At 68.8% G+C, this 57,671-nt stretch carries 46 protein-coding genes (2 of these 46 only partly in view); 23 read left to right on the top strand and 23 right to left on the bottom strand.

The window, feature by feature from the left end; genetic code table 11:
• The 5 genes from K6142_RS11725 to K6142_RS11745 form a co-directional block, all read right to left on the bottom strand.
• On the bottom strand, positions 1-632 hold the start of the coding sequence (locus tag K6142_RS11725) for a glycosyltransferase family 4 protein (RefSeq protein ID WP_223290309.1). 775 nt of this gene lie to the left of the window's left edge; only the first 632 of its 1,407 coding nucleotides appear in the window; its start codon is at positions 630-632; its stop codon lies beyond the left edge, outside the window.
• Between the two features lie 472 nt (positions 633-1,104).
• A complete protein-coding gene (locus tag K6142_RS11730; protein WP_190244557.1) occupies positions 1,105-2,280 on the bottom strand; it encodes a two-component system response regulator in 1,176 nt (391 codons plus the stop codon).
• A 108-nt stretch (positions 2,281-2,388) separates the two neighbouring features.
• A complete protein-coding gene (locus K6142_RS11735) occupies positions 2,389-7,005 on the bottom strand; it encodes a response regulator (protein WP_190244558.1) in 4,617 nt (1,538 codons plus the stop codon).
• A gap of 358 nt (positions 7,006-7,363) precedes the next feature.
• Positions 7,364-7,750, bottom strand: a complete 387-nt coding sequence (locus tag K6142_RS11740) for a hypothetical protein (protein WP_190244559.1) — start codon at positions 7,748-7,750, stop codon at positions 7,364-7,366.
• A 311-nt stretch (positions 7,751-8,061) separates the two neighbouring features.
• A complete protein-coding gene (locus tag K6142_RS11745; RefSeq protein WP_190244560.1) occupies positions 8,062-8,811 on the bottom strand; it encodes a S24 family peptidase in 750 nt (249 codons plus the stop codon).
• Positions 8,812-9,158: 347 nt separating this feature from the next.
• Here K6142_RS11745 and K6142_RS11750 point away from each other — a divergent pair, with 347 nt between their 5' ends.
• The 3 genes from K6142_RS11750 (at position 9,159) to K6142_RS11760 (ending at position 10,534) form a co-directional block, all read left to right on the top strand.
• On the top strand, positions 9,159-9,413 hold the full coding sequence (locus tag K6142_RS11750; RefSeq protein ID WP_223290310.1) for a hypothetical protein: 255 nt from the start codon (positions 9,159-9,161) through the stop codon (positions 9,411-9,413).
• Positions 9,404-9,835: a hypothetical protein gene (locus tag K6142_RS11755; protein ID WP_012612235.1), complete on the top strand. Its 432-nt coding sequence runs from the start codon at positions 9,404-9,406 to the stop codon at positions 9,833-9,835. Before K6142_RS11750 ends, K6142_RS11755 begins: the two co-directional genes overlap by 10 nt.
• Before the next feature lie 168 nt (positions 9,836-10,003).
• The gene (locus K6142_RS11760; RefSeq protein WP_190244562.1) at positions 10,004-10,534 is read left to right on the top strand and encodes a single-stranded DNA-binding protein; all 531 of its coding nucleotides are present in this window, start codon (positions 10,004-10,006) and stop codon (positions 10,532-10,534) included.
• Positions 10,535-11,357: 823 nt separating this feature from the next.
• Here K6142_RS11760 and K6142_RS11765 read toward each other — a convergent pair.
• The 4 genes from K6142_RS11765 to K6142_RS11780 all read right to left on the bottom strand — a co-directional run bounded on the left by K6142_RS11765 (position 11,358) and on the right by K6142_RS11780 (position 18,812).
• On the bottom strand, positions 11,358-12,452 hold the full coding sequence (locus K6142_RS11765; protein ID WP_190244563.1) for a hypothetical protein: 1,095 nt from the start codon (positions 12,450-12,452) through the stop codon (positions 11,358-11,360).
• Positions 12,453-13,068: 616 nt separating this feature from the next.
• The gene (locus tag K6142_RS11770) at positions 13,069-15,687 is read right to left on the bottom strand and encodes an ATP-binding protein (protein ID WP_190244564.1); all 2,619 of its coding nucleotides are present in this window, start codon (positions 15,685-15,687) and stop codon (positions 13,069-13,071) included.
• A complete protein-coding gene (locus tag K6142_RS11775) occupies positions 15,684-18,152 on the bottom strand; it encodes an ATP-binding protein (RefSeq protein WP_190244565.1) in 2,469 nt (822 codons plus the stop codon). The genes K6142_RS11770 and K6142_RS11775 overlap by 4 nt, the downstream gene beginning before the upstream one ends.
• 192 nt (positions 18,153-18,344) lie before the next feature.
• The gene (locus K6142_RS11780) at positions 18,345-18,812 is read right to left on the bottom strand and encodes a hypothetical protein (protein WP_190244580.1); all 468 of its coding nucleotides are present in this window, start codon (positions 18,810-18,812) and stop codon (positions 18,345-18,347) included.
• A gap of 698 nt (positions 18,813-19,510) precedes the next feature.
• On the opposite strand from K6142_RS11780, the gene K6142_RS11785 reads away from it, so the two are divergent.
• From K6142_RS11785 to K6142_RS11805, 5 genes are all read left to right on the top strand, one after another.
• On the top strand, positions 19,511-20,161 hold the full coding sequence (locus K6142_RS11785; protein WP_223290311.1) for a hypothetical protein: 651 nt from the start codon (positions 19,511-19,513) through the stop codon (positions 20,159-20,161).
• Positions 20,162-20,170: 9 nt separating this feature from the next.
• A complete protein-coding gene (gene motA / locus K6142_RS11790) occupies positions 20,171-21,016 on the top strand; it encodes a flagellar motor stator protein MotA (RefSeq protein WP_190244566.1) in 846 nt (281 codons plus the stop codon).
• 67 nt (positions 21,017-21,083) lie between these two features.
• Entirely contained in the window at positions 21,084-21,809 is a 726-nt protein-coding gene (locus K6142_RS11795; protein WP_190244567.1) for a flagellar motor protein MotB, read from the top strand.
• Between the two features lie 410 nt (positions 21,810-22,219).
• The gene (locus K6142_RS11800; protein WP_190244568.1) at positions 22,220-22,876 is read left to right on the top strand and encodes a tetratricopeptide repeat protein; all 657 of its coding nucleotides are present in this window, start codon (positions 22,220-22,222) and stop codon (positions 22,874-22,876) included.
• Positions 22,877-23,280: 404 nt separating this feature from the next.
• Positions 23,281-23,685: a hypothetical protein gene (locus K6142_RS11805; protein ID WP_190244569.1), complete on the top strand. Its 405-nt coding sequence runs from the start codon at positions 23,281-23,283 to the stop codon at positions 23,683-23,685.
• A gap of 142 nt (positions 23,686-23,827) precedes the next feature.
• On the opposite strand, the gene K6142_RS11810 is transcribed toward K6142_RS11805, so the two are convergent.
• From K6142_RS11810 to K6142_RS11840, 7 genes are all read right to left on the bottom strand, one after another.
• Entirely contained in the window at positions 23,828-24,031 is a 204-nt protein-coding gene (locus K6142_RS11810; protein WP_012612224.1) for a hypothetical protein, read from the bottom strand.
• A gap of 505 nt (positions 24,032-24,536) precedes the next feature.
• Positions 24,537-25,553 carry a terminase small subunit gene (locus tag K6142_RS11815; protein WP_223290312.1) on the bottom strand — a complete coding sequence of 339 codons (1,017 nt, stop codon included), beginning with the start codon at positions 25,551-25,553 and terminating at the stop codon, positions 24,537-24,539.
• Positions 25,550-25,873: a hypothetical protein gene (locus tag K6142_RS11820; protein WP_223290313.1), complete on the bottom strand. Its 324-nt coding sequence runs from the start codon at positions 25,871-25,873 to the stop codon at positions 25,550-25,552. The genes K6142_RS11815 and K6142_RS11820 overlap by 4 nt, the downstream gene beginning before the upstream one ends.
• A 29-nt stretch (positions 25,874-25,902) precedes the next feature.
• Positions 25,903-26,439, bottom strand: coding sequence for a hypothetical protein (locus K6142_RS11825; RefSeq protein WP_190244571.1), 537 nt, complete (start codon positions 26,437-26,439; stop codon positions 25,903-25,905).
• A gap of 453 nt (positions 26,440-26,892) precedes the next feature.
• Complete coding sequence (locus K6142_RS11830; protein ID WP_223290314.1) at positions 26,893-27,753, bottom strand: hypothetical protein; 861 nt, start codon at positions 27,751-27,753, stop codon at positions 26,893-26,895.
• A 450-nt stretch (positions 27,754-28,203) separates the two neighbouring features.
• A complete protein-coding gene (locus K6142_RS11835) occupies positions 28,204-29,634 on the bottom strand; it encodes an alpha/beta hydrolase family protein (RefSeq protein WP_190244572.1) in 1,431 nt (476 codons plus the stop codon).
• 170 nt (positions 29,635-29,804) lie between these two features.
• On the bottom strand, positions 29,805-30,776 hold the full coding sequence (locus K6142_RS11840) for a hypothetical protein (RefSeq protein WP_190244573.1): 972 nt from the start codon (positions 30,774-30,776) through the stop codon (positions 29,805-29,807).
• 747 nt (positions 30,777-31,523) lie between these two features.
• Here K6142_RS11840 and K6142_RS11845 point away from each other — a divergent pair.
• The 13 genes from K6142_RS11845 to K6142_RS11905 all read left to right on the top strand — a co-directional run bounded on the left by K6142_RS11845 (position 31,524) and on the right by K6142_RS11905 (position 42,913).
• Entirely contained in the window at positions 31,524-31,754 is a 231-nt protein-coding gene (locus tag K6142_RS11845; protein ID WP_190244574.1) for a hypothetical protein, read from the top strand.
• Positions 31,755-31,764: 10 nt separating this feature from the next.
• Positions 31,765-33,606: a portal protein gene (locus K6142_RS11850; protein WP_223380857.1), complete on the top strand. Its 1,842-nt coding sequence runs from the start codon at positions 31,765-31,767 to the stop codon at positions 33,604-33,606.
• A gap of 167 nt (positions 33,607-33,773) precedes the next feature.
• A complete protein-coding gene (locus K6142_RS11855; RefSeq protein WP_223290502.1) occupies positions 33,774-34,229 on the top strand; it encodes a hypothetical protein in 456 nt (151 codons plus the stop codon).
• Positions 34,230-34,309: 80 nt separating this feature from the next.
• Positions 34,310-34,975, top strand: coding sequence for a hypothetical protein (locus K6142_RS11860; protein WP_190246081.1), 666 nt, complete (start codon positions 34,310-34,312; stop codon positions 34,973-34,975).
• A gap of 19 nt (positions 34,976-34,994) precedes the next feature.
• Positions 34,995-35,909 carry a major capsid protein gene (locus tag K6142_RS11865; RefSeq protein ID WP_190246082.1) on the top strand — a complete coding sequence of 305 codons (915 nt, stop codon included), beginning with the start codon at positions 34,995-34,997 and terminating at the stop codon, positions 35,907-35,909.
• Between the two features lie 75 nt (positions 35,910-35,984).
• Positions 35,985-36,383: a hypothetical protein gene (locus tag K6142_RS11870; RefSeq protein ID WP_223380858.1), complete on the top strand. Its 399-nt coding sequence runs from the start codon at positions 35,985-35,987 to the stop codon at positions 36,381-36,383.
• 77 nt (positions 36,384-36,460) lie between these two features.
• Complete coding sequence (locus tag K6142_RS11875) at positions 36,461-37,072, top strand: hypothetical protein (protein ID WP_223380859.1); 612 nt, start codon at positions 36,461-36,463, stop codon at positions 37,070-37,072.
• Positions 37,069-37,665: a hypothetical protein gene (locus tag K6142_RS11880; RefSeq protein WP_190246070.1), complete on the top strand. Its 597-nt coding sequence runs from the start codon at positions 37,069-37,071 to the stop codon at positions 37,663-37,665. Before K6142_RS11875 ends, K6142_RS11880 begins: the two co-directional genes overlap by 4 nt.
• 3 nt (positions 37,666-37,668) lie before the next feature.
• Positions 37,669-39,747, top strand: coding sequence for a hypothetical protein (locus K6142_RS11885; RefSeq protein ID WP_190246069.1), 2,079 nt, complete (start codon positions 37,669-37,671; stop codon positions 39,745-39,747).
• Positions 39,744-40,400 (top strand): hypothetical protein, encoded by a 657-nt coding sequence (locus K6142_RS11890; RefSeq protein ID WP_223380860.1) that lies wholly within the window; start codon positions 39,744-39,746, stop codon positions 40,398-40,400. The genes K6142_RS11885 and K6142_RS11890 overlap by 4 nt, the downstream gene beginning before the upstream one ends.
• Before the next feature lies 1 nt (position 40,401).
• Positions 40,402-40,911, top strand: coding sequence for a hypothetical protein (locus tag K6142_RS11895; protein WP_190245551.1), 510 nt, complete (start codon positions 40,402-40,404; stop codon positions 40,909-40,911).
• A 90-nt stretch (positions 40,912-41,001) separates the two neighbouring features.
• Positions 41,002-42,594, top strand: a complete 1,593-nt coding sequence (locus K6142_RS11900; RefSeq protein ID WP_190245550.1) for a tail fiber protein — start codon at positions 41,002-41,004, stop codon at positions 42,592-42,594.
• A gap of 1 nt (position 42,595) precedes the next feature.
• On the top strand, positions 42,596-42,913 hold the full coding sequence (locus tag K6142_RS11905) for a hypothetical protein (protein ID WP_190245549.1): 318 nt from the start codon (positions 42,596-42,598) through the stop codon (positions 42,911-42,913).
• A 280-nt stretch (positions 42,914-43,193) separates the two neighbouring features.
• On the opposite strand, the gene K6142_RS11910 is transcribed toward K6142_RS11905, so the two are convergent.
• Both K6142_RS11910 and K6142_RS11915 read right to left on the bottom strand, forming a co-directional pair.
• The gene (locus K6142_RS11910; protein WP_190245548.1) at positions 43,194-45,215 is read right to left on the bottom strand and encodes a methyl-accepting chemotaxis protein; all 2,022 of its coding nucleotides are present in this window, start codon (positions 45,213-45,215) and stop codon (positions 43,194-43,196) included.
• A 272-nt stretch (positions 45,216-45,487) separates the two neighbouring features.
• Positions 45,488-47,098: a DUF438 domain-containing protein gene (locus K6142_RS11915; protein WP_190245547.1), complete on the bottom strand. Its 1,611-nt coding sequence runs from the start codon at positions 47,096-47,098 to the stop codon at positions 45,488-45,490.
• Positions 47,099-47,615: 517 nt separating this feature from the next.
• On the opposite strand from K6142_RS11915, the gene ettA reads away from it, so the two are divergent.
• Positions 47,616-49,298 carry an energy-dependent translational throttle protein EttA gene (gene ettA, locus K6142_RS11920; RefSeq protein ID WP_190245546.1) on the top strand — a complete coding sequence of 561 codons (1,683 nt, stop codon included), beginning with the start codon at positions 47,616-47,618 and terminating at the stop codon, positions 49,296-49,298.
• A 360-nt stretch (positions 49,299-49,658) separates the two neighbouring features.
• Here the strand turns inward: ettA and K6142_RS11925 are convergent, their stop codons facing one another.
• Entirely contained in the window at positions 49,659-51,569 is a 1,911-nt protein-coding gene (locus tag K6142_RS11925) for a methyl-accepting chemotaxis protein (protein ID WP_190245545.1), read from the bottom strand.
• Between the two features lie 268 nt (positions 51,570-51,837).
• Between K6142_RS11925 and K6142_RS11930 the strand changes: the two genes are divergently transcribed.
• Positions 51,838-52,215 carry a hypothetical protein gene (locus K6142_RS11930; RefSeq protein WP_190245544.1) on the top strand — a complete coding sequence of 126 codons (378 nt, stop codon included), beginning with the start codon at positions 51,838-51,840 and terminating at the stop codon, positions 52,213-52,215.
• A 160-nt stretch (positions 52,216-52,375) separates the two neighbouring features.
• Here the strand turns inward: K6142_RS11930 and K6142_RS11935 are convergent, their stop codons facing one another.
• The 4 genes from K6142_RS11935 to K6142_RS11950 all read right to left on the bottom strand — a co-directional run.
• Positions 52,376-53,308 carry a magnesium transporter CorA family protein gene (locus tag K6142_RS11935; RefSeq protein WP_012612199.1) on the bottom strand — a complete coding sequence of 311 codons (933 nt, stop codon included), beginning with the start codon at positions 53,306-53,308 and terminating at the stop codon, positions 52,376-52,378.
• Positions 53,309-53,862: 554 nt separating this feature from the next.
• Positions 53,863-54,390 carry a DUF1499 domain-containing protein gene (locus K6142_RS11940; RefSeq protein WP_190245543.1) on the bottom strand — a complete coding sequence of 176 codons (528 nt, stop codon included), beginning with the start codon at positions 54,388-54,390 and terminating at the stop codon, positions 53,863-53,865.
• A 204-nt stretch (positions 54,391-54,594) separates the two neighbouring features.
• A complete protein-coding gene (locus K6142_RS11945) occupies positions 54,595-55,176 on the bottom strand; it encodes a TetR/AcrR family transcriptional regulator (RefSeq protein ID WP_012612197.1) in 582 nt (193 codons plus the stop codon).
• 282 nt (positions 55,177-55,458) lie between these two features.
• Positions 55,459-57,671 carry the end of a response regulator gene (locus tag K6142_RS11950; protein ID WP_223380861.1) on the bottom strand. Its footprint extends 2,878 nt past the window's final position, so the window shows 2,213 of its 5,091 coding nt (coding positions 2,879-5,091); the start codon falls outside the window, past its right edge; the stop codon is at positions 55,459-55,461.

Raw genomic sequence — 57,671 nt, forward strand, 5'->3', positions numbered from 1 at the left:
AGCGCCTTGGTGAACCGTCGCAGGGGCGAGCGCTGCGCCGCCAGGCTGTTGTGCATGAAGTCGCGGTGCGGCCCGCCCGACCTGTGGATGTGGCAGCCCGCCATGTTCCCGAAGCTGACGCTGATGGTGGTCGGCGGCAACTCGCGCAGGGCGCGGGTGGCGGCAAGGTGCAGACCCAGGTTTTTCATGAACCGGCCCGGCCTCCACAGGCCCAGCACCCGGATGTCCACGGCCAGCGGCGCGGCATCCGGATCGGCCTGCGGGCCGTCGCTGTGCTGGCGCAGGGCAGGGGCCTTGGCGCCGGGCACGTCGGGGGCCATTTCGCCGCACAGCACGCGCACGGGCACGCCGTGGGCGCGCAGGTATTCATGGAAGCGGTAACAGAAATGTTCCACGCCGCCGTAGCGCGAGTAGGTGCGGATGAACAGCGCGACATCTGGCGGGGCGACATCTGGCGGGGCGACATCTGGCGGGGCGACATCTGGCGGGGCGACATCTGGCGGGGCGACCGCTGGCGTGACGGTCTCGGGATGGGGAGCCGCGGGGTGGTGTACCCCGTGCTGGTGGACATCCTGTTGGTGGGCCTCGGGTTGGGGGCCGTCGGGCGTGGGGGCGGTGGGGGTGTCTGGCATGGCTGGGTGGGTGGGGGTGTGCGCCGGGGCGCGGAAAAGGGGCGGAACGCCCGAACGCCCGCTTGGTCTAGCAAACGGCCACGGAGGGTGCAAGGCCGCCATCAGGCGGGCGGTCGCCCGCCTGGGCATGGCGCGGCTGCTCCCTGTGATGGATTCCGCCCGCCTGCCCTGTCCTGTTCCCCTTGCTTTGCACCCCCGTCCTGGGGGCCCGGCCTCTTGCCGACTGCCTTCTCCGCCGCGTGGGTCCGCCGCGGGGATCTTGCCGGGCAGGCCCGCATGTCGCCCCCTACGGTTCGTGCCTGTCTGTGCCAGTCTGTGCCAGTCCGGGCCAGCCCGGCCCAGTTCAGGCCAGTCCGGGCCAGTTCGAGCCAGTCCCTATTGATCCGTGCCGATCCCTATCGATCCGTGCCGGACCGGACGATTCCCGTCGGGCGCGGTCGCCGCATGCCGGCCGGGCCGACGATGCGCCGTCTTACCCTCGCGCGCCCGAGGGCGGGTAATCCTTTTCGGTGCGCGAGCGGGTTTCTTCCAGCGTTTCCTCCGAGTCGGTGTAGCGGTCGGCGATGTCCCGGAATGTTTGCAGGTTGACCAGAAAGGCGTCCACAACGTCCGGGTCGAAGTGCAAGCCGCGCCCCTGGCGGATGATCTCCACGGATTTCTCCATGTCGAACGGGGGCTTGTATACCCGGCGGCTGATCAGCGCATCGAACACGTCGGCCAGGGCCATGAGCCGGGCCGAAACGGGAATCCCGTCGCCGGAAAGGCCTTGCGGGTAGCCGCTGCCGTCCCACTTTTCGTGGTGGCAGTATGCGATCTCGCGCGCGTGGCGCAGGAATGATACCGGCGTATCCAGCTGTTTTTCCGCTGCGATGATGGCGTCGCGCCCCAGCGCGGGGTGGCGCTTCATGTCCTCGAATTCCTCCGGCGTGAGCTTGCCGGGTTTCAGCAGGATGCGGTCGGCAATGCCCACCTTGCCGATGTCGTGCAGCGGGGCGGACTTGAACAGCAGGGGGATGTCCTCTGGCGTGAGCGCGGCGGAAAAGCGCGGATGCTCCGACAGGTGCTGGGCCAGCACCTTCACATAGTGCTGGGTGCGGCGGATGTGGTTGCCGGTCTCGTTGTCGCGCGTTTCGGCCAGCGAGGCCATGGCCATGATGGTCACGTCCTGCACGGCGGCCAGTTCGCGCATGCGGCGGGCCACCTCGTCCTCGAGGAATTCGTTCTTGTCCTTCAGAAAGTCGCGGGCGGCCTTGACCTGCAGGTGGGTGCGCACACGGGCCAGCATGATGGACGGGCTGATCGGCTTGGTGATGTAATCCACGGCCCCCAGTTCCAGGCCGATGCGCTCGTCGTCCTCTTCCGACAGGGCGGTGAGGAAGATCACCGGCACGTCCGCCGTGCCGGGCAGTTCCTTCAGCCTGCGCAGCACCGTGTAGCCATCCATGCCGGGCATCATGATGTCCAGCAGCACGAGGTCCGGCGGGTTGCCGGATGACAGGATGCGCAGGGCCTTTTCTCCGCTGTTGGCCACCTTGACCCGGTAGGTGTCCTTCAGCAGGTCGCTGAGCAGGGTCAGGTTGTCGGCGGTGTCGTCCACCACCAGCACGGTGCGCCGCGTGTCGTCTGCGTGAAGGGGCGTGTCGGTCATGGCTGCCTCTCGTGGCTGTGTGGACCTGGAGCGGGGCATGGGGCGCGGTACGGAAAGAGGCTGGGGCGTTGCTGCGGTGTGGTTCCCGGCGCGGTTGTCCGGCACCGGTCAGCCGTCGCAGGGTGGACGGGCCGAGCGCAGCATCTCCAGGGCGGTTTCGAATTCGAAGGCGCGCAACGCCTCGCCCATGCCGGTTACCAGAGGCTGCCCCAGAGCGGCGCGCAGGGCATCCGAGTGGGTGTTGAAGAGGTCGACGGCCTCGCTGTCGTCTTCCTCGATGAGCGTTTCCAACTGGTCGAGAAGGCCTTCGGGCAGCGCACGGGACAGCTCGCTGTCTGCCAGGTTCCTTTCCGGTCCGGTGTCTTGTCCGGCTTCGTGCCCGTCGCCTGCTGCGTCACCTGATCTGTCGCTCTGCCGGACGGGCGCATCCGGCGTGGCGCCCGGTGCGGCGCCAGCCGGGTCGGGCCGGGTGGCGTCCAGCAGGCGGTGCATGGCCCGCACCGCCTCGTCCAGCGATATGCGCAGCAGGGCCAGCACCTCTGCCGTGTGCTCTTGCGAGGCCTCGTGGCGCAGTGCCGCTTCCAGGTCGGCGGCCTGGGACTGCACCGCGCGGGCGCCCAGGGTTCCCGCCACGCCTTTCAGGGTGTGCGCCTCGCGCGTGGCCGCCGCCCCGTCGCCGGACTGGATGAGTTCGGCGATGCGCGTGGCCGCGTCGGCGTGCTGGGAAACGAAGCGCCGTAATAATGTGTGGTAGGTGGCCTGCTTGCCCAGCACCCGGCGCAGTCCCGCTTCCGGGTCGAGAACGTGCCTGGCGTCGTTTTGCCCGTTTCCTCTGCCAGGGCCGGAGGCAGGCGACGTGCCGGGGGATGCGCCGGGCAACGTGTCCGCCTGCGTGGCGGGCGACGTGCCGGGGGCTGTGGTGTCCGCGGCATCCTTCCGCTCCGCCTCGCCCCGCCGGGGCAGCCAGCGGATCAGGGCCGCGAACAGTTCGTCCGGGTCGATGGGCTTGGCCACGTGGTCGTTCATGCCCGCCGCCAGGCACGCCTCGCGGTCACCCCGCATGGCGTTGGCGGTCATGGCCACTATGGGCAGGCTGTCTGCCCCCCGGCTGAGGCGGATGGTGCGGGTGGCCTCGTACCCGTCCATGACGGGCATCTGCACGTCCATCAGCACGAGGTCGTAGTCGCCCTCCATGACCATGCGCACCGCCTGCGCCCCGTCTTCCGCCGCGTCGGGCGCAAGCCCGGCCTCGGCCAACAGCCCCAGGGCCACCTCGCGGTTCAGTTCGTTGTCCTCCACCAGCAGCACGCGCGAACCGCGCACGCCGTCGAGCATGGCGGGGCGGGTATCCGGCGGGGGTACGGCGGCGCGCGGGGCCGGGTGCACCGCGCCCAGAAGGCGCATGGCCGTGTCGAACAGCAGGGATGGCTGCACCGGCTTCACCAGTACGGCGGACACCCCCACTCCCTCGGCCGCGGCGAAAATCTCTTCGCGCCCGTGGGCGGTAACGATGGCCACGGGCAGGTCCGGTGCCAGCAAGCGGATGTTGCGGGCCGTCTCCAGCCCGTCCATGCCGGGCATCTGCCAGTCCAGGAAGATCATGCCGAAGGGGGTGTCCGCGTCCTGGGCTTCGCGCAGCAGTTCCAGCGCGGTCTCGCCGCCGTCCGCCATGACCGGGCGGAAGGTCATGCCTTCCAGCATGTGGGCCAACACCATGCGGGCCTGGGGGTTGTCGTCCACCACCAGCACCCGCAGGCCGCGCAGGTCGATGCGCGGCAGCAGGGCCCGCCGTCCGGAACCCAGGCCCAGCCGGGCCGTGAACCAGAAGGTGCTGCCCCCGCCGGGGGCGCTGTCCACGCCCACGCCGCCGCCCATCAGGTCCGCCAGCTTCTTGGCGATGGCAAGGCCAAGGCCGGTGCCGCCGTACTTGCGGGTGGTGGACGTGTCCGCCTGCTGGAACGAGACGAACAGCCGGGCCTTCTGTTCGTCGGTGAGTCCGATGCCCGTGTCGCGCACGGCAAAGCGTAGCAGCACGTCGGTATCGCCCGTTTCCAGCGTTTCCACACGGATTACGATTTCGCCGTGTTCGGTGAACTTCACCGCGTTGTTGGCGTAGTTGATGAGAATCTGCCCCAGGCGCAACGGGTCGCCCCGCAGTACGGGGGGCACGTTGGCGGCCACGTCGAGCACGAATTCCAGCCCCTTGGTGGCGGCCTTTTCCGAGACCAGGTTGGCCACGGTGTCGAGCACGGTTTCCAGTTCGAACTCGGTGTTCTCCACCGTCAACTTGCCCGCCTCGATCTTGGAGAAGTCGAGGATGTCGTTGAGGATGCCCAGCAGGTGCTGGCCCGAGGCGCGTATCTTGCGCACGTAGTCTGTCTGGCGCGGGTCCAGCTCTGTCTTCAGGGCCAGGTGGGTCATGCCGATGATGGCGTTCATGGGGGTGCGGATTTCGTGGCTCATGTTGGCCAGGAAGTCGCTTTTGAGCCGGGTAGCTTCTTCGGCCATTTCCTTGGCCCGGCGCAGTTCCGCCTCCGTGCGCTTGCGGATGGAGATGTCGCGCAGGGCGGCGCAGGCGCTCATGGGGTGACGGTCGGAGGGAGGCAGCTTGCTGAGGCTGATTTCCAGCGGCAGGCGGGTGCCGTCCTTGCGCACGCCCATCACCTCGCGCTCATGCCCGATGACCTGGAGCGGCGAGGCCAGGAAGTCGTTGCGCAGCTTCACGTGGCGTTGGCGCACTTCCTCTGGCAGGAATTCCTCCACCAGATGTCCGGTAAGCTCGCCCGTCTCGTAGCCCAGCAGCCGTTCCAACTGCGGGTTGCACAGCACGATGCGTCCCTCTCCGTCCACCACCACCATGGCGTCCGGGGCCGAATGCACAATGCCCCGGTACCAGGCCTCGGTATCCTTCAGTTCTGTCTGCTGCTCCTTGAGTTCGGTAATGTCGTTGATCAGGGTGACCCGGCGGGGGGTGATGTCCCTGTCTCCGATGAGCGCACAACGCACGTCGGCCCAGCGCACCTCGCCGTCGGGACGCAGGTAGCGGTGCTCTGCGCGCACCGTGAAGGTGGAGCGGGCCGGGTCCGGCTCGCCGGTGTCCAGCCCGTCATGTTCCGGGCTTCCGTGCCGCGGGGCGGCGTATTCCAGCTTGTCGGGGTCCAGGCGGCCCAGCAGGGCTTCCAGCGCCTCGCGGTCGTCGGGGTGAAAGAAATCCTCAAGGTCGCGCCCGCGCAGTTCCGGTTCGCTGATGCCGATGAAGTCGATGAAGGCGGGATTGGCCCGGTCGATGCCAAGCCCCCTGCGCTCGCTGACGATGCCGATGCCCGCCGTTTCGAACACGGCGCGGAAGAAGGCCTCGCTGCGGCGCAGCAATTCGCGGCTTTCCTGCAGTTCCGTTGCCTGGCTGCGGGTCTGGTCCAGCAGGCTGCGGGTGTGCAGGTTGCGCTCCAGCACTTCCTGCGACAGGGCGGCCATGGGCAGCATGTCCTCGAACAGGGTGGCGGCGCGCGGGGGCAGCGGCCCCAGGGTGGCCAGTTCAAGCACGCCCAGCAGCCGTTCGCCCAGCAGCAGCGGATAGGCCCGCAACGAAGCGGGGTGCACGTCGCCCAGCCCGGTGGCGAAGCGCAGGGTTTCTCCTTCCGGCGGCGTGAGCTCCACCGGTGCGCGCGTGGCGGCGCAACGGCCCACCAGCCCGCCGTCCCTGGGCATTCTGGCGGGCGGGCCGCCGACGATGCCGCCCAGCGAGGCCACCAGATCGAGATGCACGCCGTCGTCGTTGGGCACGTACAGCGCCGCGTAGGGGGCGCCGGATACCTGCGCGGCCACGGCGGACAGTCGCTGGCCGAAGGAATCCAGGTCGCCCGCCTGTTGCAGGGTGGTGGCCGTCTCGGACATCTGGGCCTTGATCCAGCGCTGCTGCTCCATCTGGCGCGAAACGCCCAGCAGCACTTGCAGCGAGCGGGCCATGGCCCCCATTTCGTTGCGTTCCTCGCCGTAGGGGATCCGCACGTCGAGGTCGCCGTCGGCCAGTGCCTTGACGCAGCCGGTCAGGGCCAGCAGGCGCCGCCGGATGCTCCAGCTGACAAGATAGGTGATGGCCACGACCATGGCGCAGAACAGTCCGTACGCCGCAATGGCCTTGAGCAACGTGGTCCTGTTTTCCGTCACCGAGGACTGGAAGAAATGTTCCGCCGTGGAGCGGGCCGCGTGCATCAGGTCGTCGATGGCGTGCAGCAGCCGGTCGGCCGGATTCTGGGGCGAGGATTCGGTAAGCCGCCAGGCTTCCTGTATCTCGCGGTTTTCGGCCATGGTCATGGCCCGGTCGCGCATGGACAGGAAGTCGTCGTAGTGGCTTGCCAGGGCGTCGATGAGGGCTGGCTCGCCCTGGAAATTGGCGCGCACGGCTTCCATGCAGTCGTGGAACAGGCGTTCCTCGCGCCGCAGGGTGGCCACTTGCTCGGCCTTGATGGCCTCGTCCACCTCGATGATCTGCTCGCGCATGGCCACGCGCATGCGCTCCACGCTTTCCTTGGCCTGCTGCAGACTGCTGGTGGCGATGAAGGTGTGCCGGTAGACGGTGTTGGCGTCTTCGGCCATGTCGCTCATCAGGCTCAGGGTGCTGTACCCGAGGACGATGCTGAAGGCGACGATGAGCAGCGTGCAGATGAGCAGCCGCTGGAAGACGGAAAGATGGCGGAACAGCATGGGGCCCGGGGGGGTGGGCATGGTGGGGCTCCTTCCTGCCGTAGGAGTGCCCGTGGGGACCGGGCGGGAATGCATGTCGCAGTATAGGCGAGCGCGGGGAATATTGTCCAGAAGGCGGGGAATAACGAAAGGGGGCGGCAGGGGGAACCGGGAGAAGAAGAGCCGGGCCAACGGGCCAAAGCGTGCCATGGGGCGAAGCCGCAGGCGATGGGCCAGACGGGAATGATGGCCCAGGCAGGAATGATGAACCGGATGGAGGGACGGGTGAAAACGGGAGAGGACGGATGCAGTGACCCGACGGGCACGGCCCAACGGGGCTCGGGCTGATGGAGCCCGGCCAGTGCGCCCGACCAGTCCGGCTCGGTCAGTATGGCCCCGGTCAGTCTGCCAAGACGCTCCACAGGCGATACACCGCGACGTCCGCCGACGTGGCGTCGCGGGCATCGCGGGCAAGGGCCTGGGCTTCGGCACGGGTTGCGGCCTCATCGTGGCGTGCAACGCCATCCCCGGGGTGCCAGCGGATCAGGAACGGCGGCGCGGGATAGGGACCACGCCCTTCGGACCACGCGGGGCGTTCCACGACGGCGGAGCCGCGGTGGCGTTGTGGCGGCGCGGGCTGCCTGTCGCTGGCGTGCGCGGGAAATTTCGTGCCGATGCCCGGGGGGACGAAGGTGGCGGCGTGGTGCGCCTGGCCCGGGGAGGCAGGGTCGGAAAGAACCGGGGGGATGGGCGAGTGGGGTGCGCAAGGGGCGGGTGTGGCGTGCATGGTACCTCCGTGTTCCGATGTGGAAACAGGATTGCACAAAATGTGCGAAGGATCCAGCAGGGTGCGTGAGAGGGGATGGGGGATGGGGGAAATGGGGCGAAGCCAATGGGCGGCGAGGGACAAGGGAATGGCCGTGCCGGGCCGGGCGGTGCCGGGCCTGACGGGGCCAAGACCGGAGCCGGATGAAGTCCGGCGCGGCTGGCGGCGAGGGGCACAAGGGACGCGCGGATCGCGCATGATCGGAACGGCGCGCGGATTGCGTGCGGTCGGGGCGGCAGCGCCGCAGCGGCCTGGCGAGACGCGGCGTCGGGCTACAGTTCCTTGCCCGCCCAGATGACCCGACCGATGACTTCCCATTGCAGGGCTTCGTCGCGGGGGTCGATCTCGATGTCCTGATAGGCGAACTCCGGGTTGTCCCCCCGAAAATGGTAGCGTCCCGGCGTGCGCGAAAACCGCTTGATGTAGATTTCGTCCTGCACCCGCACCACGTAGATGCGGTCTTCCGCCAGCGCATGGTCGTGCTGGTTCACCAGCACCAGGTCGCCGTCATGCAGGGTGCGTTCCATGGAGCGGCCCATGACCTCCATGAGGCACAGGCCCGTGGTGGATCTTGCCCGGCCCAGGACCCAGTCCAGGCGGAAGGCGTGCTGTTCCTGCGGATGGCCGCCGGTCTGCAACGAGCCGCCGCCCGCGCTGGGGCGTGCTTCCGCCCTGTCCACCAGTACGAATTCCTCGGCCAGACGCCGGACTTCTTCCGGCACTTCCGGTTGCCCGGCGGACGCGCGGGGCGCCTCTCCGTAAGGGCGCAGCATGCGTTCGTGCAGGCCGCGCCGGTGCGGCTGAAGCCCGCCGACAGCTGGGATGTGGTCCAGGTGTTCGGTGAGCCGCGCGAGATTGGTGCGGCTGGGAAAGCGTTCGCCGTTCTTCCAGGCGTAGACGGTACGCTCGCTGACCCCCGCGATTTCCGCAAGGCGCTTCACGCCGCCCACGCTGTGCAGCGCGTCGATGACGTATTCCCGAAGCTCGTCCCAGTCGGTACCCGTGGAATCATATTCGTTCATGCATGTGATGTTAGCACATTCTGTGCGAATGTCCACGAAAAATTGCCATCGGTGTACCGATACTCTTGACGTTTGTGTGCGAAGTGTGAAATATCTGTGCGCACGGAACGTCTCCTGTCTTGATGTTCTTGTGCGGCGGGCCGCATGGCCTGCCGGTCGGAGCGGGTGGTGATCGGGCCGGTTTGCGACGGAAACGACGAGACGGCGTTTTTATAGGATTGTCGATATGAAAGCGGTCCGAGCCGAAGGCTCCTTGTGGAGCGTCCGGCTTAGGCGCAGCGAGAGGGAAGGAAATGCGCGCAATGTCACGCGGTACCAGATGTGCCGTATGCGGAAGCTCGTTCGGCTTGCAAGAGCTCGAGGGCGGGGCCGAGGTGGTGGCCGGCGTGGTGCTGTGCCCGTCCTGTGCCGAGGGGTGCAGCCTGCATGACCGGCGGCTGCCCATGATGTTCATAGAGGTTGACGAGCACCGCCGCCTGCTTGGCCTGTACCACGCAAGCCACGACGAGGCCCGCCACCCCACGCCTGAAACGGCGCGCATCCGGCTGCGCGCGCTGGAGGCGTGCAACCGCTTCTTTGAAGGAGGTGCGTCATGCCGATAGTGACTTGCCTGCATTGCGGCACGCCGTTTTCCGTCAATCCCGCCCGGCTGCTGCACGGCAGGGGGCGGTATTGCAGCCGGTCCTGCCATGCGGCAGCGCGAACCCTGGAACGCCCCGAGCGTTGCCAGTTGTGCGGCGGCCCCATGCCGCCGGGGCGCGCCCATCGCCGCTACTGCTCGCGGGAATGCGTGGCGCTGGCCGCCGCCGGGCAGGCCAGGCCGCAGCCGCGCGACTGCGCGGTGTGCGGATGCAGGTTCACCCCTGCCACGCTGCGGGACAGGTTCTGCGGTCCCGGTTGCGAGGCGGCGGCACATGGCCTGGACCACGGGCTGTTCGAGGATCCGTGGGCCTCGGGTGACATCCCGCCGGATTGTTATGGCCGCGATCTGTTCCGCATGCCGGACATGGTGCTTGGATTCTGAGGCCCGCCGAAGGGCGAGCGGTCGTTACCGGCGAGGGGATCGTGCCGGTTGGCCGCCACACGGCGAGGACGCCGTCCGGCGCGCCCCGCGCCGGTACGGGATATGCCGATCCGCGTGCGCAACGCGATGCGGCTGGTGCGACGTGACCGTCGCAGAGGAGGATGCCGCATGGCGGCTGTGAACAGAGTGATGCTGCTCGGGCGCGTGATGGCCGCGCCCCGGCCCGGAACCGGCACCCCCGGTGGTTGCGTGCTGTTTTCCGTCAGCACCGAAGGTGCCGGACAAGATGACGCGGGCCAGCGGCACCGGGTGCGCGTCACCGGTGACCAGGCAGCATGGTGCCTTGTGCGATTGCGGCGCGGCATGCTGGTGCACGTGGAAGGTGAATTGCTGGCCTGCGCGCAGGAGGGGAAAGCCAGCGCCGTGGTGGCGGCGTGGCTGGTCCAGGCCGTGGAGGATGACCGGCGCTCCGGGCCACCCATGCATGCACCGATAAACCCCGTTGCGCTATCCGGCGCGATGCACGCCGCTCGCGCCGAAGTGCCCCGTTCGGGAGTGCGGTGCGCCAGGGCGGAGTTGTTCGGTCGGTGGGGAGATGAGCATGCCCGGGATGATGTCGGGGCGTGGCCGATGGCGTGGCGGCAGGCTCCGGAAACGGGCGAGGGCGTGCCGGGCAGCCCGCCGGGGCGCATGCACTGAGGCCGCAGCGCATATGCGTGGAAGGTGCCCGCTGTCGGTCACCCGTGATGCAACGTCAGCCGTGGCGCACACGCCGCGAAACAGGGAGGAAGAACACATGCAGGGGGCGCAGCAGCCGCAGCAAGGGCTTGTGCACGGGCATGTTCCGGAGATGGCGCGGACGCCCCGCGGCGTCTGCGGGGGCGGTGAACCTCGGCCCATGGACATGCGCCAGGAGGATGCCCGGCCTTGGGGATGGCAGGCCGGTGCGCATCATGCGGCCATGGGGCGGGGCTTGGCCTGGGGGCGGGGGGACGGCCCGTGGTCCGTGCCTTTTGTACTGGTGGGGCTGGACGCCATTGGCCGTGCCGTGGGGGCAGGGCAGGGGGCGGTGAAGCGCTGGATTCGCGAGGACGGATTTCCCGCCCGCAGATGTTCGGACGGTACGTATCGGGCCGATCCCGAGGCGGTGCGGCGGTGGTTTTGGGGGGAAGGCGAAGCGGTCCCGCACGGAGTTCTGCCGTCCGGATATCCCGCCGGGTCGGCACCGGGCTGCGTTGCCCGTTGTGAAAGGGGAGGCGGGGTGGAGCGCGGACACTAGGGGGTATTTCCAGATGGCCCCGCGTGCGTTGGCTGTGCCAGGCTTCAGCCGACATTTCAGCGGACTGCAAGAAGGGCGCATCCCCTTATGCCGGGCGTGGCTTGCTGGTCATCGAACAAAAAGCTGATCCGGAACTCCCCCTTGCCGGAAGCGGGGGCGTCCGCGCGCGAAATTCCGGAACATGCGTGGCCGGGCGGCGGATGCCGTCCGGCCACGCGGCATTGGGCGTGTACTTCAGGGGGGCTACTGGCCCTGGATGGTCACGTTGAATTCGTCGTCCACGGCCACCCTGACGTTGGCGGTGATGCCGATCCAGCGGGAGGCCGCCACGGTGAGCGCGGGCAGGGCCCCCTGGATGTCGCGTGAACTGCCGGTGCTGGTCACCACCACCTTCCACAGTACGGGGCCAGTCAGTTCGGCGGGTGAGGGCAGGCCCTCCACCGTGCCGATGGGGGTGCCGTAGGGCGGTCTTGCATATTCGGGCACGTCCGGGCCAGCCATGTTCGGGCCAGACATGTTCGGGCCAGCCATGTTCGGGCCAGCCATGTTCGGGCCAGACATGTTCGGGCCGGGCCCGGCAGGGGCCGGGCCTGCGGACTTTGCCGCGCGCTCGGCATCACTTGCGGGTTCCGCAGTGTTCCCCGGCGTCTTCCGGCCTGCGACGCCCTTCGTCGCCATCCCCTGTTCCGGCATTCCCGTCATCCCCGTCATCCCCTGATCTGGTTCCTCCTGCCCTGCCTGGGCCGAAGAGGGCGTTTCCGGGGCGGTGGCGCGACCGGCTCGCAGGTCACGCGCCTCTATGGACAGAGTGCGGGTATGCACCACCGTCATGGGCGGCGGGTAGCCGTAGCCGGTGCCGAACCCGCGATAGCCGCCGTAGCCCCAGCCGCCGTAGCGGCTGCCGTAGGCCCCGCCGTACCACGGCCACGAGCCGTAGCCGATGCCGATGCCCACGGACGGGCGCGAGGAGTACGACGTGTCCGGCACCTCGTGCGGGCCGTCCACCTTCCATTCCACCACCACGGCCATGTCCGCAGTCTCGGGGCTGGGGGCCTCGCGGTAGCCGTGCCCGGTGAGCACGGCACGCAGCCGCTGGGTGGACTGGCGGAACATGTCGGCGTTGATGGCGTTCAGCGTGGACAGCGCGGTGCCGGGTACCAGCACGTAGCTCTGACCGGCCTTGCGGAAGCCGGGAGCCGACACGGCCTGCACGTCGGCCTTCATGCGCGGAGCGCACCCCGTGAGCAGCAGAACGCCCAGAAAGAGCAGGCAGGCCAGCAGGCTGGTCAGCAGGCGCGGGATGCCGGGGGGGGGTGAACAGGCGATGCGGGCAGTCATGGGATGTCCTTTGCCACGCGGCAGGTGGTGTCCGTTGCGTGCGGGCGGCAGGCCGCCGTCATGGGTTTTCGGCCCGGATGGTTCTGCGTGGTCCCGCGCAGCCCTCATGCCCCTCATGCGCCGTGTGGGCTGGATGAGCCGACTGAGCCGGGGGGCTCCGGGATGGTTCGGGCGAATCCGGGCCGGGGATTCAATGAGCCACGAACTGGGCGGCGGTCAAGCGGACCGTGTCTTTCAGAATATGTGCATGCGAAGGGTGGCTGTCCATGGCGTGCCGCTGGCAGGTGTGGGAAGGGACGGGTACTGGCACGGAGCGGCATGGCGGGGCGCCTCGCTCTTGCCTCGGGCCGCAGGCTGAGGGAGGGATGGAGGAACTGCGGACCGGCGCGCGCTCGGACACGGGATCGAAGCGGATGTGCGCGGCATGCGGCCTGCCACGCATTGCCCGTCGTGTTCCGGCCCTGTCATATCCATGCCGTCCCTGTCATATCCATGTCCGGCCATACCTGGGCCATGTCCGGCCATACCTGGGCCATGTCCGGCCTGGGCCATGCCTGGGCCATCCCCTGACCGCGTCAGGCCCGGACCCGTATCGGCAGTGCCCGTGCAACCGGTACTAGCGCTGCCGCAGGGGCAGGGTGAACGTGAAATGCGCCCCCTTGCCCGGTTCGGAATGCAGGGCAAAGCTGCCGCCGTGATTGTGGGTGATCAGGAAGTACGACACCGACAGGCCCAGGCCGGTGCCTTCGCCGGGGGGCTTGGTGGTGTAGAAGGGATCGAAGACCCGGGCGCGCACCTCGGGTGTCATGCCCGGCCCGTTGTCGCTGACGGTCACCGCCACGAGGTCGTGGTGGCGCTCGGTACGGATGGTCAGGGTAGGCGGCGCGCCATCGGGTGGCGGCCCGGCGGCCAGGGCCTGCGCGGCGTTCTTGAACAGGTTGAGAAGCACCTGTTCCACCTCTGTGGCCAGGCAGGGCACCTGCGGCAGCATGGGGGAATAGTGGCGCACGACGCGCAGTGTGCGGAAGTCGTAGAGCTTCTTCAGGTCGTAATCGTTGGCGGCCAGTTCGAGGGTGTTTTCGATGAGCCGGTGCAGGTCCTGCGGCATGAACTCGCCGTCGGTACGGCGGCTGAAGTCGAGCATGTTGGCCACGATGTGCGCAGCCCGTGCGCCCGAAGCGGCGATGTCGTCGAGCATGCGCAGTATCTCGCGCCGTTCCAGATACCCGCGCACCTGTTCCATGGTCAGCCCGGCTTCGCGGGCGGCGGTGTCGTTGACGGGCCGCCCCGTCTCCACCCGGCGGCGCATGTTCTGCACCGCCTGCAGGATGCCGCCGAGGGGGTTGTTGATCTCGTGCGCCATGCCCGCCGCAAGGCCGCCCACGGTCAGCATCTTTTCCGTCTGGATCATCATTTCGCGGATGCGCTCGCGCTCTGTCACGTCGTCCACGCGGATGACGGCACCCTGCGTGCCGTTGGCCACCAGGGGAAAGACCGTCACGTCCTCGTAGCGCACCATGTCGCCATCGGGGCGCAGCAGGCGCTGCCCGTCACGCACCTGGCCGTCCTTCAGCGCCTCGAACACCAGCGGCGTCAGCTTTTCCAGTTGGGGGAACACCTCGCCCAGGGGGCGGCCCACGGCTTCGTGGGGTTCCTGGCCGGTGGCGTCCGCCGCGCGGCGGTTCCAGTGGGTGACCAGCCCTTCGGGTGACACTCCGACGATGGCCGAGGGCATGGAATCAAGGGTATTGGCCAGCAGGTTGCGCAACTGCCGCAGTTGCCGTTCGGAGGCGGCCCTGCGGCGCATCATGTAGGCAAGTACGGCAATGGTGGATGCCAGGGAGACCACGAACAGGATCAGCACGTTGATCTGGGGACGGTACGTTCGGTAGAGCGAGAACGGATGGTCGATCACGGCGCTGCCCGACGGCAGGCGGCCTTCGGCGATACCCCACCGTTCCAGCGCGGGGGCGCGGTACACGTAGCGGTTCACCCCTTCATTCTGGACGGGAATGTCTTCGGCGCGCGTGCCGGAAATGACCCGCAGGGCCATGCGGCTCAATGCTTCGGCCTGCAAGGCCGCCCCGGATACCTTGCCGCCCACCACGGCGCCGTTCAGGTTGAGGTCCACAAGGCAGTGCACGGGTACCCGTGCGGCGGCGGAGATGCGCGCCCCCAGATCCTCGAAAGTGGTGGCGTAGCCAACGCTGTCGACAAAATACACGCCCAGCAGCACTGCGGCGTCCGGTGGCAGGGTGGCCAGCCGGGACAGCAGGTCGTCGAAGGGCAGGGGCGGAAATTCGTGCACCTGCACGCCGCCGGGCAGATGCGCGAGTTGCCCCCGTACGTCGCGGGCCACGGCCTGTCCGGTTTCGGTGTGATCGTTGACGAGATATATCTGCCGGGTGCCGGGGTGCATATCCAGCATGGTCAGTGCTGTATCGCGGGCGGAAAAGGTGCTCAGCACGCCCGAAAGCCGGGGAATGCTGGCCGCCAGGCCGTCCTGGAAATGGTTCACCCCGCAGAACAGCACGGGCACCCCGGGGAACAGCGCGGCGTGGTGCGCCTCCAGAAAGTCGAGGGCGTCGTCGTCGCTGGTCAGGATCAGGGTTGGGGGCCGCCTGGCGTATTTCAGGGCCAGCAGGGCGGCAAAGGCGTCGAGGTATTCCGGGGTGTGCACGCGCTTGGAATCAAGGTTTTCCACGCGCAGGGCGATATGGTTGTCCACGGGGGCCAGCATGCGCTCCACCGTGTCGGTGAGTTCGCGCACCCGGCCCATGCCCTGTTCGTAGGAATGCAGCAGCAGCACCAGGTGGCGTCCGTCCTGCACCCCGCGTGCGGCGATGGCGTTGGCCAGGGTCTGGACCTTGGAATCGGCCACCGATTGGGCCACGGCCTCTGGCGTGGCGTTGGCGGTACCCGGTGCTTCTGTCGGCCCTCCCGCGGGTGCGCCTGGCCGGGGTATGGTTTGGGGGACGATTTGGGATACGATTTGGGGCACGGCCGGGGGCTGATGCGTTGCAGGTTCCGGGCCGGTGGCGTGGGAGGCGTGTGCCGTCATGAGCACGGTCAGGCAGGCGGTCAGGCAGACGGTCAGGCAGACGAACAGGAACACGGACAGGCAGCCGGACAGGTGGCCAGGCTGACGGCCAAGCTGGCGAGTTGACGAATGGACGGGGCGGCAGGTGGACATCGTCCGCAGCCATTCCCGGACACGGCGGGCGGTAGCGCTCATGACGCGCTCCCCAAAGGCAGGGTGAAGGTGAAGGTGGCGCCCTGGCCGGGTTCGGAAACCACGGTGAACGTGCCCTTGTGGTTCTGGGTGATGATGAAGAACGCCACGGAGAGCCCGAGTCCCGTGCCTTCTCCGGGCGGGCGGGTGGTGTAGAACGGGTCGAAGACCCTGGCGCGCACCTCTGGCGGCATGCCGGGGCCGTTGTCCGCGACGGACACGACCACCCCTTCCGGGCGGTGTTCGGCCACTATGGTGATGGTGGGCGGGGCGCCGTCCGGCGGAATGAATCCGGCCAGGGCCTGCGCGGCGTTGCGCAGCAGGTTCAGCAGCACCTGTTCCACCTCTGTGGCCAGGCAGGCGGGGCGGGGCAGGTCGGGCGGGATGTGTATGTCCACCCGCAGCCTGCGGAAGTCGTGGTTGTTGCGAAAGCTGTAGTCGTTGGCGGCAAGGTCCACGGCGGTGGCCACCAGCGTCGCGATGTCGCATTCCATGTGCGACGAGGTGCTGCGGCGGCTGAAGTTGAGCATGTTGGCCACGATGCGGGCGGCCCGCAGTCCCGCCTCGCGCACCCCGGCGGCCATGCGCAGCACGCCGCGCCGTTCCAGGTAGTCGCGCACCTGCTCCACGGTGCAGCCCATGGCGCGGGCGGCCTCGTCGTTGGCGGCGCGCCCCGGTTCTATGCGGCGCAGCACGTTCTGCACCGCCTGCAAGATGCCCCCGAGGGGGTTGTTGATCTCGTGGGCCATGCCCGCCGCCAGCCCGCCCACCGACAGCATGCGTTCGGTCTGGATCATCGTTTCGCGCACCCGCTCGCGCTCGGTCACGTCGTCGAGGCGGATCACCGCCCCTTCCACGCCGTTGGCGGCCAGGGGGAACACGGTGACGTCCTCGTAGCGGGGCACGCCGTTGTCGGTGCGGGTCAGCCGTTCGCCGTGCACGGGGGCCTGTCTGTCCAGGGCCTCGCGTACGCGCGGCAGTTGCGGGGCAAGGCGCGGAAAGACCTTTTCCAGGCTGCGCCCCAGCGCTGCCGGGGGTTCCACCCCGGTCATCAGGGCAGCCTGACGGTTCCACTGGATGATGCGTCCTTCGGGCGAGACGCCCACCATCACCGAGGGCATGGAATCCAGGATGTTGGCGAGCAGGTTGCGCAGCTTGCGCAGTTCCGCCTCGGTTCGCGCCTTGTGCCGCATGACCACCATCAGGGCGGCGATGGTGACGAGCATGGCGGCAACGAAGGTTGCCACCACGTGGATTTCCCTCGTGTAGGCGCGGTAGACGGAGAAGGGGCGTTCCACCACCTCGCTGCCGGGGGGCAGCGAGGCTTCGTCGACGCGCCAGCGCCGCAACTGCGCGTAGTCGAAAAGGAAATCTCCCGGCCCGCGCCGGACGGGGATGGACGCGGGATCTTCACCCGCCATGATGCGCCGCCCCAGTTCGGCCATGATGCGCCCCTGCGACTGGCCGGTGACCAGCTTGCCGCCCACCATGTTGCCGCCAAGGTTGAAGCCCATGATGCAGTATACGGGCACCCTGGCAGCCGCGGCGATGCGCAGCCCCGCTTCTTCGTAGGTGACGCTGCGTTCGGATGCGTCGGAATAGTACACGCCGAGCAGCACGACGGTTTCCGGCCCCAGCGCGGCCACCTGGCGCAGCAGGTCTTCCTCCGGCACGTCGGAATTCCAGCGCAGGCGGACGCGCCCTTCCAGCGGGCGCAGCGCTTCTGCCAGTTCCGCTGCCGTGGACCGCCCGCTTTCGGTGTAGTCGTTGATGACGAAAATTTCTTCCACGCCGGTGTGGGCGCGCAGCAGGAACTGCACCGTCTCGTAGGGGTAGTGTTCCTCGGTGACGCCGGTGACCCCGGACATGCCCTGCACGCGCGCCTGCGTGAAGTTGTTGGCGCCGCCAAATACCACGGGCACGCCGGGAAAGAGCGTGTCGCGGTAGCGGCGCAGGAAGTTCAGCGCATGGTCGTCGGAGCACAGCAGCAGCACCGGGCGCACCGTGGCGTACTTTGCGCGCAGCATGGCGGCGTAGGCGGCGAAATAGGCATCGTCGTGCACCGCCTTGGAGTCCATGTTCTCCACTCGCAACAGCACGTTGCCGCCCGGTGGGGCCAGTTCGGCTTCCACCTCTGTGGTAAGTTCGCGCACCCAGCGCATGCGCTGGTCGTAGGAGTTGATGAGCAGGGCCTGCACCGGCGGGGTGGCGGGCAACGCGTAGGGATCGGCGAAGGTGAGGGCGGCCAGCAGGGCGCAGCCGCCCAAAAGCAGGGTGGGGAGCAGCCAGCGCAGCGCGGTGGGGCCAGATTTTCGGGGTGCGGGGCGGGCCGTTTCCGATGCCGTTACGGTCGCCGCGCCTGCCGATGCCGGATCGTGGTCGCCCTCGCAACCCGGCGGTGCATCGGTGCCGGTGGTGGAAGCGGGGGCTTGGAAACGCCCGGGCTGAGCGTGGCGCGAAGCGGGCATGGAGTGCACTCGTGCTGCATGGGGGTGAACGTGGAACTTCATCCAGTATTGGCAGAACGCGAGCGCGAACGCAACGGGTAACGCCCAAAGGGCTGGCCTGCGGGGCTGGCGGCGGCGTGGGAGGGGGGAGGCCCCGGCGGGAAGGGGCGCCAGCGGCAAGGGGGCAGAGGCGGGAAAGGAGGGCGGCGGCGTCTAGTTGCCGGGATGGCGGGCGGCACGGCTTGCGGCCTCTGCCCGGCGCAGCAACTGTGCGAGTACCAGGGCCGGAAGGCGGACGTAGTACCAGTCGGTGACGGTGGTGCCATCTGCGGGCAGCCATTCGCCGCAACGTTCGAAGTGGTCCAGCAGGGCCTGCTCGTCCTCGTGCGGTGCGTCTTCCGGCGCGCGCAGGCTGCGTTCGCGGAACAGGGCCGCCATGTCCTCCACCAGCATGAAGGCGGCGTCGTCAAGCTGGCCGTCCGCAGGCGTGCCCGACGGGTTCGCAAGGGCTGCCGTGGGTGCCAGCATGGCCACCGTTGCGGCGAAGTGCGCGGCAAAGGCGTTGGGCCGGACGATGAGCCGGTCGTACTGTTTGGCGTTGGCGGCAAGGCAGCGCAACCCGGCGGCGCATAGTAATCGCAGGCCGTGGGGCCCCGTTGGTCCGGCTGGACCCGTTGGCACGGCTGACCCGGTTGGCACGGTTGGCCCGGTTGGCACGGTTGGCCCGGTTGCCGCGAATGTCCTTGATGCCCCGGCTGGCCGACTTGCCCGGTCCGGCTCGAAGGCGTGGGGGGCCGTTGGCTCGGGCAGGCTGTCCAGCCACGCCGCCAGGGCCAGCATGGCGTCGCGAAGCCGCACGAAGGAATGGGCGGGGGGCGTGTTCATGTGATGCGTTATAGCTTTTTATATATATTGATGCAACAGTAAATGTTGCGTCGTGGCATGGCTGGCGTGTCCGGATATTTCCGGGGATGTCCTGGCATGTGGGGGCGTGGCCGGGCGCATTCGGGGCGCGACAGGCGTTTGGGCAGGCCGAGCGGTGTGCGGTGCCTCGGTGGAGAGTATGGGAGCATTGGGGCCTCCCCCACTTTCCATGTGGCGCGTTCTCGGCTATACTTGCGTAAATGCACAGGGTGCGGCTTGGTGCCTGTTCCCTCGTATCGGGTTCAGTGTCGTGGCATGGAGAGCGCCGGGAGCGAACCCGGGCGGGTCGCGTCCAGACGCATCCGGGCGAAGCATACCCAAGAATGTGCAAAGTCGGTGCAATGTAGGTGCCATGTCGGTGCATGACCTCGGCCAGATCGGAAACCGAGCGATATCGGTTGGACCCGGTCGGCAATGACCCCGCCAGCTAAGACGTGCCCGCCGGGATATACGAAATGGACGAGGCAGAGCGCAGGAACAACTACAGGGTGCAGGCTCCGCCCGGCTATCTGCGCGAAGTGGCCCTGTGGTCCGGGCGCGAGGTTGCCGATGGACGCCTGACCCTGGAGCAGCTGGGCGCGCCCGACGCGCTGGGGCTTGCGGGAACGGGGGGCATTGCCCTGACGGACGTGAGCACGCGGGGCTTGCGCATGCGCCTTTCGATGGAGACCGCGCACTGCCTGGGCCTGGCGTCGGAAGATGCGCTGCCCGGTGGCCTGCCCACCGATGGCCTGTCCACCGATGGCCTGCCCACCGGGGGGCTGCACGTGTATCTCAAGCTGCTGTCTCCCGTCGTTGGGGCGGCAGTCCGAAATTATACGCTTTTTTTGGGAACGCGCGTGACGCATGTTGACCATGCGCCCGGCGCGGTTCTGCTGGGGCTGCACATCACGTCGCGCGGGGTGCCGGAAAAGGCCGAAAAGGCCTTTCGCATGTTCGACGCGGGGCGTTACGGCGTAAAGGAACTGACCCGCTGGTGCGACGAGGTGGCCCGCATGGGCCGGGGGCTACAGCCCGCCCCCTCGCCCGGCCTTGACCTTGAGCATCTGCTTGCGGAAATCGACGCCGCGCGTGCGTGCGGCGCCATGCAGGCCAACAGGAACTGACACCACGCCATGTTCGCCATAATCGGTCTCGTTGTCGTTTTCGGTTCGATCCTCACCGGCTACATGATGTCGCACGGCGTCTTGCACGTGCTGTGGCAGCCCGCGGAACTCATCATCATTCTCGGCGCGGCCATCGGTGCGTTCATCGTTTCCAGCACCAAGTATTCGCTGGGGCTCGTGCTGAAGAACCTCAAGCTGGTGCTGGGCGACCCCGGCATGAGCAAGGCCAAGTATCTTGATGTACTGGGCCTGCTCAACTCGCTGTTCGTCAAGATGCACCGCGAAGGCGTGATCAGCATCGAACAGGACATCGAAAAGCCGGAAGGCAGTTCCATCTTCAACAAGTACCCCGCCATCGCCAAGGACAAGCACACCGTGCATTTCATCGGCGACACGCTGCGGGTGTACCTGACCACCGGCGACCCCAACGAGATCGACAGCCTGATGGAAGTGGACATGAAGTCCATGCACGAGGAAGAGTCCATCGCTCCGCACTCCATCGGCCGCATGGCGGAATCGCTGCCCGGCATGGGTATCGTGGCGGCGGTGCTTGGCGTCGTGCTGACCATGGGCAAGATCAGCGAGCCGCCCGAGGTGCTCGGCCACCACATCGGCGCCGCGCTGATCGGGACGTTCATCGGTATCCTGTTCTGTTACGGCGTGTTCGGCCCCATGGGCGCCAAGATCGAACAGGCCAACCACGAGCACCACATGTACTTCGCGGTGATCAAGGAAGCGGTGGCCGCCGCCATCCGGGGGTCCACGCCGATCATCGCGGTGGAGTACGGGCGCCGTGCCATTCCGCATACCTTCCGGCCCACGTTTGCCGAGATGGAAGAAAAGCTGAAGAGCTGACGCACCGCGCGCCCGGCGGCGGAAATTCCGCCTGCCGAGCACGGCGCGCCATACGGGGAGGAACGCCATGGCTGGCGGTGGATCATGGAAAGTTGCCTACGCCGACTTCGTGACGGCGATGATGGCCTTCTTTCTGCTGATGTGGATTCTGAACATGACCCCGCCGGAGACCAAGCAGGCACTGGCGGGCTACTTCTCTACCGAGCGGTCCTTGTTCGATTCGAGCAACGTGTCGCCGGTGGCCAACAACCCCTTCGTGCAGGGGGTGGACAAGCTGGACACGCGCGACTTCAAGGTGTCGGAAACCGAAAAGTCGCACTACGCCATTGCCCAGAAGCTGAAGCAGATGATGATGGCCGACGCCATTCCGCAGAATGCCAGCGGCATCAGTGCCGACGACGTGGGCGTGCTGCTGCGGGTGAACAGCGACGTGATGTTCAAGGCCGGTTCTGCGGAACTGGTGCCGGAAGGCAGCAAGGTGCTGGACGAGGTCATCAAGATACTGCGCGAATACAACCTGTACCTGATGGTGCGCGGCCACAGCGACAGCGGCGAGGTGGCCGCGGGCAGCCCGTACCCCTCGAACTGGGAACTTTCCGGCGCGCGCGCGGCGGCTGCCGTGCGCTACATCATCGAGCACGGCGGCATCAAGCCCACGCGGCTGCGCGGCATTGCCTATGCCGACACGCGCCCCATGGAGCCCAACACCACCCCCGAAAGCCGCAGCAAGAACCGGCGCGTGGAATTCCATTTCCACAGGCCGGAAGTCATGTCGTACAACGTGGTGTATTAGGCGCGCGACGCAGGCGCAGACATTGTCCTTTTGTGCGGGGCGGGCCGGTTGGCCCGCCCCGCTTGCGCTTTGGAGAATGGGCGCGTATCTGCGGCGGTAACGGCTGGCGAGGGCAGCCGGGACAGCCGGTTCGGACTGGCCGTACAGGCTGCCGTACAGGGTGGCTGTACAGGCCGGTCGGACAGGCGGACAGGCGGACAGGCGGACAGGCGGACAGGGGGGCGGTTGCCCGCACCCGACCCCGCCCGGTTCTGTCTGGCCCCGGCCCTGCCCGGCCCTGGCCGGTTCAAGGCACCGATGCAGGCCATGTGCCCGTGGGCTTTGCGTGGCACGACACTTGTCATTCCAGCCATCCCCATCCCTTCATCCCCCCGGGCCTTGCGGCCCGCGCGCCCATACAGGAGACGGACATGCCGTTCACGTTGTTCCGCACCCCCACCACCGCAGGCGCTTGCGACGCGCGTACCGCAACCCCGGCCAGGGCCTTTGGGCTGCACGCGCTGCTTCTGCTGACGCTGCTGCTCGTGGCGTCCGCCCTGTCGGGCTGCGCCACGCAGGAGCCGCTGAAGCCCTACAACCCCATGGGTGTTTCCGGAAAGGTCAACCCCGAGGCGGAAAAGTACTTCGCCATGGCCCATGTGCTGTGGAAGGGCGGCGAAACCTGCACCGAACCGGAAAAGGCCGTGGCCTATCTGAACAAGGCCATCGAAATCCAGCCGGATTACTGGCAGGCCTTTGCCCGGCGCGGGCTTGCCTATAGCGAAATGGGCCTGTGGGACGAGGCGTTCGATGACCTGACCCGCGCCGTGCGGCAGCATCCTTCGGCAGAAAACTACGCCTGGCGTGGGCTGGTGGCCTTTCGCATGGGCAATCAGCTGGGTGCCCGCAAGGATCTGACGCGGTCTCTCGAACTGGATTCTTCCCAGCACCGGGCCTGGAACTACCGGGCCGCCGTGGAACTGGCGGAAGACGAGATAGCCGCCGCCTGCGCGGACTTCGCCAAGGGCTGCTCCAACGGCGACTGCACGGGCATGGAGTCCGCCAGACGGCAGGGCGTCTGCAAGTAGCGGCGTTCGCCAGTCCCGGGGTTCGGGCTGCCCGGTCCGAAGATACGGGTTGACCGGGGCCCGGCGGCGCCCCATCATCTGGGTGTGGAGCCGTAACAGGCTCAAGCCGTGACAGGCATGGATGCTGCCCCGGCGGTGTACTGCTTGCCGTCCGGCCTGATGCATGGCCCGATGCATGGCCTGCCGTGTGACATGATGTGTGGCATGATGTGTGGCCTGCCGTTCGGCATCAGGTCCGGCATTCTCCCGGGGCATCGGTTCCGGTCCGTGGCCAACGGGGGCCCGGCCGGAAGCGCCGGTCGCACGCGCCATCTCCCCGTTGCGAGTCTGCCATGCGAGACACCATTGCAACACCATTGGCCGCATCCGCTGCCGCAGAGGGCACGACAGCTTTCCGGAGGCGTATGCGCCGCGCGTTGGGCACGCCGGGAACCGCCTTGGGCCGCCTGGTGCGCATCCCCGCATTGGCCGTTGCGCGCACCGTCGCGCTGGCCGCCATGCTGGCGGCTGCGATGGTGCCCGCAGCCCGCGCCGAAGTGTCCGACCAGGACCTGGACGTGTGCATTGCCTACGCCCAGATCGAATTGGCCAGCCAGTACGGCTCGCCTTCCAGCCTGTCCTTCATCAACGACGGGCGCGCCACCATGGAACGGTACGACGGCGTGGTGGACGGGCATTACGTGTCCACCATCCTGCGTCTGGACGGCGTGCTGACCACGCCGGACGGGGTGGCCCGGCCCGTACGCATAACCTGCCTGCTGGCCAGCGTGGGCGAACCCGTGGGCTTGCGCCTGGAACCCCGGCGCTGAATCCGGCCTTGATCCGCTGGCGATCACGCCGGGCACGCCTGTTGTGCCCGGCACGCGCATGGCGCGGACGTGCGGCTAGACCCCGCTCGCGTCCGGATGCGCGGGCGGCGGGCCGGTGTCGTCCGGCTGGCGGGTGTTCCCGCTATCCGTACCAGTTTTCGATGAGATCCAGCAGGCGGTCTTCGCCGACCACGGCCAGGATGGCGGGGTCGGCGTGGCAGGCGCAGTCGAGGCAGAAGTGTTCGTCGTACAGGGGGCGCAGTTCGCGTTGAGGCTGTTCCGGGGACGCATCGAAGCTGCGTCCGCAGAAGGTACAGGTCATCTGGTCGGGCATGGGTTCCTTCATGGATCGCTCCTTGCGGTTGCGTCCGGCGTTCACCCAGTGGAACGTCGGTGACGCATGGCCGACTATACTTTTGGTACGGCTGCCGTCGCCAACCCTCCATTATTTTTCCGGGGTACCGGCGCAGCCATGCCGGTCCGCGCCTAAAGGTGTGCATGGTGCCGCCGGGTTGCCCGTGGCGGAAAAATTCCGCCACGGGCACGGTCCACGTCAGCGGGGTATCACGGGGGTAACAGGGGGGTGCCGCCGGGATGCCGCCGGGATGCCGCCGGGATGAGGCCGGGGCGGTCCCGTTACGGTCCAGTTCCCGTTTGGTCTCCGATTGGTCCCCGATGGGGCCCGGATCAAGCAAGGACCGGTACGGCGTGTTGCGGACCGGAGAGGCCTGGTATGGACCGGTGCGCAGGTCAAGCCTGCGTTTTAGGGCAGCGGGGATGGGTGCCCGGCCAGTTGGCGCGCCGTGCCCCCCCATGGCCCTGCCGTCCGCCGCCCCGATCCTGCGCATTGTCTATGCGGGTTCCCAGCCTTCACCGTCGGACCCGTCGACCTCCCTGCTCCCGCAATCCCCGCAATCCTCGTACTCCTCCCAATCCTCCGCATCCCTGTCATCTCCTTCATCCGCGCCGTCGCCGTTCCGTCCGCAGTCCCCTCCATGGTTGCGGACGGCATCGGCCCCGTGGCGGGGGTACAGTGCGTCGATGCGGGCACGCAGTTCCGTCGGCAGTTCGGGCGGCGTGACCTGACCGAATTCACCGGGGGCGGCATCGCCATCGGTGGCCGAGGCGCCCCCGAACATGCCGAGATGACGGCCCAGCATTTCCAGGGCCTTGAGCTTGGAATGCAGTTTCACCTGCACGCCGCCGCGCACGGGCGCTTCGGGCTTGTCTTCGCCGGTGTCGTGTGTTGCGCCGGGCACCGGACGCGTGGCACGCGTGGCGCGTGCGCCGCGTGCCGTGGAGGTTTCGCGCACCTCGGCCACGGCGGCGGCCTGCGCGCGGGTCAGTTCCGTGGAGTCGCGCAGCCGCACGCCCTCGTCGGACCAGTGGCACAGATCGGTCATCACCGCGAATCCCACGGCGGCCAGTTCGCGCACTACCCGGTCCTGGGTCACTCCGGTGCGCAGGGACCGGCGGCCCATGGCCTGTTCCACCGCCTGCTGCACTGCGGGTAAGGACAGCAGCCGCGAGGCCGTGCGCGCGGCGCGTACCGGCGCATACCCCGCCCGTTCGGCGGCCCGCACGGGCGACATGTCCACCAGGAATTCCTCCACGAAGCGGCGCTGGCGTACCCCCAGCCGGGAAGGCCGCTCGTCGGCTTTCCGCTGCGTATCTGCCGGGCGTCGTGGCGCTCCCGTGTTTCCGGCACTCTCGACGGGCTGGGCGGACCGGGCGGACTGGCCGGGCTGGGCGGACTGGCCGGATCGGGTGGACCGGGTGGACCGGGTGGACTGGCCGGATCGGATGGACCGGGTGGATCGGGTGGACCGGGGGCCGGAGCCCGCGTTGCCGGTTTCCGTATTGCTCATCGGGCCTCCTTTCCCGTGGCGGAAGGCACGCGGGACTCGGCGCGCAGATGGCGCAGGTCGGTACGCACCTCTTCCAGCGCGCGCTGCACGGCGGCCAGCCGTTCGTCCATGCGGGCAACGCATACGGCGGTTTCGCGGGCGGACCGCACATCGCCGTCAAGGGCGGCGGCGCGGGCTTCCATGGCGTCCAGCCGGGCCTGCACCGTGGCCACCAGCATCACCGCACCCGCAAAGGCCGTGGCCGCAGCCGCCAGCGCCTGCACGCCCACCCGGCGGTCCAGGCGCCACCCTGCGGCCCGGTGTTCGTCGTCACGTGCCACGGCGTCGCTCCCGGATACGTTCGGGCCTGTCATCGCGTGCCACCCTGCTCGGGGCGGGTGCGCAACTCGTCCTTGCGGAACGACCCCAGCGACGACCCCAGGTAGTAGTTGACCACCGCGCCGAAGGCCGTGCCCAGCGAGCCGAGCAGCAGCAGGGCCGGTTCGCTCACCGAAGGTTGCTCCAGCACCGCCCGCAGCATGCCGAAGAACCCGGCCACCACCACCAGGGCCACCAGCCCGGTCACCCATGCCCCGCCGTGGCCGGCACGGGCCAGGGCCACCTCGCGCGCGCGGGCGTCGCGGGTGTTGTCCAGTTCGGCCCGCAGTTGCTCGGCCTGCCAATCCAGCAGTCGTGCCCGCTCGCGCACTTCCAGCTCGCGCAGGGTGGTCAGCGTCTGCGGATCGCCCAGGGCCGCCGCCACGCTGGCCGGGTCCGGGGCGACGCCAAGCGCCGATCCCAGCAGCGCCCCCGCCGCGCCAGCCACCGCACCCACGGGGCCGCCCAGCGCAGCCCCCAGCAGCGGGGCCACACGGGCCACAGTGGTGCCGATGCCTTTCCAGTCCATGTCATGCTCCTTCCGCGCCGGGGCCGCCGGGCGACATGCCCGGCCCGCCATGCGCGAGAGAACGTGCATACACCCCCCTTGCGAGGCGGTGCGGTCCGCAACGGGGTGGCGAAGGGGGCAGATGACCGTACCGAGGGGGCGCGGCCATGACCTCCATATCGGGCATATCGGGCCTGTCGGTCTGGCCCTATTGGCCGGATTGGCTGGGCTGGCTGGCTTGGCCCGCTTGGCCCGCTTGGCCCGCTTGGCCGGATGAGGGCACGGTGCGTTGGGCGGCTGGCCTACGGCAACGTGGCGGTCAAGCTGGGGGGGAGCGTGGTGGCGTGCGGACAAGGGGCGCGGGAGTCAGGGGGGGCGCAAACAAAGACGCCCCCGCTGGGCGGGGGCGTCGGAAGTGCAGTGCAGTGAAGCCGGTGAATTGCGCGAACGGGATGGCTTGCTGAGCCGGGCGAGCTAGGCGGCGATAAAGCTGCCGGAGGCGTCCTGGATGCTCACCGGGCCCTTTTCGTTGCGGGGCAGGCGCGGAGCCCTGTCGGACTTGCCCGTGTCCGTCCCGTCGGGCTTGCCGGATTTGGCCTTGCCGACTTGGGCCTTGTCCGCCTGTTCGGGCTTGGCCGAGCGGGCAACCTGCTTGGCCCTGGCCTTCTTGGCGGCCTTCTTGTCCGCCATGATCTTGCCCTTGCCGTCACTGGCCACATGGTCTTCGGTCAGGCCGAAGGGAGTCCAGTCGGCCAGGGCGATGTCCAGCGATTCGAACGAGCGGCCCGAAGCGTAGATAACCGGCACGCTGCCTTCCGGGGTGGAGGCGAACAGCACCGTGCCGTTGGCGCCGGGTTCGGGCATGGCGGCGGTGTGGGTGCCGGGGATGTTCGCCGGGCGCGAGGCGTCCAGCGCCACGGTGGATGCGTGGGCGCCATCAGAGGCCCTGGCCGCTGCCAGCAGTTCGGAGGCGGCCTCCGTCTGGTCGTTGCCGTTGGCGGCGGACTGGTTGCGCCCGCCGCGCAGCACGTACAGGAAGTCGCTGCCGGTTTCGCCCACCATGGCCACCATGGTGCTGCCGCCGCGCGTGGCCAGCAGGCTGACCGGCACGGTGCCGCCGTGGATGCCGATGTAGGCCGGGCGCGAGCCGCCGGGCATGTCGATCCAGCCGTCGTCGCTCGCCTGGGTCTGCGGCTCCAAGGAGTGCAGAGCCACGCGACGGGCGTCGCCAGCTCCGTTCACCGCGGCCCGGCCATGGCCTGACAGGGTGTTGGGCATGTCGCCACGCTCCGCCTCGGTGACGGTGGGCATGGCAAACACAAGCAGTGCCAGCAAGGATGCCAGCAGTCGGGATGCGGTTACATTGCTGAAATATATGAAGAGGCAAGGTACACGCCGAACGTTGTCGCCGCGCATGGTGGTGTTTACCGTGAGTCCTTCGGATGGTGTTGCATGGCGTATCGCCACGTGTGCAGGCTTTATTGATTCGGACGGCCCCTGTCAAGGGTGCGGAATGGTGTACAGAAATGTTTTTTTAATGCTTACATTTCAGTGTGTTGCAAAGTGTGTGCGGGCACATGGCGACCACGTGCGGCCCGCTGCTGCGCGACCCTTGGCCATGCCTTGCGCGATGGCTGCAAAAAACAAGTTTTTTCAAGGTGTTGATTGGCTATGGGGACTCTAGAGAATAGGGCCCCGAGGTTGGTCGGGGCTGAGGGCAGGGAGTGGCCGGATTCCGGTGGCGGTATTTTCCGATCGGCTCTCCGGCCATGTCCGGCAGACAGGTCAGCGCGGGGTGGATTCGTCCTGCTTGCGAGGCTTGCCGTCTTTTTTCCGCTTCTCGTCCTTGTCGCCCTTGCCCTTGCTTTTGGGCACGGTGGCGTTGACCGCTGGCGGCGGGGCCTGTCGTATCTGGGGTTCCGGCTCCGGGGGCGGAACGGGCAGGGGCGGTCCGGCCTCGCCCAGGGTGGACAGGAAAAAACGCACCAGGCGGGCGTTCAGGACGCGGTGAATGGCCTGGCGGGTCTCTTCGTCCACCCCGCCGCACAGTTCCGGCAGATCGCGTTGCAGGGCGGGAGGGCAGGCGGCCATGAGCGCGTAATGATCCGCACCGGCCAGCACGGTGAATTCGGGCGGACGGGGCAGGGCGGCGCGCAGGGCGTCGGCGTGCAGGGGGGCGCGGTTCACCTCGTCGTCGTCGGCCTTCAGGATGGCCACGGGCACGGTGACCCTGGCCAGCGACGCACGGGGAAAGAGCATGCCGTAGCCGGGCGCCACCAGCGCCACGGCACGCACCCGGGCGTCCGCCATGGTGCCCTGGGGGGATTGGGCCGGGGAGCCCTGTCCGGCCTGTGGGGCATGCGCCGCCGGTGATGCGGTGGGCGCGCCGGGAACGGGCTCGTTGTCGCCGGGGCCGGGTTGCAGCGGACGCAGGGCCACCGGCAGGCGGGACAGCCGTTCGGCGGCCCACTTGGTGCAATAGGGGTCGCCGGGGGTGGTGCGCTCGCAGTAGTTCGCATAGCGGGTGCCGTCGGGACGGGCCCCCGCCAGCAGCAGGGCGGTGGCCCCGCCAGTGCCGAAGCCGATGACCCCGATGCGGGCGGGATCGATCATGGGGGCGGTTTCCGGTGCGCGCAGCAGTTTGCTGATGGTGGTGCTGACGTGCCGGGGCCGGGCCGTGAGCTGTTCCGGCAGGAACAGCGAAGACGTGTCGTTGCTGTTGTCGCCCGGATGGGTGGGCGCGGCCACCACGAAGCCCGCGCGGGCCAGGGCTTCCGCCGTATCATGGTGCGCCAGGCGCGAACCGGCGGTGCAGTGCGAGATGACCAGCAGCGGAAAGCGGCCGGGCACTTCCTTGCCGCCGCGCGCCACGTCCAGCGTCCAGTCGCCGAGGTGGATTTCGGAAGGGGCGCGGACGGAGGGGTACCATACGGCCACGTCGAGCCGTTCGCCGGTTTCGGGAATCCAGATGCCCATGGTGCGAAAGCCGGGCTGATACGAGGCGGGCTCGTCCGCCCGGGCTTCCTGCATCGTGGGCAGAAAAGGGCCAAGAGCGCCTGCCGGAAGGTTTGCGGGGCCGCTTTGCGGCATGCCCACGGGCAACAGCAGGACGGCGGCCAGAGACGCGGCCAGCAAGGGGCGCGACAGGCGCCGGGCGGTGCCGGGCGTGTTGGGGCGGGCGTGGATCGGGGTACGGGGCGCGTGGCCGCGCGGCATGGGAAACCTCCGGTATGTCCACGTGCGAGATACCGCATGCGCCCCCACCCGGCAAGGCCCGATGCAGCCCGCGTGGCCCGTGGCGACCCGCCATGATCCGACATGACCCGCCATGATCCGACATGATCCGACATGATCCGACATGATCCGACATGACCGGAGGCGCGTAGTCAGCGCCCCCTGCCCCAGTAGGAGAGGTGCGGTGCGCATTGCAACAGCGGCTCGATGGGCACCTCCACCGCAGAGGAAGGGGCCGCCGGTGTCCTGCGGGCGTCCACGGCAAAATTGCCTGGCACGCTGGAGGAACCACCGGCGGAAACGGTCTGCCAGCAGCACGAGCCGGGCAGCACCATGAGGCCCCGTGGCGTGAGCCAGAAGGTGACCGGGGTTTCGGCGTTGCCCTGGCTTGTTCCGGATCCCCCCTTATCGACCGGGCCCGGCGCGCCCCCCACGGCGGAAGGCGCAGCCGACGGGCCGCCGCCGTTCCCGTGCCGCAGGTGGGTGACCAGCACGGCACCGGCGCAGTCGTCATCTCCGAACAGGTCGTCAAGTTCGATGCGCCGCCCGGCGGCCAGGTCGTAGCTCACGGCCAGCAGATCGAGGCTGACGGTGACTCCGTCCCGTCCCCACAGACCGGTCTGTACCTCGAAGACCACCGACACGGCATTGGCCGAAGGGCGGGAGATGCGGTGGGTGGCGGTCAGCCAGTCCCGGCGGGCCGGGGCGTAGACGTCCGCGTCCGCACGAGGGGTCCCCTGTACCGCGCCATGGGACATGACGGCATGGGGCGGGTTGCTTGCGCCTGTGGAACCGGCCCTGCCTGTGGGGCCGGACGTGTCTGTGGAGCCGGGCCTGTCGGCTCCGGCGGTTCCGTCGTCTTGCCGGGGATTGGGAGCAGCGGCGGACTGCCGGGGCAGTCCGTGGCCAGCCATGCGACGAAAGGCATCGGTAAGTTTCCAGACGATGCGCACGATGTCGGCGTCCGTGGCGGGGTGATGCAGCACGGGATAGTTTATGGATACGTCGTAGTGCTCGCCCACCTGCTCGTAGCGTTTCCCGCCGCCCGTGGCGAAGGCGGAAAGCGCAGGCAGGACGATGAGGGTGAACAAAAGCGCGGCCAGAACCGCGTGGCGGATGGGCATTCCAGCCTCTGAAGCGTGCGGATGTCTACGAAAAATAAATACAGCTAACAGCGTCAGCGCGCGCGGCCAAGGTGGGAAAGCCCCCCACATGGGTACGGCACCCCGCATGATGCGTGTCTGCCGCAGGGTTGGCGCGCCTGTCGGCGACTTTCGCATGTGTCCCGTGCCGTACAGGCTTCAGCCCCGGCGTACCCTGGTCTGCCGGATTGCCCGCGCCAGCGGGGGCCGGAATGGTGCGGGACCGGGCCCACGCGTGGCCGGAATCACCCGGGCATGCCCATGTATCGGTAGGGTTGCGGTTCTTCTTAACCCGCAGGAAGCACACCGCCCTGTGTCCCGCCGTGCCATGCCGCGTGACGTGTCCGCCCGGAGACGCGCCGTCTTGCCAGTCCCGGCCCCCGGGGCCACCCGCCGTCCCTCCCGTGCCCGCGCCTGTCTCCGCGTGTCCGAGCTCGTCCGCGTGTCCGGGCTTGTCCGTGTGTGCCCGCGCCCGCCCGCGTTCGCCCCAAATTCCCTCCAGCGGTTTCCTCCCCATCCGTTCCCGATTTTTCCGGTTTTGCGGGCCGCGCAACTTTTTCGCGTCATGCCCGCGCATGCCCCGTACACCCCCGCGCCCCCCTTCCAACCCCCTTCCGGTCGCATCCGCCGGAAAAGCGGGGTGTACCACCTGCTCACGCGGCGCGGCCGTGGTGGCCGGGTGGTCCGGCCCCGCGAGACGTCCGCGCACCGAAGCAAGGAGGCAAAGCCATGGGTGGTGGTGGCGGCAAATCGTACAAGGCCCCTGAACCCCCGGCCCCCCCCGCTCCCCCGGCCGCCGACGAGGTAGCCGAGCAGGAGGCCAAGGCCGTGGAGGACGCGCGTGAAGACGCCCGGCGCGCCGCGCTGCGTGCGCGGGGCAGGCAGGGCACCATCCTGACCGGGGCGCTGGGCGTGCCCGGCACCCCCGACATCCAGCGCAAGACGCTGCTGGGACTGTGAGGAGCCGGGGATGACCAGCCAACGACTGCGCGACGCCCGAGAGGCGGTGGACTTTCTGGAACGGCAGCGTTCGCCGTGGGAGGAGGCGTGGCGCGACATCGCCGCCTACGTCCTGCCCCGGCGGGGGCGCATGCACGGGCGCGACCCCCTGGGCGCCTCCGCGCCCGGTGCGGTGGGCGGATCGTCCGGCGTGTCCGGTGCCCACCGCGCCACTGACATGCGCGGCGGGCGCGTCATCGACGCCACGGCCACCCGCGCCGTGCGCATCCTGGCGGCGGGCATGCAGGGCGGGCTTACCTCGCCCGCCCGCCCGTGGTTCCGTCTGCGTCTGGCCGACGGGGCCGACGCGGAATCCGGCCCGGCCCGCCGCTGGCTGGATGCGGTGGAGCAGCGGCTGTACTGGGCCCTGGCCCGCAGCAACTTCTATCAGGCCTCGCACGCGCTCTACACCGAACTGGCCGCCTTCGGTTCCGCCGACCTGTACCAGGAAGTGGACCCCGAACGGCTGACCCGCTTCGCCGCGCTGACCTGCGGCGAATTCTCCTGGGCCTGCGATGCGGCTGGCCGCGTGGACACCGTGGCGCGGCGCATGCTGATGACCGCCCGCCAACTGGCGGAACGCTACGGAGAGGCGCACCTGTCCACCGGCACGCGGCGCATGCTGCGCAAGGAACCCAACCGCCACGTGGAGGTGGTGCACCTGGTGCGGCCCCGCGCCGTGCGCACCCCCGGCCACGGCGGCAATCTGCACATGCCCTTCGAGTCGCTGGTGTTCGAGGCGGACGGCGCCGCCGGAGACCTGCTGCACGAAGGTGGCTTCGAGGAATTCCCGCACCTGGCGGCTCGCTGGGACGTTACCGGCTGCGACGTGTATGGCCGCTCGCCTGGCATGGACGTGCTGCCCGACGTCAAGATGTTGCAGGAAATGGCCCGCAGTCAGCTGCTGGCCATCCACAAGGTGGTCAACCCGCCCATGCGCGTGCCCACCGGCTTCAAGCAGCGGCTCAATCTTATTCCCGGCGCGCAGAACTACGTGGCGCCGGGCCAGCCCGAGGCCGTGGCCCCGCTCTACCAGATCAACCCGGACATCGCGGCGGTGACGCGGAAGATCGACGACGTGCGCAAGGCCGTTCGCGAAGGGTTCTTCAATGATCTCTTTCTGATGTTCACGGCGAACGGGCGCTCCAACGTCACTGCGGCAGAGGTGGCCGAACGCGGGCAGGAAAAGCTGCTCATGCTCGGCCCGGTCATCGAGCGGCACCAGACGGAACTGCTTGATCCGCTGCTGACGCGCACCTACGGCATCCTGCGCCGGGCCGGGGCGCTGCCGCCCAACCCGCCGGAACTGGAAGGGCTGGAGATGCGCGTGGAGTATGTCTCGGCCCTGGCCCAGGCCCAGCGACTGGGCGCGGCGCAATCCATCCGCCAGTTCGCGGCGGAGGTCACGGCCCTGTCGGCCACCGCGCCCGGCGTGTTGGACAAGATCGACTTCGAGCAGGCCGTGGACGAACTGGCCTCCATCGGCGGAGTGCCCGCCAGGGTGGTGCGCTCCGACGCCGAGGTGTTGCAGCTGCGCGCAGCGCGCGAGGCCGGGCTGGCCGCGCAGGGCGCCGCCGTGGCGCGCGGGGCGGCGGGCGCCGCCAGCGCGCTGGCCAGGGTGCTGGGCGTGGAGGGCGGGGAGGACAGGAAGGACAGGGGCGGGGCGGCTGACGCCGCCGCATCGCCTGCGCCTTCTGCGGCATCTCGCCTCCCCGTGTCGCCTGTTTCGGCGGGCCCGTCTGGCCCGTCTGGCCCGGCAGGTCTGGCAGGTCTGGCAGGTCAGGCAGGTCCGGTCAGGGAGGCGCGCGCATGAGCCGCCGCTCCCGGCCTGTTCCTTCCCGCGCGGCGGAAGGCGGGCGTCATTCAGGTTCCTCGTCACGGGCCGGTTCCTCGCCATGGGTCGATTCCTCGCCACGGGCCGGTTCCGCGCCATGGGTCGATTCCGCTTCACGGGCGGATTCCAACCCGCAGGCCGAGCCCATGCCGCAACCTGACGCCATTCTGGCAGACCTGCTGGCCCGCACCGCCATGGCGGACGCCGCAGGCCCCCACGGCCCCGATGGCCCCAATGGTCCCTATGGCACGGACGGCCTGCTGACCGACCTGCTGGGGCCGGAGGTGGAAGAGGCCAGCCATGCCCGGCGCGAGGAAACCACCCGCCTTGCCGCCTACCTCGACGACCTTGCGGCGGTGCTGCGCACGCAGGGCGGGGCCGGGGTGCGCGTGCTGCGCCACTGGCTGGACGCCGCCTGCGCCAACGACCGCCTGTCCCGGCCAGAGCCAGCCATTCACGGGGCCGCGGCCCTCTACGACTACGCCCGTGACCGCACGGCGGAAATCGCCATGGCCGACCCGGCCAGCCTGCTGCGCATCCAGTTGGAGGGGGCGCGGCGCTGGGCCGGGGAACAGCTGAACCCCAGCGGGCGGCGGGACTGATTCCGCCCGCGCCGCAAGACCACGCCTTCAACGGGAACATCATGAAAACGCACGCTTTCAACCCTGCAACGGAGGACACCATGGAACAGACACTGGCCCCGGCACCATCACCCGCCACGGCGAGCGGCCCGCAGATCGTGTCCGGCCCTTCCGCCCCGGCAACTTCGGCGACTCCCGCCACTGTCCCGGCGGCCTCCGTCGGGGCAGCCAGTCCCGCCGATCCCGGCACCGCCCCCGGCCTGCCCGATGCGCCCACGACCCTCGACGCGCCGGGCGCCTCCGCCGTGCGCAACGCCGCCGACTACGCCTTCGACCTGCCGGACCACCTCAGCGTGGATACGGCGGCGGCGGACCGTTTCCGTACGCTGTGCGCCGCCCAGGGGCTGACCCCGGAACAGGCCCGCGCCGCCGTGAACTTCTACGTGGCCGAGCACGAGGCGGCGGGCGGCCTGGCTGCCGACGGCTGCGAGGCGGGCCTGCGCACCCTGTGGAAGGGCCGCTACGACGAGTGCATCGATACCGCCCGACGCGCCGTGCGCAGTCTGGACGCCCGCATGGAAGGGCGGCTGGCCCCGCTGGTGCGCGCCGGGCTCGGCAACCATCCCGCCTTCGCCGAACTGATGGCCCTGGTGGGCGAACGCATGGGCGAGGACTCGCTGGGCGCGGGCACCGGCCCGGCGGGCGCGCGCGGCGAGGCCATGAGCACCGAGGATTTCCTGCGGACCGTCGTGTTCGCCAAACGTTAACCGCCAGGAGGCATCCGGCATGGGCAAGACGCTGAAGGAACTGAGCAACGAGCAGGCATCCACGCAGCCGCAGCAGGTGGACGGGCTGACCGAGGAGGCCCCCATCCTGGGCATTGTTCCCTTCGAAGAGGCCAGCCACGGCCTGTGGAACATGTACGAGGACGTGGAAGAGGTGCAGGGCGCGGGCTGGGTGGAAATGAACGCGCCCCTGCCCTCGGTGGAGGTGACCAGCAACCTGCGCAAGGTGGACCTGTCCATTCTGGGCGGCGAGATCGAGGTGCCGGAAGACACCGCCCGCATGTTCGGCGGCAAGGAAAAGTACTTTTCCAAGAAGATGCCCAAGGTGCTGCGCCGTTCGGGCATGTCGGCTGAACAGCGCATCATCTACGACAACTTCCGCGCCTTCGCCCTGGACCACGGCAAGGTCACCGACGCCGGGGCCACGGCGGGCGGTTGCTACTCCATGCTGGCCGTGCGCTTCGTCGAAGGCGAAACCTGCGGCCTGTACAGCCCGGAATGCTTCAAGCAGGGCACCGTGCTGGACGTGCAGTCCATCAACGGCGGCGAACTCTACAAGGCCACCAGCGGCCAGTACCAGGGCGTGCTGGTCTTCGGCCTGCGGCTGAAGTCGTACCTGGGCATCCAGATCGCCAACCCCCACAGCGTGGCGGCCATTGTCAACGTTAGCCGCGACCACGTGCCCACCGAGGCCATGATCGACGACATGCTGGCCCAGGTGCGCGCCACCTCCGGCTCCACCTACCTGTTCATGCACGAGCGCGCCCGCAACCTGCTGTACCGCTACAAGGCCGGTGCCCTTCAGATCGTGCCGGGCGGCAAGGACATGGACCGCCAGATCACCCACTGGAACGGCATCGAGATCGTCACTTCCTACAACTTCAAGGACGGCACCGAGCAGGTGCTCGCCCTGTAGCGGCCCCGCGCCGCGCCCCTTCCGCAACACCATGACGGCAACCGCCCGGCGGTGCCGATGAACAAGGAGAAACGCATGTACGGACACATGCTGCGTGTGCATGGCGAACATCTGGCCAAGGGGCAGAATCTGCCCAAGAACGCCCAGGCCGTGGGCAACGGCGGCCCGCAGCGCGCGGGCTCGATGATGGGCGCGGCCGAGGTGGCCGCCGTGGCCGCCACGCCGGTCACCCTGGGCGACGGCAAGAGCCTTACCTTGATGCTGGAAGACAGCGACGACGGCACCGCCTTCGCCGCGCTGCCGGTGTCGTTCCGGCGCACCGCCCCCGGCGGGCGCACCTGGGCCGGGGGCGAGGTGCTGGGCCGCCTGCCCCTGCCTTCCGACTGCCGCCGCCACGTGCGCGTGGTGATCGGCACCGACGACGCCGGGGCCTCCGGCACCGTGGACGTCGTCTTCGACTACCTGCCGCGCTAGCGCGGCCACGGACCGCAACCCCCGCCCGCCCCATCCGTGATGGGGCGGGCGGGGACCACGGCACGGAGGTGCCCCACATGACCAACGACATGATCATCGACATGGCCAAGGATGGCGCGCCGGGTCAGGCCCCGGCGGTACACGAGGAACCGGCAGGGTGCGACCCCGTCGCGGCGGCCCCCGTTTCGCCCCCGGCGTCTGCTTCGTCCCCGTCGGCCGCTTCGCCCCCGTCGGCCCCATTGCCCGATGTGGCGGAAACGTCCGAGCCGCCCACCCGCGAGGACGTGCGCCGCTTCCGCTTGGCGACCCTGCGCGCCCGGCTGGCCCTGCTGGGGGTGGCCTTCGACCCGTCCACCGACGAGGCCACCCTGCGGCGCATGCTGCGCGCCGCGGAAGGACAGGGGGGCGGGGCTGCCCGGCCCGGCCCGAAGAACGCGCAGGGCTCGACGGGCACGGCTGGCGCTATCGTGCCGACCGGCCCTGCCAGCACGACCGACCCGGCGGGCCATGCCGCCGACCCCGCCCCGACGACGGAACCGGGTCTGACGCCCAGCGTCGCCATGCGCCGGGCCACGGCCCGCCACCTGCGCGAACGGCAGCGCGTGGCTGCGGAGGATACCGGAGCCAGCGGAGTGACCGGGTCCTCCAGAACAGGTGGGGGCCGCCCGCGCGGCAGGGGGCGGTCATGAGCGCGGGATTTGGCCCGAACGTCATCACCGGTTCCGTCCAGACCAGCGAGGTATCCATCTGCAACAAGGCCCTGCGCTACCTGGGCGCGCCGGAAATCGTGGCCCTGGACCAGCCCTCGCGCGAGGCGGACCTGTGCTCCCGCTACTACGCGGAAGCCCGCGACGAGCTGCTGGAGCACCATCACTGGAACTTCGCCACCCGCTACACCTCGCTGGCCCCGCTGGCGGCGGTGCCGCCCTTCGGCTTTGCCTGCGCCTACCGTCTGCCCGGCGACTGCCTGCGGGTGCGCCGTCTGCGCGGCGAGCCACCCTTCGAGGTGGTGGAAGCGCGCACCCTGTACACCGACGCGGCCCCGGCGGAGGCGGTGCTGACCGTGCGCGTCACCGACCCCGCCCGCTTTCCGGCGCTGTTCGTAGAGGCGCTGGCCCGCCGCCTGGCCTCCGCGCTGGCCGTGCCGCTCATGAACAGTTCGCGCACCGAACAGGCCATGCTCCAGCGTTTCGGCGATGCGCTGGAGGCAGCCCGCGTGGCCGACGCCGCCGAGGGCGCGTCCGATCCCGTGGAAATCAACCCCTGGCTCATGGCGAGGTAACCCATGGCGCGCACCACCCTGATCCAGAACAGCTTCAACGCGGGCGAACTGTCGCCCCTCATGGCCGCGCGGGGCGACCAGGCCCGCTACGCCAGCGGCTGCCGCGTGCTGCGCAACATGCTGCTGCATCCGCATGGCCCGGCCTTCCGGCGGCCCGGTCTGCGCTTCATGGGCGCCTGCGTCGATGAAACCGTGCCGCCCCGGCTGGTGCCCTTCGTGTTCAACGAGGAACAGGCCTACGTGCTGGAATTCGCCCCCGAGCGCCTGCGGGTGTGGTGGCGCGGCGGGCTGGTGCTGGGGGAAGGCGGCGCGCCGCTGGTGGTGCCTACCCCCTATGCGGCGGAACATCTGTCCACGCTGCGCTGGTGCCAGTCCGCCGACGTGCTCTACCTGGTCACGCCGCATGCCGCCCCGCGCAAGCTGGAGCGCCACGGCCATGCCGACTGGCGGCTGGTGGCGGTGAACTTCGGCCCGCGCGTGGCCACGCCCACTGGGCTGCGCTCCACGGGGGCGCCGTCGGGCACGCGCCAGCACCGCTACGTGATCACCGCCGTGTCCGTGGACACCGGCGAGGAAAGCCTGCCCACGGCGGAACTGGCCGTGACGGCTGGCACGCCTGCGGAAGGGAGCGCCGTGAACCTGGCCTGGACCGCCGTGGAGGGGGCCAGCGAATACCGGGTCTACAAGGCGGGCGGCGGGGCGTCGGTGTACGGTCTGCTGGGCACCGCCGCCACGGGCGAAACCTATGCCGATACGGGCCGCACGCCGGACTTTGCCGAGGGCCCGCCCGAGCACCGCAACCCCTTCGAAGGGGCGGACGACCATCCGTCATCGGTGCAGTTCTGGCAGCAGCGGCTGTGCTTCGCCGGGTCGCGCAGCCACCCGCAGACCATCTGGGCCAGCCGTACCGGCTGCTACGAGAACATGGACGTCTCGCGCCCGCTCCAGACCGACGACGCGGTCACCGTCACCATCGCCTCGGAAACGGTCAGCGCCGTGCGCTGGATGATGCCCGCCCGCAAGCTGCTGGTGGGCACCGGCGGCGGCGAATGGACCCTGTCCGGCCAGGGCAGCGAGCCGTTCTCGCCCCTGTCGTGCCTGCTGGAATTCCAGTCGGCGCGCGGCTCGGCGGAACTGCCGCCCCTGGCCGTGGGCGACGGGGTGCTGGCCGTGCAGCGCGGCGGACGGGCGGTGCGCGACTTTCGCTACAGTCTGGACGTGGACGGCTATTCCGGCGCGGACCAGACCATTCTGGCCGAACACATGCTGCGGGGCCGCAACATCGTGGACTGGGCCTACCAGCAGTCGCCCCATTCGGTGGTGTGGTGCGCCATGGACGACGGCACCATGGCCGGGCTTACCCTCATCGCCGAGCATCAGGTGGCGGGCTGGCACCGCCACGACACCAGAGGCGCGGTGGAGGCGCTGTGCGTGGTGCCCGGCCCGCCGTCCGACCCCGCCGGGGGCGACGAACTGTGGCTGGTGGTGCGCCGCGACGTGGACGGCGTGCAGCGGCGCTACATCGAGCGGCTGGACCCGGCCTTCGAGTCGGACACCCCGGCCCCGGCGTTCTTCGTGGATTCCGGCCTGTCGTATCAGGGGCCGCCCGTGGCCGCGCTGGGCGGGCTGGAACATCTGGAAGGGCGCGAGGTGTCCATCCTGGCCGACGGCTGGGTGCATCCGCCGCGCATCGTGGCGGGCGGGCGCATCGAACTGGATCGCCCGGCGTCGGTGATCCATGCCGGGCTGGGCTATGCCAGCGACCTTGCGCCGGTGACGCAGGAATTCGTGGCGGGCGACGGCCCCACTCAGGGCCGGGTGCGCCGGGTGGGCCGGGCCCGGGTGCGGCTGTACCGCTCGTCGGGGTTCAAGGCCGGGCCGGACGCGGCCCACCTGCGCGAGGTGCTGTTCCGCACCGCGCAGGATCCGCCGGGGCAGGCCCTTCCGCTTTTCGATGGCGACCGCGAGGTGACGCTGGACGCGCGTCTGGGCACGCAGGGCGGCCTGCACGTGCGGCAGGACGACCCCCTGCCGCTGACGGTGCTGGCGGTGATCAGCGAGGTGGAGGTGGGCGAGTCATGAGCGCGCGTCACCAACACGCGGTTGCGGATTCCCCGGCTGTTCCGTCCTCTGCGGTTCCGACATCCCCGGTCCTCCGCCCCACGGTGTCCGCCCTGCGCACGGGGTTTGCCCGACGCGGCGCGGGTGGCCGCACCCTGCTGCACGTGGTCCCGGCGCGCCGCCAGCACCTGCACGAGGTGTTGCCCCACTTGCGTCCGCGCGACCGGGCGGAACTGGACGCCCTTGGCCCGCGCGGCGCCGTGGCCGAGGCGGCGCGGGCCTTCGCCCTGTCGCCCCTGCGCTGGGCGGTGCTGCGTGGCGGGCGGTGCGTGGCCCTGTTCGGCGCGCGGCCCCTTCCCTGCATGCCGGGCACGGCGGCGCCGTGGCTGTTCGGCACGCCGGGGCTGGATGCGGAAGGACGGGCGCTGGCCCGGCTGGGTCCGCTGTTCGCCGCGCGCATGCGCGCAGCGTGGCCCCGGCTGGTGAACATGCTCCACGCCCCGGCCCTGGCGGAGCGCCCGGCCACGGCACGCTGGCTGGCACGGTGCGGGTTTGCCGTGGCCGCGCACCCCATGCCGTTGGGCCATGGCGGCGCGCCGTTCCATCCCTTTACCTCCGGCGATGCGCTTGCGGCCAGCTTCGCGCCGGAACAACCCACCAACACAGGAGGATGACATGTGCGGATTGCCCCAGGCCCTGGTGGCAGCGGCCATTCTGCAGGGCGGCTACACCCTGATGGATTCGAACCGGACCTCCAGCGCCGCCAAGGCGCAGCAGGAATACCAGGCCGCCACCCAGCGCAATGCGGCCTTGCAGGCCAACTACCAGATCGAGGAGACGCAGCGCGATGCCGAGCGCACCGAGCGGGCCCTGAAGCGCCAGGCGCGTTCGCAGCAGGCGGGGGTGCGTTCGCTGCTGGCGGCATCGGGCATGGACGCCGGGTCGGGCAGCGCGCTGGACGTGTTGCAGGACCAGTCGCTGGCCGCCGAGACCGACGTGCTGGATGTGCGGCGGCAGTCGGAGCGGCGGCAGCGTGCCCTTGAATATCAGGCCGCGGGCGCGGACAGCAATGCATCGCTGCTGATGGGCATGGCCAACGACCCGTGGGCGCGGGTGCGCCAGGGGTGGCGCAGCGGCATGATCATCGGCAACACCGTGCAGGGAGCTGGCAACCTTCTGATGTAGGGCCATCCTGATGGGGACTCTGCTTCGGCAACCGTATCCGGATTCAGAAGCAGCCCCGCCAGTGCCGACAGGAATGCAAAGGAGCGGACAATGACCATCGTATCGACGAACACCGTCGAACTGTACACCGGCAACGGCACGCAGACGGAGTGGCCGGTGGCCTTCCCGTTCCTGCGGCCCGAGGACGTGCGGGCCGTGGTGAGCGGGACGGGAGGCGACAGGGTGCTGGCCTACGGCGCCGACTACGTGGCAGCCGCGCTGCCGGGCGGCGGGGGCAGCGTGACCACTGCGCCGGGCGCGCCCGGCATGGTGCACGCGGGCGAACATCTGACACTGTGGCTGGACCAGCCCTTCACGCAGGAAATGGATCTGCGCAATACCGGCGTGCTGGACGCGGAAATGCTGGAGCGCGGCTTTGACCGGCTGACCCTGATGGCCCAGCAGCTGCGCGAAGAGGTGGGCCGCTGCGTCAAGGTGCCGATGACTGACCAGTCCACGCGGCCCGACGCGCTGCTGGAGGGCATCACCGCCAACGTGGGCCGCGCGGAACTGGCGGCACTGGACGCGCAAGACCGGGCGGCATCCGCCACGGCCAGCGCGGTACGGGCAGAATCCTCCGCCTCCGGCCTTGATGCGGCCCTGACCGGCGTGCATCAACTGCGCGAAGAGGTGCTCCAGACCGTGGCGGATGCGCGGCAGGATGTGCTGGCCTGCGCAGCGTTCGTGCCCATCGGGGCCATTCTGGACTTTCCGGTGAACACCGTCCCGGCGGGCTTTCTGGTTTGCGCCGGGCAGGTGGTGACGCGGGTGGCGTATCCGGACCTGGTCACCTACCTGACAGGGGGCGCCGTGGCGGCCAACGCCACCCTGCCCGACCTTCGCGGCGAGTTCCGGCGCGGAGCGGATCTGGGGAGGGGCGTGGATGCCGGGCGCGTGGTGGGCAGTGCGCAGGGTGACGCCATCCGAAACATCACTGGTTCGCTTTACAACTACATCCAGAATAATGCGAGTCAGGAAAACGGGGCGCTTCGCACTCAGGTTGCCAGCACGCTAAACTCGCCGTTCGGTGCAGGTACGGCGATGTCGTGGTCCACGCTGTCCATTGATGCATCGCGGCAGGTTCCCACCGCATCCGAAAACCGCCCTCGCAACATTGCTGTGGTGCCGTGCATCAAGGCGTACCATGCCCCCATGAGCGCCGCCCCGGTGGACCTTGCGGACGCGCTGGACAGGCTGGACGCCCTTGCGGCGATTGCCAGCCCCAATGTGGGAAAATTCTGCACCATGAAGTGTGTTGGCGGGGGGCAAACCATACCCGTGGCCGGGGCCGTTACGGTTGCAGCGCAGGGAGGGCAAGCAGTCGCGGCTGGTGAAAGCTGGACAGGTCCATCTGATGGCTCGCTTTCAATCACCATACCATCTGATGGGTGGTACGAAATCAGGGGTACCTTCACGGGGATGGCGGCTGCATCCGGACATTTTTCCGGATTCATAACTGTAAACGGCGCCCTCGTGCTCCACTCCTACTGCTATGCCTATGTGTATTCATGGACGACAGGATGCCCGGAATGCACCATGAGCCTGAAAACAGGGGACGTGATACGTATGCAAGCGAGTACGGGCGTGGCGCTGACAAGTGGCGGAACAGGAACTGTCACCCTGACTGCACGGAGGGTGCGCTGACATGAAGAACATGCGCTTGCACGCGGCGTTGTGCCGCCTGTACCCCCATGCCCCCGAAGGCGCGTGGGAACTGGCGTGCGGCCCGCAAACGGATTGGGACGTGGCCATTGCGGCCTGGAGGCTGGAGGAGGCGCCGCCAACGCAGGAGGCGCTGGACACGATGTACGCGGCGCTGGCCGAAGAGGATGCGGCCCCTCGCCCGCCCGAACCGGAACCGCTGGACCTGAACACCATCACCTATGCCCAGGCCGATGCCATCATCCGCGCCGAAAGCGTGGAGGATTTGCGGCTGGCAATGCTGGATGTGCTGGGCCTGTAAGGGAAGGAGCGGCGAACGGGGACAAGGGGCAGCGTGGGGCAAGGGCTGCGGCTGACAGGACGCCGTGGAGGGCAGGGGCAGGGCGGACAAGAGACAGCGGAGGACATGGAACAGCGGAGTGCAAGAGAACGGTGGGCAAGGTTTGGTGAAGTGCGCGGCTCCGCTCGCGGAAGATGGATGCGGGCGGTGACGAACGGCGCGCGTGGCGCGGAATGACAAGGCCCCCGGCATGCCGGGGGCCTTCAGGCTTGTGGGCAAAGCGCAGGTCACGCAGGTCCGCCTACGTCATGGAATCCATCAGCCGCCGCAGGGCGGCGGCCTGGGCCGAAAGCTCGGCGATGGCGGTTTCCGCCTCGGACATGCGCATGGCCGTGGAGCCGGATATTTCGTTCACCTCGGCGATGATGCGGTTCAGTTCATCGCCGGTGGCGGCCTGCTGCTCGGCGGCGGTGGCGATGGAGTTCACCTGGTCGGATGCCTGCTGCACCGCGTGCACGATTTCCTGCAACATGCCGCCCGCCTCGTTGGCCAGGGCCTGGCTGTCGGTCACGCCGCGCACGGCAACGTCGGTGGCTTCCGCGCTGCGCCGTGCCGACTGCTGGATGCCCCCGATGGCCGCCTCCACCTCGCGGGTGGCGTTCATGGTTTTTTCGGCCAGCTTGCGCACCTCGTCGGCCACCACGGCAAAGCCGCGCCCGGCATCTCCGGCGCGGGCCGCCTCGATGGCCGCGTTCAGCGCCAGCAGGTTGGTCTGGTCGGCAATGTCGCTGATGACGCCCAGCACGTTGCCGATGTCGCTGGCCTGGGTGCCCAGTTTTTCCATTTCGCTGCGCAGTTCGCGCGAATGGCTGCCCAGCCCTTCGATGGCGGCGGCCACCTTTTCCACGATGTCCGCGCCCTGCCTGGCCCGTTCGGACATTTCCGCCGTGGTGCGGTTGGTGTCCGAGGCGTTGCGGGCCACCTCGCGTACCGTGGCGGCCATTTCGTCCATGGCGGTGGCCGATTCGGAACTGCGCTGCAACTGCCTGTCGGCCCCGCGCGCGGCCTCGCCCACCCGGTCGGAAAGCTGGCTGGCGGCATCGGCCACGGTGGTGGCAATGGCGTCGGCATCGCGGGCCACCCCGGCAATGCGTTCGCTGCGTTCCAGCGCTTCCAGTTCGCCGCGCTTCACGGCTGTGATGTCCTGGCGGATTTCCATGTACCCCACCAGCGTGCCGTCGGGCTTGCGCACCGTGGCCGCGCGGGAATGGAAGTAGCGCGTCTCGCCGCCTGTCTGCCGGGTGAAGTCCAGTTGGGTTTCGGCCTCGCTGGTGCGGGCCAGACGGTCGATGGGAGGCTCCGCGCCGTACACGTCCGCCCCCTGGTAGCTGTCCAGCGGCTTGCCGATCAGGTCGTCTTCCGCATGGCCCAGCAGGGCGCAGGCGGCGCTGTTCAGGGCGCGGATGTTGCGGCGCGGCCCGGTGACGATGATGGGATCGGGCACGCGGTTGATGATGGCCCGGTTGTAGGCCACCCGTTCGCGGATGGCGTCCACCATGTGGGTGATGGTTTCGTGCAGCTGGCCCATTTCCGCCGTGAAGCGGAAGGAGCTCTTGTACTCGAAGTCGCCATCCGCGATGCGCCTGCCAAAGTCGGTCAGGGCCGCCAGCGGGGCCTGAATGGTGCGGTACAGCCCCACGGCCAGCAGGCCGCCCAGCAGCACTGCCAAGGAGAAGGCCACGGCGGCCCCGGTGCGCAGCATGGAGCCGGTGTTGTTTGTTTCATCCGCGTGATCGCGGGTGGCCTCTATGGTGGCCTTGGTCAGTTCCTCGATGGACTGTTCCAGCTTGTGGGCCTGTTCTCGCCCTGCATCGAAGCGGATGTTGGCCTGCTCGGCGGAGAGGCCGGCGGCGGGGGCTTCGCGGGTCAGCACGGAAAAGGACGAAAGATACGGGCCGCTCAGCGAACGGATGGCGGCAACCTGTTGCAGCAGGTTGGCCAGCTCCGGTATGTCGCGCAGCTTGCGTTCGGCGGCGTCGGTGTGGGCGGCAAGGTTCGTGGCGGCCTTTTCGTGCTGGGGCAGGTAGCCGCGCAGCCGTTCCGCGTTGGCGATGTTGAGCAGGGTGTCCTTTTCGTAGCGGCGCAGCTGGCTTACGTCGTGGCGCATGGCGTACACGGTTTCTTCCAGTTCCACGTGCTTGGAGACCAGTTCGTCCACCAGCATGTTGATGTTGCCGAGAGCCAGCACCATGGCCACGCCCATGACCAGGTTGAGCAGGGTGAGCGTGCCTAGGCCGTAGATGAGTTTCTGGCGTATGGTCATCGGGCGGTCCCCCAGTGAAGGAGAAAGGTTTGTGGCGGTGCGGTGAGGGGTGAGGGCAGGAAGCGGGCACCATACGAGCTTACAGGACTTTTTCGGCCGACTAGGACACAACTTTAGCCGATGCGCAAGGATTCTTCATGGCGCGGCACGAAAAAAGGCCCGGCGTTTTTCGCCGGGCCTTTTGAATGGTTTTGGTCATGTCGGGCATTCTGCCTGTTCATGCCTGTTCATGTCCGTTCCCGAATCGGGCGCCGGGCGGCAAGCGGTGTGCGTCAGCTCCATTCCAGCAGGCGGCGCTGGCCGGTCAGGGCGCGGATGTCCGTAACGTCCTGCGACACTTCCAGGCAGCCGAGGTAGGAGCCGTCGGTATCGCGCACCGCAAAGTAGCGGATGTGCAGGAAGCGTCCGCCAAGCTCGATCCAGAATTCCGCCGTATCCCGTTCGCCAGCCTTGAATCTGGCCAGGATGTCCTCGACCATGTGCACGGATTTCGGCGGGTGGCAGTTGCGCACGTTGCGCCCGATAACCGCCGCGCTGCGCGGAAAGATGCGGTGCGGTACGTCGGAATAGTAGGCCACCCGGTCGTTGGCATCCACGAAACTGAGGTCCACCGGCAGGCTGCGCAGCATCTGGTTGAGTACGTTGGGCGCCAGCGCGCCGGTATCCAGTTGCACCAGTTGCGCGGCACCACCGGCGCGCGTCCGGCCTGCCGTGTCCGCCACGCCCGCCAGATAGGGAGTCTGCGGCGTCCATTCGTCGCCGGGCGTCACCCAGGCGTAGCCGATTTCGTCCTCGCCGTGGCGCACCCGCGCCCACTGGGCTTCCGTCAGCGATTCCAGGGCCATGGGGAAGAGCACCTTCTCTTCCTTGTACACCATGTCCTTCACGGCTTCCGCCGCGTCGCGCGCGGCCAGTGCGGCTGCCGTGGCGGCCAGGTTTTCCATGGCCGCGCGGGCGGCCTTGAACAGTCCGCGGATGTCGTCGTGCACTTCCCACATGACCTTGGGCGGGGCCTCTATGCCGTTTTCCTCCAGCAGGGGGAACAGCTGGTTTTCCTTGCGGGTGTAGTGCACCTCGATGTGGGCCAGGTCTTCCAGCAGTTCCTTTACGTAGCGGCTGCTGAACGACCAGGCCATCTCGTCGATGGGCGAGGTGCGGTCGCCGGGGGTGCGGTGCATGCGGTCCACCTGCGAGATGATTTCGTCGGCCACTTCCATGGCCTTGGCGTTTTCGTCCATGTAGGTGCGCACCGGGTGCCCGGCGGGCGCGGAAACGGCCGGGGCCTCGTCCAGCGCGCCCTTGAACAGGTCCACGTGCAGCGAGCACAGGCGCTTTATCTCGGCCTCCGGCAGGCCCTCGGCCACCATGGCCTGTTCCAGCCGGGCAATGTCCCCGCCGGAAATATCGCCCACGGCGGCGGCAAAGCGCGCCTTCAGCGTTGCCGGGTCCGCCCCGGCGTGCAGCTCGCGGATGAGTTCCTTCAGGGTGTCCATGCGCGTGGCATCGGACAGGGGCGAGCCGGACGCGGGCGCCTGTCCGGCATCGCACGGCGTGCCGCAGGCGGTGGCGCAGGGCGATGCCCCGGTTTCGGCAGCGGGTTTGGGGCCGGGCTTTGCGCCCGTGCCGGGCGCGCCCTTGGGCACGATGGTCACGGCCTCGGAGGAATGGTCCAGCACGCCGCGCGTAATGTGCAGCATCAGGCCGTTGACCTCCAGCCCGGCAATGTCCGCCGCCTGCTGCAAGGTGGCCACCCGGCCCAGCGTGTTGCGCAGCAGCGGGTTCTTCAGCTTGGCGAAGGCGGGCGCGAAGTCGGCCAGCACGTCGATGAGGTAGGGGCGCTCCGAGACAAGATCGTGTATGGACGTGGACGGGGCGAGATGCATGGGGCCTCCCGTGGGGTTTCGTGGATTCGTCGTGTGCCCGGCATGGCGCCCGGCGTGCGGTTGGCGTCTGGCCGGAACCGCATGACCGGATGTTCCCGCCATGGCCGGTCGTGTCACCAAGGTAGGACCGGGCGCGGCCATGCGCCGTGACGGGCATCACGTCATACAATATAGCACGGATGTTTCCGGAACGGCAGGGGGGCGGGGCGCACGGCGGCGCACGGCGGCTTCGGCGCGCGGTGCGGGCTGTCCGCGCCGCCCGCGTGGTCATCCCGCGCGCGCCCGCGCACTGGACAAAATCCCTGCGGTCTGCAAAAGCACAAGGGCCGCGCTTCGTCGGCATATCCCCGAACACTGCGAACAGGACCGTTTCCGCCTTGCCGCCCGTACGGTGCCCGCAGCATGCGAACTCCGCGACTGGCGCACCACGTGGGCGGCGCGCCCCGGCCAACCTTCCGGCAGGCAGGCACCGGCCCGGAAACAACCCGACCAGACAATAACCCCGAAAGGTGGACCAATGAGCAACGAACCGGACAAGATCATCTATTCGATGATCCGCGTCACCAAGCGCCACGGCCAGCGCGAGGTGCTGAAGGACATTTCCCTCTCCTACTTCTACGGCGCCAAGATCGGCGTGCTGGGCCTGAACGGCTCGGGCAAGTCGTCGCTGCTGAAGATCCTGGCCGGGGTGGACCCCAACTTCGACGGCAAGACCGTGCTCGCGCCGGGCTTCACCATCGGCTACCTGGAGCAGGAGCCGCTGGTGGACGAAGCCCGCACCGTGCGTGAAGTGGTGGAAGAAGGCGTGCAGGACATCGTGGATCTCGTGAAGCAATTCGAGGAGATCAACGCCAAGTTCGCCGAGCCCATGGAACCGGACGAGATGGACGCGCTCATCGAGCGCCAGGGCAAGGTGCAGGAACAGATGGACGCCAAGGGCGCCTGGGACCTGGACGCCCGCCTCGAAATGGCCATGGACGCCCTGCGCTGCCCCCCCGGCGACACCCCCGTGTCGGTCATCTCCGGTGGTGAACGCCGCCGCGTGGCCCTGTGCCGCCTGCTGCTGCAAAGCCCCGACATCCTGCTGCTGGACGAACCCACCAACCACCTGGACGCCGAATCGGTGGCCTGGCTGGAACGCTTCCTCCAGACCTTCCCCGGCACGGTCATCGCCGTCACCCACGACCGCTACTTCCTCGACAACGTGGCGGGCTGGATTCTGGAACTGGACCGTGGGCGCGGCATTCCGTGGAAGGGCAACTATTCCTCGTGGCTGGAGCAGAAGGAAAAGCGCCTGCAACAGGAAGAAAAGTCCGAGGTGGAGCGCCAGAAGACCCTCCAGCGCGAACTGGAGTGGATCCGGATGTCGCCCAAGGGCCGCCACGCCAAGGGCAAGGCGCGCATCAACGCCTACGAGGCCATGCTGAGCCACGAAAGCGAAAAGCGCGCCCCGGACCTGGAAATCTACATCCCGCCGGGACCGCGCCTTGGCAAGGTGGTCTTCGAGGCCACCGGCCTCGCCAAGTCGCTGGGCGATCGCCTGCTGATGGAAGGCGTGGACTTCATCATTCCCGCCGGGGCCATCGTGGGCATCATCGGCCCCAACGGCGCGGGCAAGACCACCCTGTTCAAGATGCTGGCGGGCGTGGAAACGCCCGACGCGGGCGAGCTGAAGATTGGCGATACCGTTCAGGTGGCCTTCGTGGACCAGAACCGCGATTCGCTGGAAGCGGGCAAGACCGTGTACGAGGTGATCAGCGAAGGGTACGAGACGGTCAAGCTGGGCAACCGCGAGGTGAATGCCCGCGCCTACTGCTCGCGCTTCAACCTGATGGGCCAGGACCAGCAGAAGAAGGTGGACGTGCTGTCCGGCGGCGAACGCAACCGGGTGCACCTGGCCCGCATGCTGAAGTCCAACGCCAACGTCATCCTGCTTGACGAACCCACCAACGACCTTGACGTGAACACCATGCGGGCGCTGGAAGACGGCATAGAGAACTTCGCGGGCTGCGTGCTGGTCATCAGCCACGACCGTTGGTTCCTGGACCGCATCGCCACGCACATCCTGGCCTTCGAAGGGGATTCCAGCGTGGTGTTCTTTGACGGCAACTATTCGGAATACGAAGAAGACCGCAAGAAGCGCCTGGGCAAGGACGCCGACACGCCGCACCGGATCAAGTTCCGCAAGCTGACCCGCTAGGTTTGCGGCGGATTTTTGCCCGCTGGCGGACCGACCCGAAGGGCGCGGAGCGTGGCCGTTAGGCGAGCTTGCGAGCCTTACGGACATCGAGAGCAACGCTGTCAGGCATCATCTTTCATTCCGGTCACGTACCGAAGAGTGCGCTCCCTTTATGAAAGATTCGCCTTCCTTGCCAGCGAACAAAACTTACGCCGCAAACGGCGCGCGATAATGTCGCGGGAAAGAGAGAGAAAGGCCCCCGCACCGGGAACGGTGCGGGGGCTTTGTGCGTGCTTGTGACATGCGTGCTTGTGACATGCGTGCTTGTGACATGCGTGCTTGCGAGCATGCGTGGCTGTGTCCCGTCGCGCTTGGGGCTGGCTACCCTTCCTTGAACCGCGCGACAAGGTCGCCAAGGCGTTGCGCCTCGGTGTTCAGGTCGCCCAGCGACCGTTCCGCGTCGCGCATGGCCTGGGCGGTGTCTTCGCTGATGGTGGTGACGTCGCCCAGCGAGCGCACGATGTCCGCGCTCACCTCCGCCTGTTCCTGGCCCGAGGTGGCCACGGCGCGCACCTGCGCGGACACGCCGGAGGCCAGCCGCACGATTTCGTCCAGCGAGCTTCCGGCGGTATCCGCCTGGGTGTTGGCCTGGGTTACCGCCTCCACGGCGGCATCCACCTGGCGCGCGCTGGCCGCCGTGCCTTCCTGAATGGCCCGGATGGCCTCGCCCACCTCGCGGGTGGCGTACATGGTTTTTTCCGCCAGCTTGCGCACCTCGTCTGCCACCACGGCAAAGCCGCGTCCGGCATCCCCGGCGCGGGCCGCCTCGATGGCCGCATTCAGGGCCAGCAGGTTGGTCTGGTCGGCAATGTCGCTGATTACGGCCATTATGCCGCCAATGCTGTCGGCCTTGCGCGAAAGGTCGGCCATGCTTGCATGCAGGTTGGCCGCGCCTTTTTCCACGCGAACCACGGCCTCCTTGACCCGCTGCACTCCCTCGGCCCCTTCGCGGGCCTTGCCCTGGGCGTTGTCGGCGGTATCGGCGGCGCCCGCGGCCCCACCGGCCATGCCCGCCACGGCGGCGTCCATGCGCTCCATGGCGTGCGAGCTTTCGGCAACGCGCGTCTTCTGGGCATCCGCGCCGCCGCCCGCAAGGCTGACCTGGCGGCCCACGGTGTCCGCCACGTCGACAATGGCGGCGGCGATGCCTTCCAGCATGCCCGCAGCCTCGTGCATGCCGTCGCGCCGGGCCTGTTCGGCCCGCATCCGGGCCGCTTCCGCCTCGGCGGTGGCGACTTGCGCGCGCCGGGCATGCTCGGCGGCTTCGTCGGTGCGCGTACGGGCCTCTTCGATACGCATGCGCAACGATTCCACCATGCTGGCGATGGATTGCTTCAGCCCGCGCAATTCGGCGCGGAATGTGCCGCGCGGCTGCGCATCCAGGTCGCCCGCCGCCACGGCGCGGGCATAGGCCACCAGCGCGTGCAGCGGTGTGCGCACGGACCGCGTGACCAGCACCGTCAGCACGCAGCCCACGGCGAGAATGGCGGCGGTGACCGCCAGCACCATGTTGCGCAGGCGGCCTGCGGCCACCTCCAGGTCATCCACGTACACCCCGGTGCCGATGATCCATCCCCACGGCTTGTAATGGGCGATGTACGATTCCTTCGGATAGGTCTGGTCGGTCACGCCGCCGCCCTGCCTGGGCTTGGGCCACACGTAGGCCACCAGCCCTTCGCCGTGCTGGTGCGCAACGTCCACGAAGGCCTGGAACAGGTTGCGGTTGCCGCCGGGATACTCCGTTGCCGGGGCGCCGGGCGCGGCCCGCCAGTGGGTGCCCCGGTTGTAGGCGGGCTTGTCCAGGGTCTGGCCTTCCAGCGCGGGCGCGGTAGGGTGCATGACCATGGTGGGGTAGGGGGTGCGGTCGTCGTTGATCCAGAAATAGTCGCCGTTGCCGTAGCGCATCTGGCGAAGGGCATCGGCGGCGCGCCGCTTGGCCTCGTCAAGGGGTATCTCGCCCCGGCCGGCCTTTGCGTCCAGGCCTTCCACCAGCTTCAGGGCCGCCTGCACCAGGTGTTGCAGTTCTTGCTGCCGGGCCTGAAGTGCATCCGAGCGGACCTGCGGCAGGAATCCGCCGAGAATGGCGGCCATGAACAGCAGGGCGATGAACGTGGCCAGGGCGATGATGCGCAGCGCCACACTTGCCTCGAAGCGGGGCGCGGCGGAAACGGACATGGACAGCGGCGTTGCCGCGCCAGGGGCTGGGGCGGGGCCGGGGGTCGGGTGGGGCATGGGGTACTCCGCTGGGGTGGGCGTGCGCAGGGCAAGGGGTGTTCGCGCGTCGTCCAAGCGTAGCCGCCCGCTGGTGGGGGCTGAATTATAACAATGCGCCACAGGGGCGCGGCATGGGCGTGCGTGCGGGCCGCAGCGAGCGCGCGGCGCCTGTCGCGCGCTTGCGCGGGGGGGCATTTCTGCTAGGCTGGTGGCAAGGCGGCGGACCCTTCGGGGGCCGCGCGTCCGCCGCTTTCTTCGTCACGGCGGCCCCGGCAAGGAGGTGCCCATGACCCGACAGGTTTCGTTCACGCGGCTGGAGCAGGCGCAGTTGCCCGGCTTTCGGGAACGGCTGGACCGCGCCGAATCGCCCGACGAGGTGCGACGGTTCTTTGCCGAAACCATGGCCACGCTGCTGGCCGACGCCCTGGGGTCGGCGGGTGCGGTGCGCCACGACGACGTGGCCCTGATGCCGGATGCGACCGAAGGGTATGTGCTGGCGCCGCCGGTGCGCGCACTGCCGGGCTTTGCGGACATCTGGCGCGATTCCGACCTGCCCCGCATCGCGGGCGACTTTGCCCGCCTGGCCGTGAAGCGCCATCGGCATCTGGCGGGCAACCCGGAGCGCACCGAGGCCAAGACCCGGCACAAGGACGGCAAGCGCTAGGGGCTGCGTCCGGATTGTCCTGTCGCCCGTTGCGTCACGCCCGAATGGCCTGCCATCGGCCTTTCCCTTTTCCGTCCGCAGTTCCATCCTTCACCAGCGCACGACGCCCCGCACGGCCATGGCCGTGCGGGGCGTCCCGTCGCTGCGCAGGCAGGCGCGACTACAGCCAGCGTTTCTTGATGAACACCAGCCAGGCCACCATGCACAGCCCCACGGTCACCCCGGAGACGATGCCGAAGGCATACGGCGAATCGTGCAGGGGGGTGTCGATGTTCATCCCGTATATGCCGGTGATGATGTTGGGGATCATCAGGATGATGGTGAACCCGGTCAGGAATTTCATGACCGTGTTCATGTTGTTGGAAATGATGGAGGCAAACGCGTCCATGGTGCCGGAAAGGATGTCGCTGTAGATGTTGGTCATGCCGATGGCCTGGCGGTTCTCGGTTATGGCGTCTTCCAGCAGGTCGCTTTCCTCTTCGCTTATGCGCAGGGTGCGGGTGCGCAGCAGCTTTTCCATGATGATGTCGTTGGCCTTGAGCGACGTGGTGAAGTACACGAGGCTCTTTTCGATGTTCAGCAACTCTATGAGTTCCTGATTGCGCATGGATTGCTGCAAGCGCTGCTCGATGAACGCGGTACGCCGGTTGATGTCCTTCAGGTCGTTCAGGTAGGTGATGGCGGTGCGTTGCAGCAGGTGAATGGCCAGGCACAGGCGGCGGGCCGTGTCCATGGTGCGGGCGCGTCCGTTCAGCAGTTCGGTCACGATGTCGCGCGGCGAGCGGCACACCGTGACCACGGCGGAGCGGGTGATCACGATGCCTATGGGCAGCGTAAGGTAGGGCACGCGCACGTCGGTCTCGTTTTCCAGGGGCACGCGGATGACCAGCAGCAGTACGCCGTCCTCGTGCTCCAGACGGGCGCGTTCGTCGGCGTCCAGGGGGTCGGTCAGGTAGTCCAGCGGAATGCCCAGCAGCACCGAGGCCCGTCGCAGTTCCTCGTCAGAGGGATTGGAAAGGTTGACCCAACAGTCTGGCTCGATGTGGTCGATGGGGGTCAGTGCGCCGTCGATGGTCTTGTGAATGGTGAACACGGCAAGGCTCCTTGCGTCCGTTCCGGGTGTGGTCAGGCGCGCGGCGCATGCCGCGCGTGCCGGAAACAGCCGCGCGCCGCGCCAGGCCCGATGCACGGGGATCAGGGCAGGGTGCGGCGGCGGAAGCAGCGGAGCGTCACGAGTACGGGTCCGCGGAACGGGCCACGGACAGCACGCGACGATGCATCCGGCAGCGGGCGCGCCGGATGGAGCGGTCGGAAAGCAGGGAAGATGCGAAAAGCGGGGAAAGCGGTCTGCGGAACATGGTCCACCTCCGGGGGCGCGCAGCGCCGCCGGGCGGACCGGGAAGGGATCAGGCCCGGACGTGGTGGCGGCAGCGGCGCTGGTGCGTCGTTGCGAAACGGTGCGATGCGATGGGGCATCTACTACTGTCGCCGGAATCCACGTCTGTGCTCCTGTTGGGGGTGCGGGCGGGCCGTGTGGCCGCCGCCCGGTGTGCCACGAATCTGGCGCGGCACGCTGCGGGGTCTGCTTTACGCCCGCTTGGTCCGCTTGGCAACCGGAAATGCGCCGGGGCTGGGGGCTGGGCAGGGCTAGCGGGACAACCCCAGAAACCTGCGCCGCAACTGTTCGGACCTGTCGCGGTTGACGCCGAAGTCCCACCAGCCGGAACGGGCCGCGGAACGCAGGTGCACCACGGAAGCCGCCGGATCTGCCACGCACACCACGTCGTCGATGAAGCCGAAGACCTTGCTGCGGCACTGGGCGCGCACGGTCAGGCCGTCCATTTCGGTCACGGTGCAGCCGGGCAGGGCGCCCAGAGCCACGGCCAGACGGCGCATGGCCGTGGCCGCGTCGCCGGTGAAGGGCAGAGGTTCGATATACTGCCCGTCCCGCACGGCGCCTTCGGCCTGGGTGATGACACAGTTGGGGCGGTCGGGGCAGGCGGGCAGGCGCACGGGCCCGGCAGGCTGGTGTGCTCCGGCAGGCTGGTCGGGCTGGGCGGCATGGGCGGTGCGGACTGGCCCCTGGGGCCATGGGAACCATGCGCCCGCCGCAAGAAGCAGCACAAGCAGCACGGTGCGCAACGCGCCGGGATCGTGAAGGATGGACGAAGACATGGATGCCTCCCGTGGGTGCGGGGCGCGGGCGGCGGCATGAACCGCAACCCGGAAACGACCCGGTAACCGATCCGGTAGCGGGACCGGCAACCGATCCGGCAGCTGGGCCGATAGCTGGGCCGGGGCAGTCGCCCCATGACAAACGACAAGGGGCCGCCCCGTATGCGCGGAACGGCCCCGTGGAAAACGGCGCGGATGTCTCCGCTACGGCTTCAGGAAGCGGCTGACGTTGTCGATGACGTTGCGCAGCAGATCGTCGGTGGGTTCCACGAACTGGAAGTGGATGGTGCGCACGATGCCCACCATGATGCCCACGATCATGCACGCGGTGTCCTCGACATTGATGTCGGTGCGCACCGAGCCGTCACGCTGGCCGTCGCGCAGGGCCACCAGCAGGTACTCGTTGAGGTAGGAGTATATTTCCTTGATGGCCAGGAACACGTCGTCGTTCCGTTCGCCGTAGCGGGTGGGCGCGTCGCGGAAGATCAGGCAGAACTCCATGCGGTTCTTCTTCACGAACACGTAGAACGACTTGATGATGGAGACCACCTTCTCCACGCTGGTTTCGGGGGCGCGCACCTCGAGATACTTCTCGATGTCGCTGATGAGCTGATCCTTCACGTTGCGGATCAGGGTGAGGAAGATGTCGTCCTTGGTCTTGAAATGACGGAAGATGGTGCCTTCCGCCACGCCCGCCTCCTTGGCGAGGAGGCTGGTGGGGGTGTTGTTGAACCCGCGCTCGGCAAACAGCTTGGCGGCGGTAAGCAGAATGGTGTCGCGCTTCATGTCGGAATCCTTTCAGTGTCTGCCGCGATACGGCAGAAGCGAGGAGTGAACGCTCAAACGAGAGAAGGCTAACCCCACTCATGAGCGGTGTCAACGTTGGTGTTGGGCGCTCACGCAATCCGTGCGAAACAGGAGCCCGACATCGGTACGGCGCGTGCTTTGGCGGGCGGCACAACTCATGAAAAGAACAGGAAAAGGCACGCCAGAGGGTACGCCCCGGCCCGGAATGGCTTGGGTGGGAATGGCCGGGGCGGTATGGGGGCGTGTCGTCCGGCGGGCGGCTCAGCCCCGGCGGCCAGCCTGCCCGGCGCGCGGGGCCAGGGCGATGCGGTTGCGTTCCACCGCGGCCTCCAGTTCGGGCAGCAGGTCGCGCACCGCTTCCATGTCGTCGGCGGTGGCGGCCCGTTCCACGCAGCGGGCAATGCGTTCCAGCACCCGCAGGCCGAAGCTTTCCGCCTTGCCCGCGATGCGCGCCGCCGCTTCCTGCACGGCAAAGGTGCTGCCGTCGGCCCGACCGCGCCGGGCATCGTCCAGGGCGGCATCCAGGGTTTCCAGCAGGCCGGGGATGAAGGGCTCGATGTCGTCGCCCATGTTCACGTGCGGCTCTGTCCGCCGACCGCCAGAAGCAACGGGCGGAACGGGAGAAGCCGGGCGCGCCGGTGCGGCGCCGGACCTGGCGGGCTGGGCCGGGGCTGCCTGCGACGGGTCACGCCGCGTCGCATCGTTTTCCGGACTTCTGGCGCGGTCCGCGCCCCGGCCAAGGTGCACGGCGATGCGTTCCGCGATGCGTTCGGCAAAGCTCTTGGCGGGGGCGGCTTGCGGCGGCGTGGCTGTCCGCGAGTGCGGCGAAGCGTGCGCGGCCTGACCGTACGAAACTTGTCCGGGTGAAACCTGTACGGGGGCATGGCCGGGCTGCGCGCTGGGCGCCGGGGGCGCCTGCTGCCCCGGCTGGGGCCTGGTGTACTGCATTTGCGGCGGCAGGGCCGGGCCGGTCTGTTGTCCGGCGGGCCACGCCGGAACTGCCGGGCCTGTCTGGGCAGTCTGGCCCGTTTGGGTCGTCCGGCCTGTCTGGCCTGTCTGGGCAGTCTGGGCGCCTTGGGCTCCCTGGGCAGTCGACGCGGCAGCCTGCGCTTGTCCGGGCTGGGGCTGTCCGGCCTGTGTCTGTCCGGGCTGCGCTTGTCCGGGCTGCGCTTGTCCGGGGTGCGCTTGTCCGGGTTGCGCCAGTCCGGTCGTCACCTGCCCGGCGGGCTGCTTGGGACGGTAACCGGGGCGCACTTCAGCCGACAGGTCGCGGATGGGCCGGGTGTCGGGCTGCGGAAGGGCCGGGGCCTGTTCCGCAACCTGTTGCCCCCTTTGCTCCGGCGACGGGTGGGGCACGGGGCGTTGCCCCTGCTGTTGGGCCCGCTGGGCACGTTCCCAGCGTTCCAGGCGCGCCGCCGCCCCGTAGGACGAAGAGGCGCTGGCCCCTGCATGGGCGGTGGACCGGTGCGGCTCCATGGGCATGGGGTCGCCCACCCATTCACCGCCGTCGGCGGGGGCCGCGGGCTTGCGCACCGCAGTGGCCGCGTTTTCGGGATGCGCGTCGGCGCGCTCCTGCCGGGTTGTGGCGGCGGCAGCACCCGCAACCGGCTGGGTCGGGGCGGGCTTCACGGGAGTGGGGTCGCCCACGGATTCCTCGAAATAGTCGTCCCAGGCCGGGGGAGCCATCTCCGTGGGCGTTGCCGCAGCCGCGACAGTGGCGGCGGCCCCTGCGGCAAGGGGCGAGGCCGGGGGCGTTGGGGCTGGCGCTGCCGGTGCTTGGCCCGATGCGGTCGGGGTATCGGCGCCAGGTTCGGAATCCTCGGCGTCGGTGACGATGAGGTCCAGCAGCGATCCGCCCTCGGGCAGTCCGCCATTCCCGTGCGGTGCGCCGGTGGCGGCCACCCCGGACGCCGAGGGCTGCTGCCCTGCGGCGGGGTCGGCGTGGCCCACGGCAAAGATGTCCGCGCCGAACAGGTCGGGCAACTCTTCGGTCTCGTCCGGTTCTGCCTCATGGGCCATGGCGTGGGCGGCGTCGGCGTTGCCGCCGTCGTTTTCCGCCGCGTGCGGCGCCGGTTCCGGTACTCCGGCCACCGGCGTTCCGGCCACCGGGCGGTCCCAGGGATGCCACGACGTGGGCTCGGCAGGCACAGGCTCGGCAGGCGCAGGCGCGTCGGATGCGTCCTCATGCGGCGCACCCGCGTCGGCCTCGGTCTCGTTGGGCGCAAGCCCCTCGTCCTGTAATTCCGGCAGTGCATCCATGGCCGAGTCGTCATGGGGGTACGCCGGGGCATCGGACGGAGAGGCGTCGTCCCGCGTGGTTTCGGGGGCATCCCACGCCGGGGCGGCATCCCCGACCAGCGAAAGCCCGTCTGCCCCGGCATGGCCGATATGACCGACATGGCCAGCAGCACCGGCATCCGCGTCGTTGTCGGCAGCGGACAGGAACAGGTCCGGCAGTTCCGCGAATTCCGGCG

This window comes from Nitratidesulfovibrio sp. SRB-5, assembly GCF_019931275.1.
GTDB lineage: Bacteria > Desulfobacterota > Desulfovibrionia > Desulfovibrionales > Desulfovibrionaceae > Cupidesulfovibrio.

Bases quoted from the DNA above. Each gene is read 5' to 3' on its own strand.
- K6142_RS11730 (WP_190244557.1), bottom strand. From the start codon at position 2,280: ATGACCGACACGCCCCTTCACGCAGACGACACGCGGCGCACCGTGCTG.
- K6142_RS11735 (WP_190244558.1), bottom strand. From the start codon at position 7,005: ATGCCCACCCCCCCGGGCCCCATGCTGTTCCGCCATCTTTCCGTCTTC.
- K6142_RS11740 (WP_190244559.1), bottom strand. From the start codon at position 7,750: ATGCACGCCACACCCGCCCCTTGCGCACCCCACTCGCCCATCCCCCCG.
- K6142_RS11745 (WP_190244560.1), bottom strand. From the start codon at position 8,811: ATGAACGAATATGATTCCACGGGTACCGACTGGGACGAGCTTCGGGAA.
- K6142_RS11755 (WP_012612235.1), top strand. From the start codon at position 9,404: ATGCCGATAGTGACTTGCCTGCATTGCGGCACGCCGTTTTCCGTCAAT.
- K6142_RS11760 (WP_190244562.1), top strand. From the start codon at position 10,004: ATGGCGGCTGTGAACAGAGTGATGCTGCTCGGGCGCGTGATGGCCGCG.
- K6142_RS11765 (WP_190244563.1), bottom strand. From the start codon at position 12,452: ATGACTGCCCGCATCGCCTGTTCACCCCCCCCCGGCATCCCGCGCCTG.
- K6142_RS11770 (WP_190244564.1), bottom strand. From the start codon at position 15,687: ATGAGCGCTACCGCCCGCCGTGTCCGGGAATGGCTGCGGACGATGTCC.
- K6142_RS11775 (WP_190244565.1), bottom strand. From the start codon at position 18,152: ATGCCCGCTTCGCGCCACGCTCAGCCCGGGCGTTTCCAAGCCCCCGCT.
- K6142_RS11785 (WP_223290311.1), top strand. From the start codon at position 19,511: ATGGACGAGGCAGAGCGCAGGAACAACTACAGGGTGCAGGCTCCGCCC.
- motA (WP_190244566.1), top strand. From the start codon at position 20,171: ATGTTCGCCATAATCGGTCTCGTTGTCGTTTTCGGTTCGATCCTCACC.
- K6142_RS11795 (WP_190244567.1), top strand. From the start codon at position 21,084: ATGGCTGGCGGTGGATCATGGAAAGTTGCCTACGCCGACTTCGTGACG.
- K6142_RS11800 (WP_190244568.1), top strand. From the start codon at position 22,220: ATGCCGTTCACGTTGTTCCGCACCCCCACCACCGCAGGCGCTTGCGAC.
- K6142_RS11805 (WP_190244569.1), top strand. From the start codon at position 23,281: ATGCGCCGCGCGTTGGGCACGCCGGGAACCGCCTTGGGCCGCCTGGTG.
- K6142_RS11810 (WP_012612224.1), bottom strand. From the start codon at position 24,031: ATGAAGGAACCCATGCCCGACCAGATGACCTGTACCTTCTGCGGACGC.
- K6142_RS11815 (WP_223290312.1), bottom strand. From the start codon at position 25,553: ATGAGCAATACGGAAACCGGCAACGCGGGCTCCGGCCCCCGGTCCACC.
- K6142_RS11825 (WP_190244571.1), bottom strand. From the start codon at position 26,439: ATGGACTGGAAAGGCATCGGCACCACTGTGGCCCGTGTGGCCCCGCTG.
- K6142_RS11835 (WP_190244572.1), bottom strand. From the start codon at position 29,634: ATGCCGCGCGGCCACGCGCCCCGTACCCCGATCCACGCCCGCCCCAAC.
- K6142_RS11840 (WP_190244573.1), bottom strand. From the start codon at position 30,776: ATGCCCATCCGCCACGCGGTTCTGGCCGCGCTTTTGTTCACCCTCATC.
- K6142_RS11845 (WP_190244574.1), top strand. From the start codon at position 31,524: ATGGGTGGTGGTGGCGGCAAATCGTACAAGGCCCCTGAACCCCCGGCC.
- K6142_RS11850 (WP_223380857.1), top strand. From the start codon at position 31,765: ATGACCAGCCAACGACTGCGCGACGCCCGAGAGGCGGTGGACTTTCTG.
- K6142_RS11855 (WP_223290502.1), top strand. From the start codon at position 33,774: ATGCCGCAACCTGACGCCATTCTGGCAGACCTGCTGGCCCGCACCGCC.
- K6142_RS11860 (WP_190246081.1), top strand. From the start codon at position 34,310: ATGGAACAGACACTGGCCCCGGCACCATCACCCGCCACGGCGAGCGGC.
- K6142_RS11865 (WP_190246082.1), top strand. From the start codon at position 34,995: ATGGGCAAGACGCTGAAGGAACTGAGCAACGAGCAGGCATCCACGCAG.
- K6142_RS11870 (WP_223380858.1), top strand. From the start codon at position 35,985: ATGTACGGACACATGCTGCGTGTGCATGGCGAACATCTGGCCAAGGGG.
- K6142_RS11875 (WP_223380859.1), top strand. From the start codon at position 36,461: ATGACCAACGACATGATCATCGACATGGCCAAGGATGGCGCGCCGGGT.
- K6142_RS11880 (WP_190246070.1), top strand. From the start codon at position 37,069: ATGAGCGCGGGATTTGGCCCGAACGTCATCACCGGTTCCGTCCAGACC.
- K6142_RS11885 (WP_190246069.1), top strand. From the start codon at position 37,669: ATGGCGCGCACCACCCTGATCCAGAACAGCTTCAACGCGGGCGAACTG.
- K6142_RS11890 (WP_223380860.1), top strand. From the start codon at position 39,744: ATGAGCGCGCGTCACCAACACGCGGTTGCGGATTCCCCGGCTGTTCCG.
- K6142_RS11895 (WP_190245551.1), top strand. From the start codon at position 40,402: ATGTGCGGATTGCCCCAGGCCCTGGTGGCAGCGGCCATTCTGCAGGGC.
- K6142_RS11900 (WP_190245550.1), top strand. From the start codon at position 41,002: ATGACCATCGTATCGACGAACACCGTCGAACTGTACACCGGCAACGGC.
- K6142_RS11905 (WP_190245549.1), top strand. From the start codon at position 42,596: ATGAAGAACATGCGCTTGCACGCGGCGTTGTGCCGCCTGTACCCCCAT.
- K6142_RS11910 (WP_190245548.1), bottom strand. From the start codon at position 45,215: ATGACCATACGCCAGAAACTCATCTACGGCCTAGGCACGCTCACCCTG.
- K6142_RS11915 (WP_190245547.1), bottom strand. From the start codon at position 47,098: ATGCATCTCGCCCCGTCCACGTCCATACACGATCTTGTCTCGGAGCGC.
- ettA (WP_190245546.1), top strand. From the start codon at position 47,616: ATGAGCAACGAACCGGACAAGATCATCTATTCGATGATCCGCGTCACC.
- K6142_RS11925 (WP_190245545.1), bottom strand. From the start codon at position 51,569: ATGCCCCACCCGACCCCCGGCCCCGCCCCAGCCCCTGGCGCGGCAACG.
- K6142_RS11930 (WP_190245544.1), top strand. From the start codon at position 51,838: ATGACCCGACAGGTTTCGTTCACGCGGCTGGAGCAGGCGCAGTTGCCC.
- K6142_RS11940 (WP_190245543.1), bottom strand. From the start codon at position 54,390: ATGTCTTCGTCCATCCTTCACGATCCCGGCGCGTTGCGCACCGTGCTG.
- K6142_RS11945 (WP_012612197.1), bottom strand. From the start codon at position 55,176: ATGAAGCGCGACACCATTCTGCTTACCGCCGCCAAGCTGTTTGCCGAG.